The organism is Pseudomonas sp. 01L34, from assembly GCF_056400265.1.
The window spans coordinates 55314-112984 of sequence record NZ_JBFTSX010000003.1; the positions used below are offsets into that span (position 1 = coordinate 55314).

51 protein-coding genes and 1 pseudogene (1 of these 52 only partly in view) are annotated in these 57671 nt (G+C 59.7%); 26 read left to right on the forward strand and 26 right to left on the reverse strand.

What is annotated here, in order from left to right; translation table 11 throughout:
• Positions 1-112 precede the first annotated feature (112 nt).
• The 5 genes from AC1DQM_RS08795 to AC1DQM_RS08815 all read left to right on the forward strand — a co-directional run bounded on the left by AC1DQM_RS08795 (position 113) and on the right by AC1DQM_RS08815 (position 6241).
• Complete coding sequence (locus AC1DQM_RS08795; protein WP_018927277.1) at positions 113-754, forward strand: thiol:disulfide interchange protein DsbA/DsbL; 642 nt, start codon at positions 113-115, stop codon at positions 752-754.
• 14 nt (positions 755-768) lie between these two features.
• Entirely contained in the window at positions 769-1629 is an 861-nt protein-coding gene (locus tag AC1DQM_RS08800; protein WP_007940704.1) for an endonuclease/exonuclease/phosphatase family protein, read from the forward strand.
• Positions 1630-3669: a GGDEF domain-containing protein gene (locus tag AC1DQM_RS08805; protein WP_477746029.1), complete on the forward strand. Its 2040-nt coding sequence runs from the start codon at positions 1630-1632 to the stop codon at positions 3667-3669.
• A gap of 102 nt (positions 3670-3771) precedes the next feature.
• Positions 3772-4551: an N-acetylmuramoyl-L-alanine amidase gene (locus AC1DQM_RS08810; RefSeq protein WP_064615664.1), complete on the forward strand. Its 780-nt coding sequence runs from the start codon at positions 3772-3774 to the stop codon at positions 4549-4551.
• A gap of 73 nt (positions 4552-4624) precedes the next feature.
• Positions 4625-6241, forward strand: coding sequence for an EAL domain-containing protein (locus AC1DQM_RS08815; RefSeq protein WP_018927280.1), 1617 nt, complete (start codon positions 4625-4627; stop codon positions 6239-6241).
• 12 nt (positions 6242-6253) lie between these two features.
• Here the strand turns inward: AC1DQM_RS08815 and AC1DQM_RS08820 are convergent, their stop codons facing one another.
• Positions 6254-8044, reverse strand: coding sequence for a KinB sensor domain-containing domain (locus AC1DQM_RS08820; RefSeq protein ID WP_018927281.1), 1791 nt, complete (start codon positions 8042-8044; stop codon positions 6254-6256).
• 10 nt (positions 8045-8054) lie between these two features.
• Positions 8055-9401: a sigma-54-dependent response regulator transcription factor AlgB gene (gene algB, locus AC1DQM_RS08825; protein WP_477746030.1), complete on the reverse strand. Its 1347-nt coding sequence runs from the start codon at positions 9399-9401 to the stop codon at positions 8055-8057.
• Between the two features lie 440 nt (positions 9402-9841).
• On the opposite strand from algB, the gene AC1DQM_RS08830 reads away from it, so the two are divergent.
• The 5 genes and pseudogenes from AC1DQM_RS08830 (at position 9842) to AC1DQM_RS08850 (ending at position 13895) form a co-directional block, all read left to right on the forward strand.
• Positions 9842-10129 (forward strand): hypothetical protein, encoded by a 288-nt coding sequence (locus AC1DQM_RS08830; protein WP_430954511.1) that lies wholly within the window; start codon positions 9842-9844, stop codon positions 10127-10129.
• A gap of 81 nt (positions 10130-10210) precedes the next feature.
• Positions 10211-10375 carry a DUF1328 domain-containing protein gene (locus AC1DQM_RS08835; RefSeq protein ID WP_003177151.1) on the forward strand — a complete coding sequence of 55 codons (165 nt, stop codon included), beginning with the start codon at positions 10211-10213 and terminating at the stop codon, positions 10373-10375.
• A 66-nt stretch (positions 10376-10441) separates the two neighbouring features.
• A pseudogene (locus AC1DQM_RS08840) lies at positions 10442-10546 on the forward strand (Ivy family c-type lysozyme inhibitor); the annotation flags it as partial.
• A 683-nt stretch (positions 10547-11229) separates the two neighbouring features.
• Positions 11230-12561 (forward strand): glutamate/aspartate:proton symporter GltP, encoded by a 1332-nt coding sequence (gene gltP / locus AC1DQM_RS08845; RefSeq protein WP_018927284.1) that lies wholly within the window; start codon positions 11230-11232, stop codon positions 12559-12561.
• Between the two features lie 104 nt (positions 12562-12665).
• A complete protein-coding gene (locus tag AC1DQM_RS08850) occupies positions 12666-13895 on the forward strand; it encodes a nucleoside recognition domain-containing protein (RefSeq protein WP_086945252.1) in 1230 nt (409 codons plus the stop codon).
• A gap of 50 nt (positions 13896-13945) precedes the next feature.
• On the opposite strand, the gene AC1DQM_RS08855 is transcribed toward AC1DQM_RS08850, so the two are convergent.
• The 10 genes from AC1DQM_RS08855 to AC1DQM_RS08900 all read right to left on the reverse strand — a co-directional run bounded on the left by AC1DQM_RS08855 (position 13946) and on the right by AC1DQM_RS08900 (position 24952).
• A complete protein-coding gene (locus tag AC1DQM_RS08855) occupies positions 13946-14572 on the reverse strand; it encodes an ABC-type transport auxiliary lipoprotein family protein (RefSeq protein WP_018927286.1) in 627 nt (208 codons plus the stop codon).
• Positions 14569-15507 carry an MlaD family protein gene (locus tag AC1DQM_RS08860; protein WP_018927287.1) on the reverse strand — a complete coding sequence of 313 codons (939 nt, stop codon included), beginning with the start codon at positions 15505-15507 and terminating at the stop codon, positions 14569-14571. The genes AC1DQM_RS08855 and AC1DQM_RS08860 overlap by 4 nt, the downstream gene beginning before the upstream one ends.
• 1 nt (position 15508) lies before the next feature.
• On the reverse strand, positions 15509-16312 hold the full coding sequence (locus AC1DQM_RS08865; RefSeq protein ID WP_018927288.1) for an ABC transporter ATP-binding protein: 804 nt from the start codon (positions 16310-16312) through the stop codon (positions 15509-15511).
• Positions 16309-17457, reverse strand: coding sequence for an MlaE family ABC transporter permease (locus tag AC1DQM_RS08870; RefSeq protein ID WP_477746031.1), 1149 nt, complete (start codon positions 17455-17457; stop codon positions 16309-16311). Before AC1DQM_RS08870 ends, AC1DQM_RS08865 begins: the two co-directional genes overlap by 4 nt.
• 53 nt (positions 17458-17510) lie before the next feature.
• Positions 17511-18539 (reverse strand): DUF5924 family protein, encoded by a 1029-nt coding sequence (locus AC1DQM_RS08875; RefSeq protein ID WP_028940067.1) that lies wholly within the window; start codon positions 18537-18539, stop codon positions 17511-17513.
• Between the two features lie 233 nt (positions 18540-18772).
• Complete coding sequence (locus AC1DQM_RS08880; protein WP_258612902.1) at positions 18773-20149, reverse strand: M16 family metallopeptidase; 1377 nt, start codon at positions 20147-20149, stop codon at positions 18773-18775.
• A 55-nt stretch (positions 20150-20204) separates the two neighbouring features.
• Positions 20205-21863 (reverse strand): Na/Pi cotransporter family protein, encoded by a 1659-nt coding sequence (locus AC1DQM_RS08885; RefSeq protein WP_018927292.1) that lies wholly within the window; start codon positions 21861-21863, stop codon positions 20205-20207.
• A 211-nt stretch (positions 21864-22074) separates the two neighbouring features.
• Complete coding sequence (locus tag AC1DQM_RS08890) at positions 22075-22842, reverse strand: TerC family protein (protein ID WP_018927293.1); 768 nt, start codon at positions 22840-22842, stop codon at positions 22075-22077.
• 82 nt (positions 22843-22924) lie between these two features.
• Positions 22925-24232, reverse strand: a complete 1308-nt coding sequence (locus tag AC1DQM_RS08895) for a CitMHS family transporter (RefSeq protein WP_477746032.1) — start codon at positions 24230-24232, stop codon at positions 22925-22927.
• A gap of 393 nt (positions 24233-24625) precedes the next feature.
• On the reverse strand, positions 24626-24952 hold the full coding sequence (locus AC1DQM_RS08900; protein ID WP_477746033.1) for a DOPA 4,5-dioxygenase family protein: 327 nt from the start codon (positions 24950-24952) through the stop codon (positions 24626-24628).
• Positions 24953-25035: 83 nt separating this feature from the next.
• On the opposite strand from AC1DQM_RS08900, the gene AC1DQM_RS08905 reads away from it, so the two are divergent.
• Positions 25036-25701, forward strand: a complete 666-nt coding sequence (locus tag AC1DQM_RS08905; RefSeq protein WP_477746034.1) for an NAD(P)-dependent oxidoreductase — start codon at positions 25036-25038, stop codon at positions 25699-25701.
• Between the two features lie 5 nt (positions 25702-25706).
• Here the strand turns inward: AC1DQM_RS08905 and AC1DQM_RS08910 are convergent, their stop codons facing one another.
• Entirely contained in the window at positions 25707-26657 is a 951-nt protein-coding gene (locus tag AC1DQM_RS08910; protein WP_477746035.1) for a choline sulfate utilization transcriptional regulator, read from the reverse strand.
• A gap of 114 nt (positions 26658-26771) precedes the next feature.
• On the opposite strand from AC1DQM_RS08910, the gene betC reads away from it, so the two are divergent.
• The 3 genes from betC (at position 26772) to AC1DQM_RS08925 (ending at position 31006) form a co-directional block, all read left to right on the forward strand.
• Entirely contained in the window at positions 26772-28286 is a 1515-nt protein-coding gene (gene betC / locus AC1DQM_RS08915) for a choline-sulfatase (RefSeq protein WP_477746036.1), read from the forward strand.
• A 16-nt stretch (positions 28287-28302) separates the two neighbouring features.
• Complete coding sequence (gene choX, locus AC1DQM_RS08920) at positions 28303-29235, forward strand: choline ABC transporter substrate-binding protein (RefSeq protein ID WP_477746037.1); 933 nt, start codon at positions 28303-28305, stop codon at positions 29233-29235.
• Positions 29236-29437: 202 nt separating this feature from the next.
• Positions 29438-31006 carry a SulP family inorganic anion transporter gene (locus AC1DQM_RS08925; protein WP_477746038.1) on the forward strand — a complete coding sequence of 523 codons (1569 nt, stop codon included), beginning with the start codon at positions 29438-29440 and terminating at the stop codon, positions 31004-31006.
• 81 nt (positions 31007-31087) lie between these two features.
• Here AC1DQM_RS08925 and aroE read toward each other — a convergent pair whose 3' ends face one another.
• Both aroE and hemF read right to left on the reverse strand, forming a co-directional pair.
• On the reverse strand, positions 31088-31909 hold the full coding sequence (gene aroE, locus AC1DQM_RS08930; protein ID WP_477746039.1) for a shikimate dehydrogenase: 822 nt from the start codon (positions 31907-31909) through the stop codon (positions 31088-31090).
• A gap of 13 nt (positions 31910-31922) precedes the next feature.
• Complete coding sequence (gene hemF, locus AC1DQM_RS08935) at positions 31923-32837, reverse strand: oxygen-dependent coproporphyrinogen oxidase (RefSeq protein WP_018927302.1); 915 nt, start codon at positions 32835-32837, stop codon at positions 31923-31925.
• Positions 32838-33018: 181 nt separating this feature from the next.
• On the opposite strand from hemF, the gene AC1DQM_RS08940 reads away from it, so the two are divergent.
• Positions 33019-33996: an NADPH:quinone reductase gene (locus AC1DQM_RS08940; RefSeq protein WP_019580323.1), complete on the forward strand. Its 978-nt coding sequence runs from the start codon at positions 33019-33021 to the stop codon at positions 33994-33996.
• Positions 33997-34112: 116 nt separating this feature from the next.
• Here the strand turns inward: AC1DQM_RS08940 and tsaC are convergent, their stop codons facing one another.
• From tsaC to AC1DQM_RS08955, 3 genes are all read right to left on the reverse strand, one after another.
• A complete protein-coding gene (gene tsaC / locus AC1DQM_RS08945; RefSeq protein ID WP_477746040.1) occupies positions 34113-34670 on the reverse strand; it encodes an L-threonylcarbamoyladenylate synthase type 1 TsaC in 558 nt (185 codons plus the stop codon).
• A gap of 55 nt (positions 34671-34725) precedes the next feature.
• Positions 34726-35832 (reverse strand): DNA-processing protein DprA, encoded by a 1107-nt coding sequence (dprA, locus tag AC1DQM_RS08950; RefSeq protein ID WP_477746041.1) that lies wholly within the window; start codon positions 35830-35832, stop codon positions 34726-34728.
• Positions 35833-35912: 80 nt separating this feature from the next.
• The gene (locus AC1DQM_RS08955) at positions 35913-36938 is read right to left on the reverse strand and encodes a LysM peptidoglycan-binding domain-containing protein (RefSeq protein WP_477746042.1); all 1026 of its coding nucleotides are present in this window, start codon (positions 36936-36938) and stop codon (positions 35913-35915) included.
• A gap of 169 nt (positions 36939-37107) precedes the next feature.
• Between AC1DQM_RS08955 and def the strand changes: the two genes are divergently transcribed.
• From def to AC1DQM_RS08980, 5 genes are all read left to right on the forward strand, one after another.
• Positions 37108-37614, forward strand: coding sequence for a peptide deformylase (gene def / locus AC1DQM_RS08960; protein ID WP_007941507.1), 507 nt, complete (start codon positions 37108-37110; stop codon positions 37612-37614).
• A gap of 70 nt (positions 37615-37684) precedes the next feature.
• The gene (gene fmt, locus AC1DQM_RS08965; protein WP_018927307.1) at positions 37685-38644 is read left to right on the forward strand and encodes a methionyl-tRNA formyltransferase; all 960 of its coding nucleotides are present in this window, start codon (positions 37685-37687) and stop codon (positions 38642-38644) included.
• Positions 38641-39951: a 16S rRNA (cytosine(967)-C(5))-methyltransferase RsmB gene (gene rsmB, locus AC1DQM_RS08970; RefSeq protein WP_019580328.1), complete on the forward strand. Its 1311-nt coding sequence runs from the start codon at positions 38641-38643 to the stop codon at positions 39949-39951. The genes fmt and rsmB overlap by 4 nt, the downstream gene beginning before the upstream one ends.
• 22 nt (positions 39952-39973) lie before the next feature.
• Positions 39974-41347 (forward strand): Trk system potassium transporter TrkA, encoded by a 1374-nt coding sequence (trkA, locus tag AC1DQM_RS08975; RefSeq protein WP_018927309.1) that lies wholly within the window; start codon positions 39974-39976, stop codon positions 41345-41347.
• 142 nt (positions 41348-41489) lie between these two features.
• Complete coding sequence (locus AC1DQM_RS08980; protein WP_018927310.1) at positions 41490-41804, forward strand: tetratricopeptide repeat protein; 315 nt, start codon at positions 41490-41492, stop codon at positions 41802-41804.
• A 60-nt stretch (positions 41805-41864) separates the two neighbouring features.
• Here AC1DQM_RS08980 and AC1DQM_RS08985 read toward each other — a convergent pair whose 3' ends face one another.
• Both AC1DQM_RS08985 and tag read right to left on the reverse strand, forming a co-directional pair.
• Entirely contained in the window at positions 41865-42752 is an 888-nt protein-coding gene (locus AC1DQM_RS08985) for a lysophospholipid acyltransferase (RefSeq protein WP_019580330.1), read from the reverse strand.
• A gap of 40 nt (positions 42753-42792) precedes the next feature.
• Entirely contained in the window at positions 42793-43350 is a 558-nt protein-coding gene (tag, locus tag AC1DQM_RS08990; protein ID WP_019580331.1) for a DNA-3-methyladenine glycosylase I, read from the reverse strand.
• Positions 43351-43431: 81 nt separating this feature from the next.
• On the opposite strand from tag, the gene glyQ reads away from it, so the two are divergent.
• The 4 genes from glyQ (at position 43432) to AC1DQM_RS09010 (ending at position 47841) form a co-directional block, all read left to right on the forward strand.
• Positions 43432-44385, forward strand: a complete 954-nt coding sequence (glyQ, locus tag AC1DQM_RS08995; RefSeq protein WP_003213601.1) for a glycine--tRNA ligase subunit alpha — start codon at positions 43432-43434, stop codon at positions 44383-44385.
• Complete coding sequence (gene glyS, locus AC1DQM_RS09000) at positions 44382-46436, forward strand: glycine--tRNA ligase subunit beta (protein ID WP_477746043.1); 2055 nt, start codon at positions 44382-44384, stop codon at positions 46434-46436. Before glyQ ends, glyS begins: the two co-directional genes overlap by 4 nt.
• A 4-nt stretch (positions 46437-46440) precedes the next feature.
• A complete protein-coding gene (gene gmhB, locus AC1DQM_RS09005) occupies positions 46441-46980 on the forward strand; it encodes a D-glycero-beta-D-manno-heptose 1,7-bisphosphate 7-phosphatase (RefSeq protein ID WP_167331188.1) in 540 nt (179 codons plus the stop codon).
• A gap of 81 nt (positions 46981-47061) precedes the next feature.
• Positions 47062-47841 carry a lysophospholipid acyltransferase family protein gene (locus tag AC1DQM_RS09010; RefSeq protein WP_018927315.1) on the forward strand — a complete coding sequence of 260 codons (780 nt, stop codon included), beginning with the start codon at positions 47062-47064 and terminating at the stop codon, positions 47839-47841.
• Between the two features lie 182 nt (positions 47842-48023).
• Here AC1DQM_RS09010 and AC1DQM_RS09015 read toward each other — a convergent pair whose 3' ends face one another.
• The 3 genes from AC1DQM_RS09015 to AC1DQM_RS09025 all read right to left on the reverse strand — a co-directional run bounded on the left by AC1DQM_RS09015 (position 48024) and on the right by AC1DQM_RS09025 (position 51887).
• Positions 48024-50336: a CHASE2 domain-containing protein gene (locus tag AC1DQM_RS09015; RefSeq protein ID WP_477746044.1), complete on the reverse strand. Its 2313-nt coding sequence runs from the start codon at positions 50334-50336 to the stop codon at positions 48024-48026.
• 18 nt (positions 50337-50354) lie between these two features.
• Positions 50355-51341, reverse strand: coding sequence for a FecR family protein (locus AC1DQM_RS09020; RefSeq protein WP_372240837.1), 987 nt, complete (start codon positions 51339-51341; stop codon positions 50355-50357).
• Between the two features lie 342 nt (positions 51342-51683).
• Entirely contained in the window at positions 51684-51887 is a 204-nt protein-coding gene (locus AC1DQM_RS09025) for a hypothetical protein (RefSeq protein ID WP_172901216.1), read from the reverse strand.
• Between the two features lie 236 nt (positions 51888-52123).
• Here AC1DQM_RS09025 and AC1DQM_RS09030 point away from each other — a divergent pair, with 236 nt between their 5' ends.
• Complete coding sequence (locus tag AC1DQM_RS09030) at positions 52124-52843, forward strand: response regulator transcription factor (protein WP_436275131.1); 720 nt, start codon at positions 52124-52126, stop codon at positions 52841-52843.
• Between the two features lie 123 nt (positions 52844-52966).
• Here the strand turns inward: AC1DQM_RS09030 and AC1DQM_RS09035 are convergent, their stop codons facing one another.
• Positions 52967-53866, reverse strand: a complete 900-nt coding sequence (locus tag AC1DQM_RS09035; protein WP_477746045.1) for an EamA family transporter — start codon at positions 53864-53866, stop codon at positions 52967-52969.
• Positions 53867-54024: 158 nt separating this feature from the next.
• Here AC1DQM_RS09035 and AC1DQM_RS09040 point away from each other — a divergent pair, with 158 nt between their 5' ends.
• Positions 54025-54822 (forward strand): AraC family transcriptional regulator, encoded by a 798-nt coding sequence (locus AC1DQM_RS09040; protein ID WP_477746046.1) that lies wholly within the window; start codon positions 54025-54027, stop codon positions 54820-54822.
• 123 nt (positions 54823-54945) lie between these two features.
• Here AC1DQM_RS09040 and gyrB read toward each other — a convergent pair whose 3' ends face one another.
• Complete coding sequence (gene gyrB, locus AC1DQM_RS09045) at positions 54946-57363, reverse strand: DNA topoisomerase (ATP-hydrolyzing) subunit B (protein ID WP_007934319.1); 2418 nt, start codon at positions 57361-57363, stop codon at positions 54946-54948.
• A 5-nt stretch (positions 57364-57368) separates the two neighbouring features.
• On the reverse strand, positions 57369-57671 hold the end of the coding sequence (gene recF, locus AC1DQM_RS09050) for a DNA replication/repair protein RecF (protein WP_018927321.1). It continues 801 nt past the right edge of the window; 303 of the gene's 1104 nt are visible here — the last part of the coding sequence; its start codon lies beyond the right edge, outside the window — the gene reads right to left on this strand; the stop codon is at positions 57369-57371.

Consider the following 57671-nt stretch of genomic DNA (forward strand, 5'->3'; position numbering starts at 1 on the left):
GCTTTGGCTGCCCTTTTTTGTGGCCGCTGCCGTTACACTACAGAACTCAAGCCCGCCGGAATCTGTCTGAAAACAGGTCGCGCGAGGCGCCCAAATTGTCCAGGAGTAAAGCATGCGTAATCTGATCATCAGCGCCGCACTCGTCGCTGCCAGCCTGTTCGGCATGACTGCCCAAGCCGCCGAAAAACCTGAAGCGCCCTATGTCGAACTGAGCAACCCGGTCCCGGTGGCCGAGCCTGGCAAGATCGAAGTCGTGGAGCTGTTCTGGTACGGCTGCCCGCATTGCTATGCCTTCGAACCCGTCATCAACCCATGGGTTGAAAAGCTGCCTTCCGACGTGAATTTCGTACGTATCCCGGCCATGTTTGGCGGCCCTTGGGATGCCCACGGCCAGATGTTCCTGACGCTTGAGGCCATGGGTGTCGAGAGCAAGGTTCACGCTGCGGTGTTCAACGCAATCCAGAAAGAACACAAGAAACTGACCGACAAAGAAGACATGGCGGACTTCCTGGCGACCCAAGGTGTAGACAAGGAAAAATTCCTGGCCACCTTCGACTCCTTCGCCATCAAGGGCCAGATCAACAAAGCCAAAGAGCTTGCCAAGAAATATGAAATCTCCGGCGTGCCTACCATGATCGTCAATGGCAAGTATCGCTTTGACATCGGCTCTGCCGGCGGCGCCGAACAAGCGTTGAAACTGGCTGACCAACTGGTCGCCAAAGAGCGAGCGGCAACCAAGGCCGTTGCCAACTAAGCGCGGCGACCGCCATGCGCCGCTGGGGAACTGAACGCATCGTTGGCCTGCACGACCCGCGGGTCAACGAGCATCACCTGGAATCAACGGGGTTGCCCGTGGACAGCCGTCTGCGTTTGCTCAGTTTCAATATCCAGGTCGGCATCAGTACCGAGCGTTATCGGCACTATCTGACCCGCGGCTGGCAGCATCTGCTGCCGCACACCGGGCGTGCCGACAACCTGCAAAAAATCGGCAATCTGCTGGGCGACTTCGATCTGGTCGCCTTGCAGGAAGCCGATGGCGGCAGCCTGCGATCGGGCTACGTCAATCAGGTCGAACACCTGGCGCAGCTCGGCGCCTTCCCTTATTGGTATCAACAACTCAATCGCAATCTCGGTCATCTCGGCCAGCACAGCAATGGCGTGCTCAGCCGCCTGCGCCCGTGGGCGATCGAGGATCATCCGCTGCCGGGGCCCAAGGGTCGCGGGGCCATTCTGGTGCGCTTCGGCGAAGGTCCGGAGGCGCTCGTGGTGGTGATGATGCACCTGGCGCTGGGCGCTCGCGCCCGTAGCATGCAACTGGCTTACATCCGCGAGTTGATCGGCGGTTATAAGCACCAGGTGCTGATGGGCGATATGAATACCCACGCCGGTGACTTGCTGCAACATTCCCCGCTGCGCGATTTAGGCCTGCTCGCGCCGCAGATGGAAGCGACCTTTCCCAGCTGGCGCCCACAGCGCTGTCTGGACCACATTCTGCTCAGCCCCACCCTGACGCTTGAAAAGGTCGAGGTGCTGGCACAGCCCATTTCCGATCACCTGCCGGTCGCGGTAGAGATTCGTCTGCCGGGCTCGCTCACGGCCGACGCATTCCCCGCGTTGAGTCCTGCCTGAATGAGCGACGAAGCACAGCGCTGGAAAGAGAAATACCTCAAAAGCATCGAACAACAGGAAAAGCTCGAACGTCGATGGGACGCCCGGCTCGACCTGCTGCGTCGCGGACTGGTGCGCAGCACCCTGGCTGCCGAAGGCACCGATCGCGCCGTTGACCTATGCATGAAGGAAATGCGCGAAGTCGTACGCACAGACGACATGGACGCCGGCCTGGCAGCCTTGCTGCCGCGCCTGGAAAAAGCCGTGCTCGACTCCGAGCAACGCCGGGAAACCCGGGTTGATCAAGTCAGCGCCGCACTGACGGCGCTGGTCTCTCAGTTGCAAGCATTGCCGCTGCCACGGGAAGTGAGCCGGCCACTGAAGAGTTTCGCCAAGCAGCTGAACGGACGTGTCGGCCAGGCTCGCGAAATCCCGTTGCTGCTCAGCGAACTGAGCGGCTTGCAAGGCAAAGCCTTGAGCCTGTTGGAGAACCCTGTGGAACCGGGTCGTCCGGGTTTTCTGCAGCGCCTGTTCGGTAGCCGGGATGCAGACGAGGCTGCGCCACAGATCGCCGCCCCAGAATTGCCAATGCCTGCACCGCAACCTGTCGAGCCGGTTGCAGCTCCACTGGCCGAACTCCCACTCGCGACGGTCAATCTCGCGCCAGCCGCCAACAAACCGCAAGCGGTAATGCCAACCGTTGAAGCTGCCCTGCCCGCCGCTGCGCCCGCTGAACCCGTGGACACTCCGGCTCCCACAGCAACAACGGCACCCATAGCCGAAGTCGTGGCGTTCGCCCCGCCCATCCTGGAGCCAGAGGCCACGAGCAGCCAGGCCCCGGAGCCACAAACCCGGCCGAACCTCGAACACCCGCAAGAGCCGGCTCCATCGATCGCCGTACCGGCCACCCAGGCTCCGCCGGCAATCAACCCGGATGAACTGATCCCGGAGGCCAGCGATCCGCAAACGTCAGAACACGACATTCTGTATGCCCTGCCGGACTCGCCGGAACCGTCCTACAGCTCTGTGGCCAAGCACATCGAAGACACTCTGCTGGGCCTTCTCGACGACCTGACGCTGCCCGAACGCCATCGACCGCAAGCCGAAGCGATGCGCAATCGTCTTCAAAACGGCTTGAATTGGTACGAACTGCTACCCATCCTCGATGATCTGGCAACATTAATGCTGGCCATTACCGACAGCGGCCAACACGAATTCGAAGCCTATCTGCAACGACTCAACGAACGCCTCGAATCATTTCAGAGCAACCTGCAAGCCGCCAGCGAAGGCCACGCCGACAACCGCTCTGCCGCGCGAGTGATGGACACGCAGATTCGCGAGCAAGTCGACGGCCTGCAAAGCAGCATGCAGGACGCGGCGGACCTCGATGACCTCAAGCACATGCTGGAAGACCATCTCGAAGGCCTGCTCGGCACCATGGACCAGCACCAGAAGCAACGCGACGAGCGCGAGCAGGAAGTCGCTGCCCGCCTGCAAAGCCTGGCTGAAAGGGTAGCCCACATGGAGCAGGAAGCGCTGGGTTACCGCGAGCACCTCGAAGAACAGCGCCAGAAGGCTTTGATCGATCCGTTGACCGGCCTGCCGAATCGAGCGGCCTGGAGCGAACGGCTGGACCACGAAATCAGTCAATGGCAACAACACGGCAATACCCTGTTGCTGGCGATGCTCGACCTCGACCATTTCAAACGCATCAATGACAACTACGGCCATCTCGCGGGCGACAAGGTGCTGAAAATCATCGCCAGTGTGCTGCGCAAGCGTCTGCGCGGGACGGACTTCATAGCCAGGTTTGGCGGTGAGGAGTTTGTGCTGTTGATGCCTGCCACGGCGCCGATGGCCGGCGCGAAACTGTTGGAAACCTTGCGCGCATCGATCGAAGCTTGCCCATTCCACTTCAAGGGCGAGCGAGTCACTATCACCATTTCCATGGGACTGACCGCCTTCAGAGCGGGCGAACATAGCGACCTGGTGCTTAAAAGAGCTGATCAGGCGCTATATCGCGCGAAAAACACCGGGCGTAATCGGATAGAACTGGGCTGACAGTTAATTGTTCCATTTTGTTTAAAGGCGCGCTTTTGCGGTCGGCGCGCAAGGCAATACGTTACACTGTTGCATTATTGTCTCGTGTATATTGCCTCCACCATGAAACTTCTTGCTCTTATTGCTTCGCTGCTCGTATTAGCCGGTTGCGCCAGCGGTCCCCGGATTGACACCAGCCACCCTTCAGTCAATCACGACAGCCGTATTCAGTTCGTGGTGATGCATTACACCTCCGCATCCCTGGAGGACTCGCTGCAATTGCTGACCCATGGCGAAGTCAGCAGCCACTACCTGATCGGCGACGACGAGCACGCCACCATCTATAAGCTGATGGATGAAAATCTTCGAGCCTGGCACGCCGGCGAAAGCCAATGGCAAGGCCGGACCTGGCTGAATTCCAGTTCCATTGGCATCGAAATCGTCAATCCGGGCTTCCAGGACACCCCGACCGGGCGTCTCTGGTATCCCTACAGCGAAGCCCAGGTCCAATCGATGATCTTTCTGCTCAAGGACATCAGCAAGCGCCAGGGCATCAGCCCTCGCCATATCATCGGCCATAGCGACATCGCCCCCATGCGCAAGCTCGACCCTGGCCCGCTGTTCCCCTGGAAACGCCTGGCGGCCGAAGGCCTGGGAATCTGGCCGAACGAGCAGGCCGTGGCGCGTCAGCAAGCGCAGTTCGCCGTGCAGCTGCCAAGCATCAGTTGGTTTCAGGCACAACTTGCCCGCCTGGGCTACGCCACGCCACAAACCGGCGAACTGGATGCAGCGACACGCAATGTGCTGGCGGCTTTTCAGCTGCATTTTCGCCCGTCCCGTTTCGACGGCACGCCGGACGCGCAAACCGCGGCGCTTCTCCAGGTGTTGAACCAGACAAAATAATGACGCCCGCCCGACGGTCAGGGTCTTTTCCCAATCAGCAGCTATAACTCATTGGTAATCCTTCGGATATTCCATGATGACGGCTGCTCGAGAGAAGCTGCGTAGCTGGTTCTATCGCCCTTGGTTTCTGGCGACGCTGGCGGCTGCCTTGAGTGCCACGCTGCTGATGACCGGCAGTCTGTTCATTGCGATGCATCAGGTCGAGGACAACGAAAGCCAGGAGATGAACGCCCAGGGGGAGCGCTTTCTGGTCCGTCTGGAGCAGCTGTTCGGGCAACTGCGCGAAAGCCTCGATGACCTTGAAGCTCAACCGCTGCGGGGCTGCGACGATGAAATGATCGCCACATTGCAGCAAGTCAGCTTCAATTACCGCTTCGTTTACGAAGCCGCTTACATGGATGCTTCAGGAATCTGCTCCAACCGCCCACGCCAGGAAGGGCTTTCGGTGATCCGGCCACCGGACATCGAGGGCCCCACCTACAGCTATTGGTTGAACACCACCACCGAACCCGATGAGAACCGCGCCGCACTGATGCTGGGGCGTGGCAATTTCCGGGTGGCTACGTCTCGCGGGCATTTGACCGACATGGTTGATCTGTCTCCGGGGAGCAGCCTGCTGGTGGTGCTCGACCACGACACCCGCGCGATTCCCGTGCTCGGTGCCGAGCAGGAGTGGCCCCCGACGCAACCCTGGCCCCCGAAAAATCACGATGCACTGCAAGTCACCCCTACCCGCCTGATTTACCGAATGCCGACCAACACTCCCGAATACCAACTGGTGCTGATCACCCCGCGTACCGGGATGCATGTGCCGGCCGTTTGGTGGTGGCTGCTTCCGGCCAGCCTCGCGCTAAGTGCCTGCGTAGGCATTCTGGTGTTTCTGCTGGTGCGCCAGCGTCAATCACTGGATGCCGAACTGCACGGCGCGATACAACGAGGCGAATTGCAGGTGTTGTATCAACCGATCTTCGACCTCGACAGTCGCAACTGTGTCGGAGCCGAAGCCTTGCTGCGCTGGCGAAGGCCGGACGGCACCTTGACCAGCCCCGAGCTGTTCATTCCCATGGCGGAAAACACCGGCCAGATCCGCCAGATGACTGATTTCGTATTACAGCGCCTGCTGGAACAGCTCGGACAACTGTTGCGCGCCAATCCGCAGTTGTATATCTCGGTCAACCTGGCGGCCTGCGACGTCATGGTGCCGCGTATCGGTCAGGTGATGGCGCGCCTGCTGGCCTTGCACCGTGTAGCCGCCAGACAGATTGCCTTTGAGGTGACCGAGCGCGGATTGGTTGATGTCGTGGTGGCCAGAGAAAACCTGCAGGCCTTGCGCGATGTCGGGCATCAGGTGCTGATCGATGACTTCGGCACTGGCTATTGCAGCCTCGCCTACCTGCAAACACTGCCCGTGGACTGCCTGAAAATCGACAAGGCATTTATCGACGCGCTGGGTCATGACGCCGCCAGCAGCGGCGTGGCACCGCACATCATTCGCATGGCCCAGGCCCTGCAACTCAAGGTGATTGCCGAGGGCATCGAACATGAAGCCCAGGCAGAGTTTCTGAGCAGCGAGGGGGTGAAGTTCGGTCAGGGCTGGCTGTTCGCGCACCCATTGAGCGCTGTGCAATTCATCGAATTGATTACCCGTGGCCGCCGACAGGCAACGCGGCGTCTGGATGACGAAGACTGAGAGGGTTCAGGCTTATACCGCCAGCGCCATGTAGAACTGCGAACCCTGCCCCGGCCGTGAGTACACGCCCATCCGCCCACCGTGCAACTGCACGATCTCCTTGCACAGCGCCAGACCGAGCCCGGCGCCGCCCTTCTTGCGGCCGACCTGAACAAAAGGCTCGAATATCCTTCCTTGCTGGCTGTAGGCAATGCCTTCGCCGTTGTCTTCGACACTGATAATCACCCGCTCCCCATGACGTCGAGCCTGCAAACGTATCAGCCCGTCGCGGGAGGTATGACGCAAGGCGTTGTCGATCAGGTTATCGAGCACCCGCTCCAGTTGCGCCTGATCGGCTTGCAGCCGTGGCAACGTTCCCTGCACTTCCACCAACAGCTCAATGCCCTTCTCCTGCGCCGGGCCGGCAAAGCGTGCCTGGGCCTGCTCCAGTAAATCTTTGATGGAGCACGGCGCCAGGGTGAGTTTTTGCAGGCCATTCTGATAGCGAGAGAAATTCAGCAGGTCGTTGATCAACTGCATCAAGCGCTGCATTTCTTCATTCACGGTGTTCAGCAAGTCGGCCTCACGGGAATCCTCGGCAAAATGCGCCCGCTCGCGGAACAGGCCGAATGCCATGTGCATCCCGGTGACTGGCGTGCGTAACTCATGGGAAGCACGCAAGACGAACTCGCTGCGCACCCGTTCGAAGGCACGCTGTTCGGTGACGTCATGCAACACCATCACGGCGCCGAGAATATGCCCCTGGGTATGGCTGACCGGCGTCAGGCTATACGTCAGCAATCGCGACTCCCCGTCAACCTCGATGCTCAGGTCGTCCGGCACTCGCTCCAGGGTGCCGCCGCGCAGCACCAGGTGCAGTTGTTCATCCAGTTCGGGACGCTCAAGTGCCGTGCCCAGCCCTTGGCCGAGACGCTCGGTGTCCCAGCCTAACTGGCGCTGAGCCACCGGGTTGAGGTGCTCGAGCTGACCTTGACGATCAATGATCAGCAAACCGTCGTCGATGCTATCGAGCACTGCTTGCAAACGCTGCTGTCCGGCGAGTAGCTCGTCGATATTAGTGGCTTGGTGCTGTCGCAGGGCCTCGGCCATGATTCCGAAGCGTCGGGTCAGCTGGTTCATTTCCACTGCGGAGGAAATCGGCAGAGTCACTTCGAAATTGCCTTGGCCGATGTTGTCAGCCGCCGCCGCCAGGGCCTCGATCGGGGCTCCGAAACGCTGGGCGATCGCATGGGCGGTAATGAACCCGATGAACAGCACCCCCACCCCGATCAACCCGAGCAGGCCGGCAATCAGCAACGCGCGGTCCCGGGCCTGGCGTTCGGTTTCACTGATGTTATCCAGCGCGCGCTTCTGTTCGGCGATCAAACCGTTGCGCAACGTGTTGAATTTTTCCGTGAGATCCCCGCCCCCAGTGAGCACCTGTGCTGTATCGCGGGAAAGATCGTAGGCCTGCAGAAAGCTCTGGTAATCAGCCTTGGCCTTTTTGAACCCGTACTGGGCGCCCTCGCTGGACGGCTCGCGAGCAATGCCTTCATCGAGCAATTCGAGGTAATGCTGTCGGGATGCCTCGAGCGCCGCGGGATCAGGCTTCTCGCCGAGCATGATGATCAGTTGATCACCCAGGGTCTGGCGCAGCTTCAATCCCAGGTCCAGCCTGACGAAGTTGTCACGGATCAGGGCCTCCTGCGTACCAGCCATCTGCATCACGCTGACCAGCCCGAGCAACAGCCCGAGCAGCGCCACGGTGATCAAGGCTGAAATACTCAGGAACAACCGGGTGCGCAATGTCATCGCCAGTTTCATCGGGTGCAGCTCACAGGTTGTACTGCTTGCGTTTGCGGTACAGGGTCGAGGCGTCGATACCCAGGGTCTTGGCCGCCTGATCCAGGGTATCGGCGGTGGCAAGGACCGCGCCGATGTGGGCTTTCTCCAACTCATCCAGGCTCAACGCGGCGCCAATGCGTGGCGTACTGTTGGTCGGAGCTTCGGCCATGCCCAAGTGGCTGATCTCGACCCGCTCCTGCGGACAAATAATGCTCGCCCGCTCCACCACGTTGCGCAGCTCGCGGATATTGCCGGGCCAGCGGTAGCTGAGCAGCGCCTCGCGGGCCTCGTCGCTGAAACACCGGGCCGGACGCGAGTATTCCTTGACGAAGCGCGCCAGGAAACGGTCAGCCAGGTTCAGGATGTCTTCCCTGCGTTCGCGAAGCGGCGGCAGGTGCAAAGTGATGACGTTCAGCCGATAGAGCAAATCCTCACGAAAGCGCCCGTCGCGGACCATGTCTTCAAGGTTGAGGTTGGTAGCCGCGAGGATTCGCACGTCGGCGCGACGGGTCACCGGGTCACCCACACGCTCGTATTCCTTGTCCTGGATGAAACGCAGCAACTTTGGCTGCAAAGTCAGGGGAAAATCGCCGATCTCGTCGAGAAACAACGTTCCGCCATCAGCCTGATTGACACGCCCCAAGGTGCTTTCGCTGGCACCGGTGAACGCGCCACGGCTGTGGCCGAAGAGTTCACTGTCCATCAATTCCGCTGTCAGGGAGGGGCAGTTGATGGTGATGCAGGATTTCTTCTGGCGTTTGCTCCAGCCATGAATGGCCTGTGACAGCTCACCTTTACCGGTGCCAGACTCTCCGAGAATCAGAATGTTGGCGTCGGTACTGGCGACCTGGCGTGCGGTTTCAAGCACCACTTTCATCGCCGGGCTGTGGGAGTCCAGCCCCTCCTTGGGTTTACGCACTTCACCTTCGAGGGCTTCCAGGCGTGCCGAGAGTTGCCGCACTTCCAGCTGTTTGGCGGTGGCCAGACGTAACTGATCAGGGCTGCAAGGTTTGACCAGATAGTCGGCGGCACCGGCCTGAATTGCATCCACGGCAGTGTCTACGGCGGAGTGAGCGGTGACGATCACCACACGCATCCAGGGCGCCTGAATTCGCATCTGGGCCAGCACATCGAGACCATTGTCTTCACCCAGGCGCAAATCGAGGAAGCACAGATCGAAAACCTGACGCTGCAACAAGGCTTCGGCCTGAGCAGCGCTGGTCGCGGTGGCCACGCTGTAGCCTTCGTCTTCGAGGCAATAGCGAAAGGTTCGAAGGATGGCGGATTCGTCGTCCACCAGCAGAATGCGGCCTTGATGCTCAATGGCTGATTCCATGTTCCTACGCTCCTTTAATAGGTGTTCTTGGTTAGTCCCGGAAAAATCGGGCAAGTTGCATGATTGATTCTGGTCGATTCCAGCCACAACAGGCTATCTATCTACTCAAAGTTCAGCTAATACGCTGATTTATTTGAACTTTTATTTACAGACCATTCTTTCAGCGATTGCCTGCGTCCCTTTCTGACATCTACGCCCTCCCCGCAATTCCAAAAATATTGAAAGTGCCTGCGAACTCATCGTGCATTACGCACGACTGCAAACGGATCATCGTGCAGGATGCGTCTAAAACGTTTTCTACAAACACAATAACCTTTTGATTTATATCGTATTTATTCTTTATTAAAGCTGGCATGCAGGCTGCAATGGTCTAGGTAATCAGGGCATTTAATGAACCAGCGCCCGCCAAAGATCACTACCCGTATGGGAGGAACTTCAGGATGAATCGCCAAAGTGCCGCCCAATTGCGTCTTTCGCCACTGCATGTCCAGCAAGGCTTGTTTGCCCTGTTGGCATTGTTGATCACCCTGATTGGTGGCCAGCAGTACATGCGTTGGGAGCAGAGCGAGCAACCGGCGCCAGTGCACCTTTCGATTCCACATCCCCCCCAAACCCACTTCAGCGCCGTCAGCAGCAACCCGGCTGACAACGCCTCAATACGAATGATGGGCGTCGACCAGGCCCGGCCTGTGGACGAGACGCCCTCCCAGGAACGTTGGGTGTTTTAAGCAAACGAACTTGGCGCGCTCAACGCGCCGGGAAATGCACCACAAGCAACATCCTTAAATAGAAGCGTAAGGAGAATCACCATGTTGAGCTGGGCAATCACATTCCTGATCATTGCCATCATCGCTGCAGTATTGGGCTTCGGTGGTATCGCGGGCACCGCCACGGGTATCGCCAAGATTCTCTTTGTCGTATTCCTGGTGATGTTCATTGCTTCCTTCTTCTTTGGCCGTCGCGGTCGAGGTTGATATGTGTGTTTTGGTTAAAGACATTGGCGGCCGCCCTGCTTCTGGGCGGCAGTGCCATGACGATCGCGGCCACCCACGCGACATGCCGACTACCGCTTACTCGGTAAACCGGACGAAGGCATGCAGAAGATGTGGATGGCGCGACTGAAGAAAGATCCACGCCGGTATTGAGTTCGAAACACGAAAGAGGCCTCACGCTTCTTTCCACTGCGCTACCCGAGGACGGTAGACGCATGACCAAGGGGTCGGGACGTTCTGACTGCTTCAGGGTCGGAGTGACCTACGGGTACAGGGAGTAGCCGCGCAAGGGCCGGGTCAGGTGAAGCTGCGACGCAAGTTCGTCGGCCTAGCGTGGCTCGACGGACTTGCGGAGAGCTTCAACGTGCAAAACGTTGATCTAGAGCATTCTGCTCATATGTTCTTGCTGCATATTCCCCGCAAAACCGTTTCGCGGTGTTTCTTCGTGACCGTATATCGAGAAAGCTCTGACTTTCATGAGAAGAAAAATCGCAGTCGAACGTAGGACATCTCCTAAATTTTCACTGGTTCAAAAAAACATCAACCGGCGCTGAAATGGCCGGTTCACGGCACTTATACCTGCCGAAATGTCGCATTCGAACCGGCTGGGACGTGGGTTTCAGTTGAAAAATCTCATGCCGATTCGGCATAGGGTAGGCGTTTACGGCATTAGACGGCGCTTCCCCGCATCGGAATAGTTGCGCCTTTTTCGCTGCCAGAGAGCTGTAAATGCTCGCTCGCGGGGACCTTATACGGGGGTTGGTGCAAGACGGCTTCGCCATTGAGCGTTGCAGTTCATGCATCGGCCTGAGTCAAACGCAAGTAAGGGTAAAGATATGAAGAAGGCAAAGCTTAGCCTCGCCTGGCAGATCCTCATCGGTCTGGTTCTGGGGATAGCAATAGGTGCACTGCTCAACCACTTCAGCGCTGAAAAGGCCTGGTGGATCAGCAACGTCCTGCAACCAGCAGGCGATATCTTTATCCGTCTGATCAAGATGATCGTGATCCCGATCGTAATCTCCTCGCTGGTCGTCGGCATCGCTGGCGTTGGGGACGCGAAAAAACTCGGGCGTATCGGTCTGAAGACCATCATTTACTTCGAGATCGTCACCACCATCGCCATTCTGGTCGGTCTGGTGCTGGCCAACGTGGTCCATCCGGGCAGCGGCATCGACATGAGCACCCTCGGTACCGTGGATATTTCCAAGTACCAGGCCACTGCTGCCGAGGTTCAGCATGAACACGCGTTCATCGAAACCATCCTCAACCTGATCCCGTCGAACATCTTTGCGGCCATGATGCGCGGCGAGATGCTGCCGATCATCTTCTTCTCCGTGTTGTTCGGTCTCGGTCTGTCGAGCCTGCAATCGGACCTGCGCGAACCTCTGGTGAAGATGTTCCAGGGCGTGTCGGAAAGCATGTTCAAAGTCACCCACATGATCATGAACTACGCCCCGATCGGCGTGTTCGCACTGATCGCGGTGACCGTGGCCAACTTCGGCTTCGCCTCCCTGCTGCCACTGGCCAAGTTGGTCGTCCTGGTTTACTTCGCCGTCGCCTTCTTCGCCTTCGTGGTGCTGGGCCTGATCGCTCGCCTGTTCGGCTTCTCGGTGATCAAGCTGATGCGCATCTTCAAGGATGAGCTGGTCCTGGCCTACTCCACCGCCAGTTCCGAAACCGTGCTGCCGCGCGTGATCGAGAAGATGGAAGCCTACGGTGCGCCGAAAGCCATTTGCAGCTTCGTGGTACCGACCGGCTACTCGTTCAACCTCGACGGTTCGACCCTGTACCAGAGCATCGCGGCGATCTTCATTGCCCAGCTGTACGGCATCGACCTGTCGATCAGCCAGCAACTGCTGCTGGTGCTGACCCTGATGGTCACCTCTAAAGGCATCGCCGGCGTACCGGGTGTGTCCTTCGTGGTGTTGCTGGCCACTCTGGGCAGCGTCGGTATTCCGCTGGAAGGCCTGGCATTCATCGCCGGTGTCGACCGCATCATGGATATGGCCCGTACCGCGCTGAACGTGATCGGCAACGCCTTGGCCGTGCTGGTCATCTCGCGTTGGGAAGGCATGTACGACGACGCCAAGGGCCAGCGCTACTGGAACTCCCTGCCGCACTGGCGCAGCAAGGAAAAGCTGCCGGTTGGTGAAACCTCCAGCAACTAATGCCCGCTCCCACAAGAGCCCCCAACAAACCCCGGAGAAATCCGGGGTTTGTCGTTTCTGCCTACCCCGCTATCATTCGCCGCATCTTCCGGGGGATTTGACTGATGCTTAATGGCCTGTGGCTTGGCTTCTTCATCGTGGCAGCCGTATCGGCGCTGGCGCAGTGGCTGATCGGTGGTAACGCCGGGATCTTTGCGGCGATGGTGGAAAGTATTTTCGCCATGGCCAAATTGTCGGTCGAGGTCATGATCCTGTTGTTCGGCACCCTCACCCTCTGGCTGGGCTTTCTGCGGATCGCCGAGAAGGCCGGGATCGTCGAGTGGCTGGCCAAGGCGCTGGGGCCACTGTTCCTGCGCCTGATGCCGGAAGTGCCGGCCGGCCATCCCGCCATCGGCCTGATCACCCTGAACTTCGCCGCCAACGGCCTGGGCCTGGACAACGCCGCCACACCGATCGGCCTCAAAGCCATGAAGGCGCTGCAAGAGCTCAATCCCAGTGCAACGATCGCCAGCAACGCGCAGATCCTCTTCCTGGTGCTCAACGCCTCCTCCCTGACCCTGCTGCCCGTGACGATCTTCATGTACCGCGCCCAGCAAGGCGCGCCCGATCCGACGCTGGTGTTCCTGCCGATCCTGCTCGCCACCAGTTGCTCAACCATCGTCGGCTTCCTGAGCGTAGCGTTCATGCAACGCCTGCGCATCTGGGACCCGGTGGTGCTGGCGTACCTGATTCCCGGCGCCCTCGCCCTTGGCGGCTTCATGGCACTGCTGGCGACGCTCTCGGCGACCGCGCTGGCGAGCCTGTCATCGGTCCTCGGCAACGTGACGCTGTTCGGCTTGATCATGCTGTTTATGATCATCGGCGCATTACGCAAGGTGAAGGTCTACGAGGCATTCGTCGAAGGCGCCAAAGAAGGCTTCGACGTCGCCAAGAACCTGCTGCCATATCTGGTGGCGATGCTCTGCGCCGTGGGTGTGCTGCGGGCGTCCGGGGCGCTGGACTTCGGTCTGGACGGGATTCGTCACCTGGTGGCGTGGGCCGGGTGGGACACACGCTTCGTCGATGCGCTGCCGACGGCCATGGTCAAACCGTTCTCCGGCAGTGCCGCCCGGGCAATGCTGATTGAAACCATGAAGACCGAGGGGGTGGACAGCTTCCCGGCGCTGGTGGCGGCGACAGTCCAGGGCAGTACCGAAACGACCTTCTATGTCTTGGCGGTGTATTTCGGCGCGGTGGGCATCCAGCGTGCACGGCATGCAGTGGGCTGTGCGCTGCTGGCGGAGCTTGGCGGGGTGCTGGGGGCCATCGGGGTTTGCTACTGGTTCTTCGGCTAAACGAAAACCCTGTGGGGGCAAACCCACTCCCACAGGGTTCAGCGGTGGCTTCAGGGCCTCAGCGGCGGCACGACTTTCTGACCCTGCTCCACCGTCCAGGCCACCACCTGCGCCGTCAACTGGTCGCTGGCCTGGCCGAACCCGGCGACCACCGCCGGCACCTTCACATCGCTCAACGGCTGACGCACTTCAAAGCGCCGACTGGCGAGGATGCGCTGGTCATACCCACGCACCAGCAATGCATCCAGCCGCACGACCACGCTCGCCGTCGTGCCTTGGTATTCGGTCTGGAACGCCTGCAGGTTGCCGCCCAGCTCCAGGTCCGCCTGCAAATTGCTGTCATCGGTGCTGAGCAACGGCACCCGACCGTCACGCTGGAAACCATCGAGCAGACGATTGCGCAGCAGCACCGGCGCCGGGTCGCTCCAGCGGGAAGCCTTGTAGCTGCTGATCAGGTCACCCTGAGGGATCACGGCGATCTTCGGGTTGTTCAAGGCTTCGCTCGTCTGCGGCTTGGCCAGCCGCAGCGACCAGTGCAGCGCCGTGCTGTGATTGGCCGGTGCGCCGCTCTGGGCCGAGGGCAACCGGTAGACATCGGATGGCTCGGACTTGGGCAGAATCGAGCAGGCACTGGTCAGGGCAAAACCGACAGTCAAGGCTAACGGGATCAGCTTCATGGCGTGAACTCCTTGTTCTTGTCACTGCCCAGCAGGTAACCGCTGGGGTTGGCCTCAAGCCGCTGGGAAATGGTGCGCAGCGAGCTCAAGGTGTCGCGCAACTCACGCACTGCCGGCGCCAGGCCATTGAGGCCCTGCATGCCGTTGTTGAGGGAATCCTGATTAGTGGTGAGCAATGAGTTGATGGTCGCGCTGCTCCGTTCCAGGGACTTCATGGCTTGCTCGGCACTGCCAAACATCTGCTTGCCCTGATCGTTGAGCAGGCTGTTGGCGTTGCGCATCAGCCCAGCAGTTTGTTCGAGTGTGGCGGAGGCCTGTTTACTGATCGACGCCAGTTGCTGCATGGCTTGGCCGATGTCGCCGCGCTGGTCGGCGATGATGCCGGTGGTTTGCTCCAGATGCTCAAGGGTCTTGCTGATGCGCTCGACGTTTTCCGAAGAAAACATCTGATTGGCGTTCTGCATCAACACGTTCACACCGGTCATCAGATCGTTACTGTCGCTCATCAAACGGGCGATAGGCGAGGGTGATGCCACGATGGTCGGCAAATTGCCGCCCTTGCCCTTGAGTGTCGGACTTTGCGGCGTGCCGCCGCTGAGCTGAATGATCGAGGTGCCGGTGATCCCGGTCAGCGCCAGTTTGGCCTGGGTGTCTTCCTTGATCGGGGTATCGCCGCCCAGGCGGATCCGCGCCAACACCCGGCGCGGATCATTCGGGTCCAGGCGCAGCGTCACTACGTCGCCGACCTTGATCCCGCTGTACTGCACGGCGCTGCCCTTGGACAAACCGCTGACCGCCTCGTTGAAGACGATTTCGTAATCCTTGAATTCGGTGTCGACGCTGGACTTGGCCAGCCACAGACCGAAGAGCAGGGCGCCTGCCACCACTATGACGGTGAACAGGCCGATCAATACGTGATGGGCTCGGGTTTCCATGTCAGACCTCGTTGAGCTGGTTAGCGGCCGTCAGCGCCGCGCGGCCGCGAGGGCCATGGAAGTATTCGTGAATCCACGCGTCGTCGGTTTCCGAAACCTTGTCGATGGCATCCGCCACCAGTACTTTCTTTTGCGCCAGCACCGCCACCCGGTCGGTGATGGTGTAGAGCGTATCGAGGTCGTGGGTGACCAGAAACACACTCAAACCCAACGCGTCGCGCAGGGTCAGAATCAATTGATCGAACGCCGCCGCGCCAATCGGGTCGAGACCAGCGGTGGGCTCGTCGAGAAACAGAATGTCCGGGTCCAGCGCCAGCGCCCGGGCCAGGGCGGCGCGCTTGATCATGCCGCCAGACAGTGAAGCAGGGTACTTATCGGCCGCCGACAACGGCAATCCGGCCAATGCCAGTTTCACCGCCGCCAGGTGCTCGGCATCGGTACGGCTCAGGCCGGCGTGTTCGATAAGGGGCAGGGCGACGTTCTCGGTCACTGTCAGCGAAGAGAACAGGGCGCCTTTCTGGAACAACACGCCGAAGCGCCGCTCGACCAGCGAACGCTCGTGCTCCGACAGGCTCGGCAAGTTCTTGCCGAAGACCTTCACCAGCCCTTCGCTGGGCTGGCGCAAGCCGACGATGCTGCGCAACAGCACCGATTTGCCGCTGCCGGAACCGCCGACCACCGCCAGAATTTCGCCTTTGTACAAATCCAGGTCGAGGTTCTCGTGCACGCTCTGGCGGCCGAAGCGATTGCACAGCCCACGGACTTCGATCACCGCCTCGGAAGGCGCTCGGGGTAGACGACTCACCAGCCCATCTCCATGAAAAACAATGCGGCCACGGCATCGAGGACGATCACCACGAAAATCGACTGCACCACACTCGACGTGGTGTGCGCACCGACGGACTCGGCGCTGCCGCTGACCTTGAAGCCTTCAAGACAGCCGATGGCGGCGATCAGGAACGCAAAAATCGGCGCTTTGACGATCCCCACCAGGAAGTGCTGAACGCCGATGTCCGATTGCAGCAGCGACAGGAACATCGCCGGCGATATATCCAGCGACAGCGCACACACCACGCCACCGCCGACAATCCCCGACAACATCGCCAGGAAGGTCAGCATCGGCAGCGCCACCAGCAACGCCAATACCCGCGGCACCACCAGCAACTCCATCGGGTCGAGGCCGAGGGTGCGGATCGCGTCGATCTCTTCGTTGGCCTTCATCGAGCCGATCTGCGCGGTGAACGCGCTGGCGGTGCGGCCGGCCATCAGGATCGCGGTGAGCAACACGCCGAATTCGCGCAGAAAAGAGAACGCCACCAGGTCCACGGTAAAAATGCTCGCGCCGAAGCTCGCCAGCACAGTCGCACCGAGAAACGCTACCACGGCCCCCACCATAAAGGTCAGCAGGGCGATGATGGGAGCGGCGTCGAGGCCGGTCTGTTCAATGTGCGCGACCATCGGCGTGAGGCGCCAGCGCTTGGGACAAAACAGCCCGCGCGCGATGGTTTGCAGGATCAGGCCGACAAAACCCAGCACCTGCAGGGCGTCCTGCCAGACCGCATCGACCGCACGGCCGATACGGGTCAGCAGTTGAATGCCGACGCTGATTTCCGGCTCTTTGATCGGCACGCAGAAATCAGTCAGCGAGCAATACACCGTCTGCAACAAGGCGCGATCGGCGGAGGAAAGGGTGCAATCAGGGTGTTCTGCGGACTTGCCCAGACGCTCGGAACCCAGCAACTCCACCAACAGCGATGCACCCGCCGTGTCCAGGGCACCGAGGCCGTTGAGGTCGATGGGGGTGTTGTTGTCGTATTGGCCACGGAGCTTTTCGCTCAGGTGGCTGAGATCGGCGTAATGAGCGAGCGTCCAGTCACCCGTGACCCGCAGCAGGGCAGGGATGTGCGAGGTATCCAGTCGGACATTGCCAGGCGTTGTGCTGCTGGTCATAAGCTCCTGCTTGTTCGGCAATTGCGCAGACCAGATTAATAGCACGAACCGCGTTACTTATCTTTGATGGGTGTGCTGTCCATGACCTTGAAGCGCAACACGCCGATCAACTGGCCGTCTTCGGTGAGCACCCGAACTTGCCATTTACCCGCGGGATTGCCGGGGAAATTCTGCTTGTGGGTCCAGGCGCGGTAGCCTTCCTTGCGCCCGCCGTGGATATCCAGAGGGATGCGGTCGACCTCTTTACCGTTGAACATCCAGACGTGATAAATCCGCTCGTCCAGCCCCCGTGGGGCATTGATCGCGGTGTAGGCGTACAAACCGTCGCCACGAATCTGCTCGGCGCTGACTTCTTCCAGGCTCTTGCCGGGGGTGCGGTCCTGCATTTGGGTGCTGATCGCCACATCGGTCATCCACAGGGTGGCCGGCGGAACCCAGGAACGCAGCACCCAGCCGACAGCGCCGATGCCCACGGTGATGCTGAGGATCGCCAACGCATTGCGCACGGTCCGAATCGGGAAGATCGACGCCAGACTGGGGAACGACAGCACCATGGCGATGCCCAGCGCCAGTTTGAAGCTCTGGGAGGTGGTCAGGTGCAGGATGACGGGCAGGGCGGTCAGCAGGGCGGCGAAGAGGGTCAGGGTATGCAGCGCCAGGAACGCCCAGCGGCGCGGCGCCAGCCATTTGTAGTAGAGCGGGTCGGTGATCGAGATCAGCGCCGCCATGCCCAACAACCCCGTGAAAAACAGTTGGCCGCTGTTCCAGGTGGTGGTGATGAAAAAGAACGGCAGGACGAAGAACAGGCTTTCCTGATGGATCATCTGCGTCGCATAACGCAGCAGGGGCTGGGGTATTTCGCGCTTGAAGACCTTGGCGAACAACTCAGTGAGGCTGTTTTCCAGCATCAGCCAGACCCAGCTGACCAGCATGATGGTGGTGATCCAGGTCGCCAGGCCTTGCTGGCGATCCACCAAGATGAAGCTGCCGACCCCGGAAATGAAACCGCCGAGCGCGATGACCCCAGGGTAGCGCTTCATCAATTCCAGGATGCGCTGTATGTACAGGGTCAGAGTCGGCATTCGGCGGTTCACAATAGTCGTGGGAAAAATCCCCGACAGGGTACCGTCCGAGGGGTCCTGTGGCGAGGGGGCTTGTCGGAACGCCGCATCGCCCCGTTCGGCTGCGCAGCAGTCGCAATATCGGTGAATGCGGTGTACCTGATAAACCGGGTTACCGCATTTTCAGGGCCGCTTCGCAGCCCAACGGGGGCAAGCCCCCTCGCCACACAAAACCCGTTGCCACAGGGAAATAACTACTTTCTGCGGTGAACACGCCAACCCAATGCCCCAAGCACCATCAATCCAAAAACCCCGGCAATCGCCCACATCAACTGGTCATAACTCACCAACGGCTTCTCGATCCGTAAATACCCCGGTTGCAGCAGCAACTCACGCATCGCCTGGTTCGCCTCGGCCAGCGTCACTTCTTGCAGTGCCTTGGCCGGGTTGGTGAAATGGCCGTCCTCGTAGTCCCCAAGGGCGCTCCAGTAGTAATCCGCCAGGGCGCTATTGCCTTGCACGGCCCAGGCCTGACGGGCAATGGCGGCCTGCTTGAGGCGGGCGAAGGTGGTGGCGTCGAGACCGTCCTTGAGCAAACCGGCTTTGAGCTCATCCAGCACCTGTTCAGCTGCCGGCACGTCGCCGCGTTCAAGATCGGCGTTCAGGCTCATGAAGCCCACTCCGCCAAACACCTCACGCTCGGCCGAGGGCCCATAGGACAACCCATGGACCAGGCGCAGTTGGCGATAAAGCGCCCAGTCCAGGTAGTCCTTGAGCAGATCGAACGTTTCGTCGGGCTGGTCTTCCTGCACCGGTTCCGGCACCAGCCAGTGCAACTTGGCGCCGCCACCGACAAAACCGTGGCTCAGAGTACGCTCGTGGGCCGCGCTGGCCTGGATTGTCGGTAAGGGCAGGTGATCGGCAGGCTCGACGGCTACGAGCGCGCCATACGCCCGTTCCAGATAGGCCGGCAGCAGGCGGTCGAGCTCGCCGACCACGATCAGGGTCATGTTGTTGGGCGCGTACCAGGCTTTGCGCACCCTCTCCAGTTGCTCGCGGGTCAGGTGACTGACTTCGGCGCGCTCCTGGCATTTGAGGCCCAGTTCCACCGCCAACTGATTACTGGCGGTGTGGCCCAGGTCCTGGCGATCCAGCCAGCGTTGCAGGTGCGAATAATGGCCACCGTCTTCGCGCTCGACCACCTGCTTGGCGACGTTGATAGCGTTGTCGTCGATACGGGTCTGGGTCAGCAGAGCCAACAACAGATCGAGGGCCTTACGCTGGTTTTTCGCCGGTGCTTCGATGACGAACGTGGTGTCGGCGTTGCTGGTGTAAGCGTTCCACTCACCCCCCAGGGCCTGCATGCGCTCCTCCAGACCACCTTCGCCGGTGGCGTCGATGCCGCTGAACAGCAAGTGTTCGAGCAGATGCGGCAGCTCCTTGTCGGCGCAGCTGAAATCATCCAGACCCACGCCGACTACCAGCCGAATCGCCACATGCCCGCGCTCGGTGCCCGGTTTGAGGACCAATTGCAGGCCGTTGGGCAGCGTATAGCCCTCGACCTGAAAGCGATCCAGGGCAAATGAGGGCAGGGCGCCGAGCAACAGACAAGCGAATAGCAGACAGCGCATAACGAGTTTCCGTACGACAGCGTAAGTACAACAGACTTCAGGCAACTGTGGACGTTCAGGGTGAATGAGTGATGTCAGCCAAATCGTCGACCGCCAGAGCACCGGTGTCCGAAGTGCCCAACACCGCATAGGCACTGCTGCAAAACAGCGAATTGAGGCGCCTCATGTCAGCGATCAGCTCCAGATGCAGCGAACTGGTCTCGATGCTTTGCACAATCTTACGGTGCAAACGACTGACATGAGCGTGGGCCAGGCGGCGTTCCTGTGCGCGAAAGCGACGTTTCTCACGCAGTAACTGGCGAGCACTTTCCGGATCGGAACTGAGGAACACCGACAACCCCAGGCGCAGGTTGGCAATCAGCTGGCTGTGCAGGCCCGCCAATTCTTCCAGACCGACCTCGGAAAACGACCGCCGCTGCGCGGTTTTCTGCTGCTGAACCTTGCGCAGCATGCGTTCGATCAGGTCACTGGCCAGTTTCAGGTTAATCGCCAGCTCGATGGTTTCAGCCCACCGTTGGCTATCTTGTTCGCTGAGGTCTTCCCGAGGCATTTGCGCCAGATAGAGTTTGATCGCGCTGTAGAGCGCTTCGACATCATCGGTCAGGCGTCGGATTTCCTGGGTAACGGCGGTCTGTTTGCCACGCAGTACGGCGAGCATGGCTTCGAGCATGTTGTCGACCAGATCGCCGATGCGCAGGGTTTCCCGGGCGGCATTGGCCAGCGCCAGGCTGGGGGTCACCAATGCCGTCGGGTCAAGGTGCCGCGGTTTGGCCGTGCCGTTGATGTCCGGCCGCTCCGGCAGCAGCCAAGCACAGAGCCTGGCCATCAGCCCGACGCTGGGCAACAGGATCAGACAGCGCGCGGTGTTGTAGAGCAGGTGGAAGCCGATGACCATTTCCTGAGCGCTGAAGTCGAAGCTGTCGATCCAGTGCACCAGTGGATCGAGCACCGGAATGATCAGCAGCAGACCAATCAGTTTGTACAACAGGCTGCCCAGCGCCACCTGACGGCCGGCGGCGTTCTGCATGCTGGTGCTGAGGAAGGCGAGAACGCCGCTGCCGATGTTGGCGCCGATCACCAGGCCGATGGCCACTGGCAGGCTGATCACGCTGGCACCGGCGAGGGTCGCGGTCAGCAATACGGCGGCCAGGCTGGAGTATGAAATCATCGCGAACAGTGCACCGACCAGCGCATCGAGCAAGATATCGCCGGTCAGAGAGGCAAAAATCACCTTCACTCCCTGAGCATGAGTGATCGGCGTGGCGGCCTCGACGATCAGTTGCAGCGCCAGAATGATCAGCCCCAGACCGATGCTGACCCGCCCCATCTGCCCGACCCGGGTCTGCTTGCGCGACAGAAAGAAAATCACCCCGAGGAAGATCAGCAGCGGTGACAGCCACGACAGGTCGAGGGTCAGTACCCGCGCCATCAGTGCGGTACCGACGTCGGCACCGAGCATCGTCGCCAGGGCCGGGGTCAGCGCCATCAGGCCCTGACCGACAAACGAAGTGACGAGCATGGCGGTGGCGTTGCTGCTCTGGACCATGGCGGTCACCATGATCCCGGCGATAAACGCCAGCCAGCGCCTGGCCATGTTCTGCCCGATCACATGGCGCAAGTTGGAGCCATAAACCCGCAGGATGCCGGTTCGGACGATGTGCGTGCCCCAGATCAGCAAGGCCACGGCCGATAACAAATTGAGCAGGGTGAGCATACAGGCCCCCTGTGGTGGTAGCGCCCCAGCGGGGCAAGTTAACGATGCCGCGATCTTCTACGTTCTGTACTTAAGCTGTAGTTGGCTAACGGTCTGGACGCCAGCATCGCATAGCTAAAGAAGCGATTGAAACAAAACTGTCATGAAAACAGTTTGATGCAGACATGACAAAGGGGCCCGAAGGCCCCTTTGTCACAGCAGGGTGTTCGGGTTACTGACCCGGAACATCCTTGCGCAGTTTCACCGGCTCTTGCTGTGTGCGTTTTTTCGCAATCGCGGTGCGCATCCTGATGTTGATCGCTTCCACTGCCAGCGAGAACGCCATGGCGAAGTAGACGTAGCCTTTCGGCACATGCACATCGAAAGATTCGGCAATCAGCACGGTACCGACGATCAACAGGAAAGACAGCGCCAGCATTTTCAGCGACGGGTGCTTGTCGATGAACTCGCTGATGGTGCCGGAAGCCCACATCATCACCAGCACTGCGACGATGATTGCCGCGACCATGACCGGTACGTGGGACACCATGCCAACGGCAGTGATGACGGAGTCCAGCGAGAACACGATGTCGATGATCGCGATCTGGATAATGGTGTAGAGGAAGTTACCGCCCTTGCCACTTGGCTCGTCGCTGGTTTCATCCTCGCCTTCCAGCGCGTGATACATCTCTTGCGAGCTTTTCCACAGCAGGAACAGACCACCGAAGAACAAGATCAGGTCACGCCCGGAAATACCCTGGCCGAACACTTCGAACAGGTCCGCGGTGAGACGCATGACCCAGGTGATCGACAGCAGCAACAGAATCCGGGTGACCATGGCCAGCGCCAGGCCGAAGATCCGGGTACGCGCCTGCATGTGTTTGGGCATGCGGCTGACCAGGATCGAGATCATGATGATGTTGTCGATGCCCAGGACGATCTCCAGGGCGGTCAGGGTGAAGAAGGCAACCCAGATTTCAGGGTTGGTCAGCCATTCCATGTGTATTCCTTTGAGGATGTGTTTAAACCACGAAGGGCCCAGGCTTCAAACAAAGCCTGGACCCCTCATGGCGAGTCTTGGCTTATAGCGTGCTGAACAGCGGAAAGATCCCCATCAGCAAGGCCGCCACCAGTATGCACAGGCAAACCAGCACCGCCCACTTCAGGGTGAACCGCTGATGGTCACCGAATTCGATACCGGCCAGGGCCACCAACAGGTAGGTCGATGGTACCAGCGGGCTCAGCAAGTGGACGGGCTGACCGACGATCGAGGCACGTGCCATTTCTACCGCGGTTATACCGTAATGACTGGCGGCTTCAGCAAGCACTGGCAACACGCCGTAATAAAATGCGTCGTTCGACATGAAGAACGTGAACGGCATGCTCACCAGCGCGGTGATCACGGCGAGGTACGGGCCGAGGAAATCCGGGATGACTGCCAGCAGGCTCTTGGACATGGCGTCGACCATGCCGGTGCCCGTCAGGATACCGGTGAAGATACCCGCGGCAAAGATCAACCCGACCACCGCCAACACGCTACCGGCGTGGGCCGCAACGCGGTCCTTCTGCTGTTGCAGGCAAGGATAGTTGACGATCATCGCGATACTGAACGCCACCATGAACAGCACTGGCAGCGGCAACAGGCCGGCGATCAAGGCGCCCATCAGTGCCAGGGTCAGCGCGCCGTTGAACCAGATCAGCTTTGGACGACGGGCGTCCGGGAACTGCGAAACGCTGATTTCGCTGTGGTCGATTTCATCACCGACCAGATGCAATTCACCCAGACGCGCACGCTCGCGTTTACCGTAGACATAGGCAATCGCCAGAATCGCCACCACACCAGCCAGCATTGCCGGAATCATCGGCACGAAGATCGCGGACGGGTCCACATGCAGCGCACTGGCCGCACGAGCGGTCGGACCGCCCCAAGGGGTCATGTTCATCACGCCACCGGCGAGGATAATCAGACCGGCCATGATCCGTGGGCTCATGCCGATGCGGCTGTAGAGCGGCAGCATAGCGGCCACGCAGATCATGTAAGTGGTGGCGCCATCACCGTCCATGGACACGATCAGCGCCAGCACGGCGGTACCGACCGACACCTTCAACGGGTCGCCCTTGACCAGTTTGAGGATCTTGCGCACGGCCGGGTCAAACAAGCCGGAGTCGATCATCAGGGCGAAGTAAAGGATGGCGAACATCAGCATCACGCCGGTCGGCGCAAGCTTGGTGATGCCTTCGAGCATCATCGGGCCGATCTTCGGCGAGAAACCGCCGAACAGGGCGAAGATGATCGGGATGATAATCAGGGCAATCAGCGCGGACAGGCGCTTGGTCATGATCAGGAACATGAACGTGATGACCATGGCAAAGCCAAGGAAAGTCAGCATAGGAATACTCCAGGCGTAGCGCGGCTAGGGAATGGGCGAACCGATGAGGTCAGCGCAGAACGGGAAGCACGAAACGTACGGGCGGAGGTGCAGCGAAGAGGCGGATAGGAGCGGACATCAGAATCACCATTGTTGTTGTTAAATGGGCCGGGCGGGCAATGAAACACTCGCGTTGGCCAACCGGTCTGTTGCCGGCAGTGAGGCGATCCTAATCGGGGAAGCTTTCAGCCAGCTTTCGCGGATGAAAGCATTGACCGAATGTACGACCGGTCGTCGGCCGGGTTGAAAGTCTGTAGATGTGGGTCAGGAGCAAGACATTGGCGACCCCATGCAGGATATCGCCCACTGCCATTGCTCGATTTGCCGTCCGGCGAGCCCGAAGAACAACTCTGATCAGAAAACAGACAGGTCCAGCGGCCGGATCGCCCCCATCCAGATCGCATGTTCGGTGTGATCGAGCAGATCGTTGCCGGTGTCCGGGTGCAGGAACACCACCAACCCCTTGCGATTGAGCGCCAGCCACGGCAACACCTCGCCAAGGTATTGCGGCTCGAAAGCCAATTGGCAGCTCCAGTCCGGGTGCGGGCCGACCGGGCGCTCGTGCACACGGCCCATCTTCAGCGGAAACAATTGCGCGGCCTGCTCACACAAGGCCCGTGCCTGCGCGAGCGTGCTGGCGTCGAAATAGACATGGGCGTGGTAGCCCTTGATCTGTTGCATCTGAAACCTCTTTATACCTGGTCGAACCCACACCGTTCCCTGCAGGTCTCACCCTATATAGGCAGGACATTCGGAGCACAGCCATGAAAAACGCCGAAACCCCGGTAGTGAAGGTAGTGCTTTATGGTGCCATGAGTAGCCTGGGCAGTGCGCTGATGGCGGAAATGCTGCGGCGCCAACATGAAGTGATCGCGATTCTCGATGACCTGACGGCACTCGCGCCACGCCCCGGATTGCGCACCAAGGCCGGCAATCTGTTCGATGCCAAGCGGGTCAAGCAAAGCGTGGCCGGCTGTTCGGCGGTGATCTGCCTGCTGGATGCGCCGGGGTTGCCGATGAACAGCGAACACATCGAAAAATCCATCGTGCCCGGCCCGGTCGAGCAGGTGCTGGCAGTGGATGCACTGATCGACGGCATGCAGGCCGCGGGCATCGCGCGGTTGTTTGTGGTGGGTGATTTCGAGGTGCTGGACGATCCGGAGATAGAAGACGAACTGCAACGCCACGCCGCTGAAGAAATCCGCGAGGCGCTGCAAAGCAGCTCATTGCACTGGACTCTGGTGAATGCCCCACGCGGCGTACCGGGACTGTCCATCGAGCATTTCAGTCACGTCAGCACGAGCCTGGAACCTGGCCTGGCCGAACCGCTGGAACGGCTGAACCGAGTTGCCGTCGGGATTGCCGATGAGTTATGGCTGAATTTGCATGTTGGTCAGCATGTGAATTTTGTCGCGACTTCGGAACCGTAAAGCCCTCATACCGCAATCGATGGCAAAGGAAGGCCATTAAGCGATTGCACGCTGCTGGCCTGTTCCGCCATCAACCAGTCCACAAATGTTTGAATCAACGCCCCCCGCCGTTTGCGCTGGGGCAGGACCACGTAATAACCCAGCCTGGAAATCACCGTCTCGGCAATCGGCCGACACAACAGACCTTGCGCCAGCAAGTTATCCACAAGGTGCCGCCAACCGATCGCAACGCCCTGGCCGCCAATCGCCGCTTGAATCAGCAAGGTGTAATTGTCGAAGCGCAGTTGCCCCGGCGCTGGCGCCGACGTGATCCCCAGCTCGCGAAACACGCCGCTCCAGTCGAACCAATTACTGCTGTGTTCGCCTCGCAGGTGCAGCAGCGCAAACTCCAGCAATGACTGAGCCGGCAAGGGCAGGGGACGATCCTTCAAGAGCAGCGGGCTGCACACCGGAAACACCTCTTCGCTGAACAGCCAGTGGCTCTCGCCTTGCTTGAACCTGCCATCGCCGAACAGCACCGCCACATCGATATCAGTGCGCAGCATGTTGTGGCTGCGCTCACTGGTAACCAGGCTGACGTCCACTTGAGGATTGGCGGTATGGAAGCGGTGCAGCCGTGGCATCAGCCAGTACGCGGCGAAGGCGAAGTCGGTGGCCACCTGCAACACTTCGTGTTGCTGCTGTGCACTGATCGCGCTCAATCCGGCGTCGATATTCTGTAAACCGAGCTGAACTTGCTCAAACAGAATCGCGCCAGCCTCGGTTAGTTCGATACCGCGATAAATGCGGTCGAACAACCGTGTAGCGAGCTGCTCTTCCAACCGTTTGATCTGCTGGCTGATGGCCGGCTGCGTGGTGCCGAGCTCTACTGCAGCGGCAGTGAAACTGCGCTGCCGGGCCGCGGCTTCAAAGGCACGCAGCAGATCCAGAGACAAATCACCGAGGGCGCCATACATAAGCTGTGCTTATCCTAGTCATTGCCTGGCATGGGCTTTACCACAAAGGTAATGGGTTCCATGCTCGATCACAGCACTCTCGCATAAATATCCACTATGGAATGCCGCGATCACATGAAGCGCAAAAATATTCTTTTCATCATGGCCGATCAGATGGCCGCGCCAATGTTGCCGTTCTACGGCCCTTCGCCCATCAAACTGCCGAATCTGAGCCGGCTCGCCGCCGAAGGTGTGGTGTTCGACGCCGCGTACTGCAACAGCCCGCTCTGCGCACCGTCACGTTTCACCCTGGTCAGCGGTCAGTTGCCGAGCAAGATCGGCGCTTACGACAACGCGGCCGATTTCCCCGCCGACGTTCCGACCTATGCCCACTACCTGCGGCGCCTCGGTTACCGCACCGCGCTGTCGGGCAAGATGCACTTCTGCGGCCCGGACCAGTTACACGGCTATGAAGAACGTCTCACCAGCGACATCTACCCGGCCGACTACGGTTGGGCGGTGAACTGGGACGAGCCGGACGTGCGGCCGACTTGGTACCACAATATGTCGTCGGTGCTGCAAGCCGGGCCCTGCGTACGCACCAATCAGCTGGATTTCGACGAAGAGGTGGTGTTCAAGGCCCAGCAATACCTGTTCGATCACATCCGCGAGGATGGCGACCAGCCGTTCTGCCTGACCGTGTCGATGACTCACCCACACGACCCGTATACGACTCCCAAGGCATTCTGGGATCTGTACGACGACGCCGACATCCCTTTGCCGGAAACACCCGCACAGGATGAACTCGATCCTCACTCCCAGCGCCTGCTCAAAGTCTATGACCTGTGGGACAAGCCGCTGCCTGTGGATAAGATTCGCGACGCGCGTCGTGCCTACTTTGGTGCGTGCAGCTATATCGACAGCAATGTCGGCAAACTCCTGCAAACGCTCGAGGAAACCGGGCTGATCGATGACACCATCATCGTGTTCTCCGGTGACCACGGCGACATGCTCGGCGAGCGCGGCCTCTGGTACAAAATGCACTGGTACGAAATGGCCGCCCGCGTACCGCTGCTGATCAGTGCGCCGGGACAATTCGGCGCCGGACGGGTCAGCGCGGCGGTCTCCACCGCCGACCTGCTGCCGACCTTTGTAGAATTGGCCGGCGGTTCATTGGAGCCAGGCCTTCCGCTGGACGGCCGCTCGCTGGTTTCGCACCTGCAAGGACAGGGCGGTCACGACGAGGTGTTCGGCGAATACATGGCCGAAGGCACCATCAGCCCGTTGATGATGATTCGGCGCGGCGCCTACAAATTCATCTACAGCGAAGACGACCCTTGTCTGCTCTTCGACGTGCACAACGACCCGCGTGAACAGGAAGAACTCAGCCATTCGCCGCAACATCGTCAGCTGTTCGATGATTTTCTCGCCGAAGCACGGGCCAAATGGAATATCCCGGCGATCCACCAACAGGTGCTCGCCAGTCAGCGACGCCGGCGTTTCGTCGCCGACGCCCTGACCATCGGCAAGCTGAAGAGCTGGGATCACCAGCCGCTGGTGGACGCCAGTCAGCAGTACATGCGCAACCACATCGATCTCGACGATCTGGAGCGTAAAGCCCGTTATCCACAACCCTGCCAAAACCAATAATGTTAAGGGGACGTCCATGCAAAAGTTATCCACAGTACTGACAGTCGGGCTTCTGGCTCTGGGCAGCGCCTCGGCCTACGCCGAGCAAAGCTGCGAAACGGTGAAGATGGCCGACCCTGGCTGGAGCGACATCGCCGCCACCAACGCCATCACCGGGTTTCTGCTGGACGGCATGGGCTACAAGGCCAAGGTCGACACGCTGGCGGTGCCGATCACCTTTGGCGGTCTGAAGGATGGCCAGGTGGACGTCTTCCTCGGTAACTGGATGCCGGCGCAGCAAGGCTTTTACGACAAGTTCGTGGCCAGCGGCGATGTCACGCAGCTGGCGAAGAACCTCGACGGCACCGAGTTCACCCTGGCGGTCCCGGATTACGTCTGGGACGCAGGTGTGCATAACTTTAACGACCTGAACAAGTTCGCCGAGCTACACCCAAAAGAAGTCGACAAGAAGATCTATGGCATCGGCTCCGGCGCCCCGGCGAACATTTCGCTGCAAGAGATCATCAAAAAGAATGACTTCGACATGGGTCAGTGGAAACTGGTCGAGTCCAGCGAGCAAGCAATGCTGGCCGAAGTGTCTCGCGCGGTGAAGAAACAGAAGTTCGTGACCTTCCTCGGCTGGACGCCACACCCGATGAACGTGCAGTTGAAAATGCATTATCTGAAGGGCGGCGAGAAGTACTTCGGTGACACCGGCAGCGTTTATACACTGACCCGCAAAGGTTATGCACAGGCCTGCCCGAACGTCGGCAAGCTGCTTACCAACCTGAGTTTCACCCAGGAAATGGAGAACAGCATCATGGCCGAGGTGGTGAACAAGAAGGTCAGCAACGCCGACGCGGCCAAGGCGTGGATCAAGGCCAATCCGGTGGTGCTGGATAAATGGCTGGAAGGCGTGAAGACCGTGGACGGCAAGGATGCTCTGTCGGCGGTCAAAGCCAAGTTGTAAGGTTCCCCTGTGGCGAGGGAGCTTGCTCCCGCTGGAGGGCGTAGCACTCCCATTTCGGCAAACTCGGTTCATCAGCCTCACCGAGTTGTCCGGATTTGCGACTGCTGCGCAGCCGAGCGGGAGCAAGCTCGCTCGCCACAATGATCTGCCCACTACGAGCCAATGCTTTACCCTGACGATTTACCCCGTACCGAGAGGACCCATGGCCTTCCCCAGCCGCCATTCACTCTTTCCCTTCCTGACCTGGTTGCCCCGGCAAACCCGCGCCAGCGTCGGTCGTGACCTGATCGTCGGCCTGAGCGGCGCGATTCTCGCTTTACCACAATCGATTGCCTACGCCCTGATCGCCGGTCTCCCACCGGAATATGGCTTGTACGCCGCCATCATCCCGGTGCTGATCGCCTGCCTCTGGGGTTCGTCGTGGCATTTGATCTGCGGTCCTACGGCGGCCATTTCCATCGTCCTGTATGCCAGCGTCAGTCCTCTGGCCGTCCCTGCATCGCAGGACTACGTCACGCTGATCCTGCTTCTGACCTTCCTTGCGGGCATTTTCCAGTGGTTGCTGGGTTTGCTGCGGTTCGGCGCCCTGGTGAATTTCGTCTCTCACTCGGTGGTGCTGGGCTTCACCCTCGGCGCGGCAGTGGTGATTGCCATCGGGCAACTGCCGAACCTGCTGGGGCTGGATGTGCCCAACCAGGCCACGGCGCTCAACAGTTTGATGATGCTGCTCAATCACCTCGGCGAGGTGGACAAACCCTCGCTGCTATTGGGCCTGGCCACGGTCGTGGTTGGCATCGTGCTGAAACTGCTGGTGCCACGCTGGCCGACGCTGTTGATCGCTCTGGCCCTGAGCGGATTGCTGGTATGGCAGTGGCCAGCGATGTTCGGTCATGTGAAGCTGGTCAGCGCGTTTGTCGGGCGGCTGCCACCCTTCAGCCCGCTGCCGCTGGATCTGGACCTGATACTGCGCCTGCTGCCCAGTGCGGTGGCGGTCGGCATGCTCGGGCTGGTGACGAGCTTGTCGATTGCCCGTTCCTTGTCGGCCCGCTCGCAGCAGTTGCTCGATGCCAATCAGGAAGTTCGCGCCCAGGGTTTCTCGAACATGGTCGGTGCGTTTTTTTCCGGCTCGCTGTCCGCCGGTTCCTTCACTCGCTCGGGCCTGAGCTACGATGCCGGGGCCTGTTCACCGCTGGCCGGGGTTTTTTCGGCGCTGTGGGTGGCGCTGTTCGCGATCTTCGGTGCGGCATTGATTGCGCACATCCCGATCCCGGCCATGGCTGGCAGCATCCTTTTGATCGCTTGGGGATTGGTGGATCATCGCGGCATTCGTGCGTTGTTGCGGGTCAGCCATGCCGAGTTCCTGGTCATGGCGCTGACCTGTGTCGCCACGCTGTTGCTGGAGTTGCAAACAGCGATCTACGCCGGGGTGCTGGCGTCGCTGTTCTTCTACCTCAAACGCACCTCGCAGCCACGGGTACAGCACTGGCGTGATGGCGACGAAGACATTCTGAGGGTCGGCGGTTCGATCTTTTTCGGCGCCAGCCATTACCTGCAAGTGCGCCTGCAACGGATGCACGGCCCACGAGTGGTGATCGAGGCGCAGCAGATCAACTTCATCGACTATTCCGGGGTGGAAATGCTGCACCAGGAAGCGCGACGGCTGCTGCGCCAGGATCGCAGCCTGACTCTGCGGCAGGCACGACCGCAGGTGGTGGAGGAATTGAGGAAGCTCGAAGGCGCGGAGAAATGCCCGATCCGGTTTGAGGATTGAAAAGATCGCAGCCTTCGGCGGCTCCTACAGAGTGAACGCCAATCCCGCGTAGGAGCTGCCGAAGGCTGCGATCTTTTGACCTTAAAGCGTCAACTGTCGCCGCAACTCCGCCAGCACCGGCGCCGTATCCGGGCGCACACCGCGCCACAGATAGAAAGCTTCCGCCGCCTGCTCGGCCAACATGCCCAAGCCATCCATCGACACAGCCGCCCCATGTTCACTGGCCCAACGGCAGAACGAGGTCGGGTCCTTGCCGTACATCATGTCGTAGCAAACCGTCTTGCCCGGTTCGATCAAACTGCCGGCAATCGGCGGTACATCGCCGGACAGGCTGGCGGATGTGGCGTTGATGATCAGGTCCACCGGCTCGCGCAGCCAATCGAAACCGCTGGCTGACACCGGCCCCAGATCGGCAAACAATTGCGCCAGCAATTCGGCTTTTTCCACGGTGCGGTTGGCAATGATCACCGACGCCGGTTGCTCTGCCAGCAGCGGCTCCAGCGCGCCGCGCACCGCGCCACCGGCCCCCAGCAGCAGGATGCGTTTGCCCGCGAGGCTGAATCCGGCGTTGACCGTCAGGTCCCGTACCAGCCCGGCACCATCGGTGTTGTCGCCCAGCAGACTGCCATCGGCCAGTTTGCTCAGGGTATTCACCGCGCCGGCCCGTTGCGCCCGCTGGGTCAAGCTGTTCGCCAGGCGATAGGCGTCTTCCTTGAACGGCACTGTCACATTCGCCCCACGGCCTTCGCGGAAAAATTCCAGCGCACAGCCGGAAAAATCGTCGAGGGGCGCCAGCAAGGTGCTGTAGTCCAGTTTCTGCCCGGTCTGCTCGGCGAACAGACGGTGGATCAGCGGCGACTTGCTGTGGCCGATCGGGTTACCGAATACGACGTAACGGTCCATCAGAATTCCTCGTTCAGGCCTTGGCCAACCAATCGCGGTCTTGCAGGAAGTATTCGGTCAGGCGCGCTTCCTCACTGCCCGGCTCAGCCTTCCAGTCGTAGGCCCAGCGTACTTGCGGCGGCAGCGACATCAGAATCGACTCGGTACGCCCGCCCGATTGCAGGCCGAACAGCGTGCCGCGGTCATAGACCAGGTTGAATTCAACGTAACGACCACGGCGAAACTCCTGGAACTCACGCTGTTTGGCGGTGAACGCATCATTCTTGCGGCGTTGCACGATCGGCAGGTACGCGTCGATGAACGCATCGCCGATGGCGCGCATGAAGGCGAAGCTGGTATCGAAGTCCCACTCGTTCAAGTCATCGAAAAACAGGCCGCCGATGCCCCGTGGCTCATGGCGATGCTTGATGTGGAAGTAGCTGTCGCACCAGGCCTTGTAGCGCGGGTAAACGTCCGGGCCGAACGGCGCGCAGGCCTGTTCGGCGACGCGGTGCCAATGCACGCAATCTTCTTCATTGCCGTAATAAGGGGTCAGGTCAAAGCCACCACCGAACCACCAGACCGGCTCTTCACCTTCTTTTTCGGCGATGAAAAAGCGCACATTGGCGTGGGACGTCGGCACATGGGGGTTATGCGGGTGAATCACCAACGACACGCCCAGGGCTTCGAAGCCTCGACCGGCCAGTTCCGGCCGATGGGCGCTGGCGGACGGTGGGAGACCGCTGCCAAACACGTGGGAATAGTTGACGCCGCCCTTTTCGATGACTGCGCCGTTCTCAATCACCCGGGTGCGACCACCGCCGCCGGCAGGCCGGGTCCAGGCGTCTTCGACGAAACGCGCGCCGCCGTCTTCGGCTTCCAGGGCAGCGCAAATACGGTCTTGCAGGTCGAGCAGGTAGGCTTTTACGGCCTCGGTGCGGGTAGTCATGGCATCACCTTGAATCGGGCAAAGCTACGCGGCGCTCCATCAGAGCGGGGGGCCGGCGCAAATGGGTCCGTAGCATAACATCGCAGGCGAGCCTGCCGCAGTTGACGAAGATCAAGCTTGGGAGTTCGATAGGGCGCTTGGCGCTACGACTCTAGAAGCCAAAGACCTAAGGAGAGAGCAGATGGCAAAGCGTATCCAGTTCCGCGTCCATGGCGGCCCCGAAGTGCTCGAATACGTGGATTACCAACCCGCCGAGCCCGGCCCGCAACAGGTACGCGTGACCAACAAGGCCATCGGCCTGAACTTCATCGACACCTATTACCGCAGCGGCCTTTATGCGCCGCCAGCCCTGCCATCGGGCCTGGGCGCCGAAGGCGCGGGCGTGGTCGACGCAGTCGGTAGCGAAGTCACCCGCTTCAAGGTTGGCGATCGCGTGGCTTATGGCAGTGGCCCGTTGGGCGCCTACAGCGACGTGCATGTCTTGCCGGAAGCCAACCTGGTGCACCTGCCGGACGCCATCAGCTTCGAACAAGCCGCCGGCGTGATGCTCAAAGGCCTGACCGTGCAATACCTGCTGCGTCAGACTTATGAGCTCAAGGGTGGCGAAACCATCCTGTTTCACGCCGCGGCCGGCGGCGTCGGATCGCTTGCCTGCCAATGGGCCAAGGCCCTGGGGGTGAAGCTGATCGGCACGGTCAGTTCAGCGGAAAAAGCCGCCCTGGCGAAAGCCAATGGTGCCTGGGCGACCATCGATTACAGCCATGAGAACGTCGCACAACGCGTGCTGGAATTGACTGACGGTAAAAAAGTCCCGGTGGTGTACGACGGTGTAGGCAAAGATACCTGGCTGACATCGCTCGACAGCGTTGCGCCTCGGGGGTTGGTGGTGAGCTTTGGTAATGCTTCAGGCGCAGTAGACGGGGTGAATCTGGGGATTCTCGCGGCCAAGGGTTCGCTGTACGTGACCCGGCCGACGCTGGCGACCTACGCCAACAATGCTGAAAACCTGCAACGCATGGCTGATGAACTGTTCGAGATGATCATCAGCGGCAAGCTGAAGGTGGACATCAGCCAGCGGTATCCACTGGCTGATGCAGCGAAGGCGCAGACTGAGTTGTCGGCGCGCCGTACGACTGGCTCAACGATTCTGTTGCCTTGAGGGCCTCTTCGCGGGCAAGCCTCGCTCCTACAGGATTTGTGTCGTTCACACGATCACGGAACGACATTGATCCCCTGTAGGAGCGAGGCTTGCCCGCGAAGAACGATGACGCGGTCTCAATCCGGGCGCACCACATGCCCCGTCGCCAGATCGCGAATCACACTCGGATTCTTGCGCCCGCCCAGATTGCCACCGAGTACATAATCAATCTGCCCCCGGAAATACTGCTCCACGCGAATCCGCGTCCGTGCCGCCGGTCGGCCCTGAGGGTTCGCCGAGGTCGACACCAGCGGGCCGACCACCGTACACAAGTCCCGCACCAGAGGGTGGTCGCTGACCCGCAACGCCACCGTTTCATGCACACCGGTAATCCACTGGGGCAACAGATTCTGATGCGGCACCAACCAGGTGTTGGGGCCCGGCCAGGTGCTGGCCATGCGGTCCATCCACAACTCCGGGAAGTCTTCGAACAGGAAGTCGAACTGACGAATATTGTCGGCCACCAGAATCAGGCCCTTATCCACAGATCGGCCCTTGATCATCAGCAGACGATCCACCGCCTCTTCGTTCCACGGGTCGCAACCCAGTCCCCAGACGGCTTCCGTTGGGTAGGCAATGACCGCCCCGGCGCGAATTTCTCGTGCGGCTTGTTGCACACGCCAACTGTTAACCATGAAAAAACTCTCCGGAATAAGGCTCTGCGCAGTTTACCGATCTTCCTTATAAAACCTAGTTTACCCGCGCAAACCATCGACCGCTCTCACAGACCGCCCGGCCATCCATCTCCAGCTCCGTCAGCGCTGCCAGCACTTTCGACAAGGCCCAGCCGCTGGTGACCGCCAGGGCTTCGCTGGTATGAGGCGCCGCGTGGAGCAACATGAGCAGTGGATGAGTTACCGTCGTTTGCGGCTTTTCTGTGGATAACGGCAGCCGTTGCCAGCAGCGCAAGGCCTCAAGGATGTGTTCGATGGTTTCCACCAACACCGCACCGTCGCGGATCAACTGATGGCAACCCTTTGCGCCAGGGTGGTGAATCGAACCTGGAATCGCATACACCTCACGCCCCTGTTCCGCCGCCAGCCTCGCGGTAATCAATGAACCGCTGGCAATACTTGCCTCGACCACCAACACACCAAGGGACAAACCGCTGATGATTCGATTGCGCCGGGGGAAGTTGCCCGGGGAAGGCCCGGCGTCCAGCGGGAACTCCGAAAGTACCGCGCTTCCCGAGGCGATCATGGCGTCCGCCAGTCGTCGATTGCGCTGTGGATAAAAATTTTCAAGTCCCGTGCCAAGCACCCCTACCGTTTGCCCGCCAACGTCCAGAGCCGCCTGATGCGCGGCGGCATCGATGCCCAGGGCCAGACCGCTGGTGATGACAAAACCGGCGCCGGCCAGACTGCGGGAAAACGCACTGGCGGTATCCATGCCCGGTCGCGATGCGCGACGGCTGCCGACCATCGCCAACTGCGGTTTTTCCAGAATGCCCGGATCGCCCGCGACGAATAATAGCGGCGGTGCATCACTGATTTGCGCCAGCAGCGCGGGGTAGTCAGGTTGGTCCCACATCAGTAAATGCTGGCCCGGACGCTCTAGCCAGGCCAATGCGTGGCTGGCACCATCACGAATTTCACTGCAGCGCCGGGCCTCCGCACAAGCGAGGGGCAGGCCCAACGCGCGCCAGGCGCTGGCCGGTGCGCTGATGGCTTTGGAGGCAGAACCGAAAGCCTCCAGCAACTTCTTGAAACGTGCCGGACCGAGTCCAGGCAAAAGGTGCAGGCGTAAACGGGCTTCCAGTTCCGCAGGGGAAACGGACGTACAGGCAGACAGCGACATGGATCATCCTTGATCGTTATAAGGTCCCGTCGAATCGGGAATAAGCTGTGGATAACTCTGTTGGTAACTTGTGAGCAGGCTTAAGGATTTCGCACCTTGTCCATCACCGCCAAGGAGCGCGATGCGTTCAGCACCAGCCCGTAGCTGAGCTTGTCGTAGGTGCGGAATACCATCAGCAGGCCGGCCCGTTCGTCGGGGATTTTCAAGGGCTGACCGGTGATCCGGTCGCGCACGGTTTCGCCGGTTTTCATCACCACCAGCACATTGCCCTCGGCCAGGCCATCGCGCTGCCCCTTGTTCAGCGTGACGACATCCAGCGCGCCAATCTGGGTGACCCCACGCGGCACATCGATGATCAGGCCATTGATGTCGGTGCTTGGCGCACTGGGCATGAAGGTCGAATTGATCGAGCGCTCTTCGCCGCTGAACAACCGGTCGCCGAGTCGCACCTCCTGAGTGGTGCGTTGCAGGGCCAGGGTGGCGACGTCACCTTCAGTGGCAATGATCTCGCCGCCACCGATGTCGTCGGCGTTGATCCCCAGGAACTCCTTGCTCTGCGGATCGGTGTAGACCTTGCCCTGACGAAAGATGCCGTAGACCGGTTGCGCCGGGTCGAAATGGCCACGCGCGAAGATTCGATCGCCGGTGCCGCTGAGTACCCGTTCGGCATCTCCGGCAACGATGTAGGGCGCCTTGTCGAAATCCTCGAGCTTGTCGACGATGCGATTGCTCAACAGAAAACTGTTGATCGACTTCAGCGGAATGCTCGGGATGGCGTCGGCCACCGGCGAACTGCGGACTCGTGGCGACAGCTTGATGGTGCCCCGGGAAGCGCCTCGGTTGAGGGTCAGGCGTGGCTGACCGTTGACGTAGACCAGCGACAGCGTATCGCCGGGATAGATGAGATTGGGGTTTTCAATCTGTGGATTGGCTTGCCAAAGCTGCGGCCACTGCCACGGCTCACGCAGGTATTTGCCGGAAATGTCCCAGAGTGTGTCCCCTGCCACCACGGTGTATTGCTGTGGAAAACCTTCCCTGAGTTGCACTTGCCCATGCGCAAAACCGGCCGAGGCCAGAAGGAGCAAGGCGAGTAGTGATTTCCTCATGCGGTGAATCCCTTTATTATGTACGTTCGCGTGAAACGCCAGAGCCCTCGTGGCTCGCCTCCGGCTCATTATTGAAAAGCCGGAAGCTACGTTCACAACGGTAGCCTGCATCTTCGGACTCGCCAGGCCATCGACCCGACTTTACCTCACACGTGCAGCAATTAAGCTTATGGCCATTTTAGACATCCTCGAATTCCCCGATTCGCGCCTGCGCACTATCGCCAAACCAGTGGCCGTAGTGGACGACGAAGTGCGTCAGTTGGTCGATGACATGTTTGAAACAATGTATGAAGCGCCAGGCATCGGCCTCGCCGCTACCCAGGTCAACGTGCACAAACGTATCGTCGTGATGGACCTCTCCGAAGACCGCAGCGAACCGCGGGTGTTCATCAACCCCGAGTTCGAAACCCTGACCGACGAGATGGGTCAGTACCAGGAAGGCTGCCTCTCGGTGCCGGGCTTCTACGAAAACGTCGATCGCCCGCAAAAGGTCAAGATCAAGGCCCTGGACCGCGACGGCCAGCCTTACGAACTGATCGCCGAAGGCCTGCTCGCCGTGTGCATCCAGCATGAATGCGACCACCTCAACGGCAAGTTGTTCGTCGATTACCTGTCCACGCTCAAACGCGACCGGATCAAGAAGAAACTGGAAAAGCTCCACCGCCAGAACGCTTGATGCCCTTCTTTCAAAGGCTTGCCGCGGCAAGCCTTTTTCTTTTCAAGATGCTTTGCAATTGAGAGCTTCCATGACTGAGCCACTGCGCATTGTCTTTGCCGGCACCCCGGAATTCGCCGCCGAACACCTCAAGGCCCTGCTGGGCAGTCCTTACGAGATCGTTGCGGTCTACACCCAACCGGACCGTCCGGCGGGCCGTGGACAGAAGCTGATGCCAAGCCCGGTCAAGCAATTGGCTCTGGAGCACAACATCCCGGTGTTGCAACCGCCAACCCTGCGCAACGAAGACGCTCAGGCGGAACTGGCCGCGCTGAAACCGGATTTGATGGTGGTGGTCGCCTACGGCCTGATCCTGCCGCAAGTGGTGCTGGATATTCCGCGCCTGGGTTGCATCAATAGTCACGCCTCCTTGCTGCCACGCTGGCGCGGTGCGGCGCCGATCCAGCGTGCCGTTGAAGCGGGCGACAGCGAAAGCGGCGTGACCGTGATGCGCATGGAAGCCGGCCTCGATACTGGACCGATGCTGCTCAAGGTCACCACGCCGATCAGCGCCGAAGACACCGGCGGCAGCCTCCACGATCGCCTCGCAGAAATGGGCCCACCGGCCGTGATCCAGGCGATTGCCGGCCTGGCTGCGGGCACACTGGAAGGCGAAGTGCAGGACGACAGCCTCGCCACCTATGCACACAAATTGAACAAGGACGAAGCGCGCATCGACTGGAACCGCCCGGCGGTTGAGCTGGAGCGTCTGGTCCGCGCCTTCAATCCATGGCCGATCTGCCACAGCACGCTGAACGGCGAAGCGCTGAAAGTGTTGGCCGCAAGCCTGGCCGAAGGGCAGGGCGCACCGGGGAAAATCCTCAGCGCCAGCAAGGACGGCTTGATCGTCGCCTGCGGTGAACAGGCGCTGTGCCTGACCCGTCTGCAATTACCCGGCGGCAAGGCACTGAACTTCAGCGACTTGTTCAACAGCCGTCGTGAGAAATTCGCCGTCGGCACCGTCCTCGGTCAAACGGCAGACGCTCAATGAACCCACGTCTGGCCGCCGCCAAGGCACTTGCTGCAGTCCTTAACGGAAAAGCCTCACTCAACAGTTCTCTGCCGACACAAATGGACAAGGTCGAAGACCGCGATCGCGGCTTCACCCAGGACCTGGCGTTCGGCACGGCTCGCTGGCAGCCGCGTTTGTCGGCGTTGGCGGCCAAGCTGCTGCAAAAGCCGTTCAAGGCGGCTGATGCCGATGTCGAGGCGCTGTTGCTGGTTGGGCTTTATCAACTGCTCTATACCCGCGTCCCGGCTCACGCCGCCATCGGCGAAACCGTCGGTTGCGCCGATAAACTGAAAAAGCCGTGGGCCAAAGCCTTGCTCAACGCCGTACTGCGCCGCGCCCAACGGGAAAGCGAAGCGCTGCTGGCCGAGCTGGAACGCGACCCGGTGGTGCGCACCGCCCACCCGCGCTGGCTGCAAAAATCCCTCAAGGCCTTCTGGCCTGAACAATGGGAAGCCATTTGCGCAGCGAACAACGCACATCCGCCGATGATTCTGCGGGTCAACCGTCGTCATCACACTCGCGACGCTTACCTTGGCTTGCTGAGTGACGCTGGCGTGGCCGCCAAGCCCTGCATTTATAGTCGCGACGGCATCATTCTCGATGCTGCTGCCGACGTGCGCAGCCTGCCGGGTTTCGCCGAAGGCTGGATCAGCGTGCAGGACGAAGCCGCTCAATTGGCCGCCGATCTGCTGGACCTCGCGCCGGGCCAACGGGTGCTGGACGCCTGCTGCGCACCGGGCGGCAAGACCTGCCACATCCTTGAGGCCGAGCCCAAACTGGCCGGCGTGGTGGCTGTGGATCTGGAAGCCAAGCGTCTGGTGCGGGTGCGGGAAAACCTCGCACGCCTGGGTCTGAGTGCCGAACTGATCGCCGCCGACGGTCGCGATACCGCCACCTGGTGGGACGGCAAGCCGTTCCAGCGCATTCTGCTCGACGCGCCATGCTCGGCCACCGGGGTGATCCGCCGTCACCCGGATATCAAACTGACCCGCCAACCCGACGACATCGCCGCACTGGCGGTGCTTCAGGGCGAACTGCTCGACGCCATGTGGATAACTCTGGAGGTGGGCGGCATTCTGCTTTACGCCACCTGTTCCACGCTGCCGACCGAAAACACCGAAGTCATCGAAGCGTTCCTCGCCCGCACGCCAGGCGCCCGTGAACTGGACCTCGCCACGGCCGCCGGCATCAAGCAGCCCCATGGTCGCCAGTTGCTGGCCCAGGAAGGCGGCCACGACGGGTTCTACTACGCCAAGCTGATCAAGATTGCCGCCGCGCGCGGTTAACCGGGTTTAAGGGAGTGACTGGATGAAGATCATCATCCTCGGCGCAGGGCAGGTCGGCGGTTCGCTGGCAGAACACTTGGCCAGCGAGGCCAACGACATCACCGTGGTCGACACCGATGGCGAACGCCTGCGCGACCTTGGCGATCGGCTGGACATCCGCACCGTGCAGGGTCGCGGTTCGCTGCCAACCGTACTGCGGCAGGCTGGTGCCGACGACGCTGACATGCTGGTGGCCGTGACCAACAGTGACGAAACCAACATGGTCGCCTGTCAGGTCGCCCACACCCTGTTCCACACCCCCACCAAGATCGCCCGGGTCCGCGAAGCCGCGTACCTGACCCGTGCCGAACTGTTCGACAACGAAGCGATTCCGGTCGACGTGCTGATCAGTCCGGAGCAAGTAGTCACCAATTACATCAAGCGCCTGATCCAGCATCCGGGCGCATTGCAGGTGATCGACTTCGCCGAAGGCAAAGCGCAGCTGGTAGCGGTCAAGGCGTACTACGGCGGGCCGCTGGTGGGCCAGCAATTGCGCCAGTTACGCGAACACATGCCGAATGTCGAAACCCGCGTCGCGGCGATTTTCCGTCGTGACCGGCCGATCCTGCCCCAAGGCGATACGGTGATCGAGGCTGACGACGAAGTGTTTTTCATCGCCGCCAAAGCGAACATTCGCGCAGTGATGAGCGAAATGCGCCGCCTCGATGAAAGCTACAAACGCATCGTCATCGCCGGTGGCGGGCAGATCGGTGAACGCCTGGCCGAGGCCATCGAAAGCCGTTACCAGGTGAAGATCATCGAGATGAACCCGGCCCGCTGCCGCTACCTCTCGGACAACCTCGACAGCACCGTGGTGTTGCAGGGCAGTGCTTCAGACCGTGATCTGTTGCTGGAAGAGAACATCGCCGACGCCGATATTTTCCTCGCCCTGACCAACGATGATGAAGCCAATATCATGTCTTCGCTGCTGGCCAAGCGCCTGGGCGCGAAGAAGGTGATGACGATCATCAACAACCCGGCCTACGTCGACCTGATCCAGGGCGGCGACATCGACATCGCCATCAGTCCGCAACTGGCGACCATCGGCACCTTGCTGGCCCACGTCCGGCGCGGGGACATTGTCAGCGTGCACTCACTGCGCAGGGGCGCGGCGGAAGCCATCGAGGCGATTGCCCACGGCGATGCGAAGTCGAGCAAAGTGATCGGCAAGGCCATCGAAAACATCGGCCTGCCACCGGGCACCACCATCGGCGCGATCATCCGCGATGAAGAAGTGATCATCGCCCACGACGACACCGTGATCGAAACCGGCGACCATGTGATTCTGTTCCTTGTGGATAAGAAGCATATTCGGGATGTGGAGAAGCTGTTCCATGTGGGGTTGAGCTTCTTCTGATCCGAAGGCCTCTTCGCGGGCAAGCCTCGCTCCTACAGGTTTGAGCCGTCCAGCTATTATGCGAACGACTGAACCGTGTAGGAGCGAGGCTTGCCCGCGAAGGCGATTTCGAACTCCCCCAAAAAACCAGAGGTGCCACCCAATGATCGAATCCCTGGAAAAAATGCTCGCCAAGGGTGTGGATAACTCATTGCTGCGCTTCGGCCTGGGCAAGGGTTATCTGGATCTTGGGGAAAACGCCAAGGCCGCAGAGCATTTCCAGCGCTGCGTCGAGTTCGATCCGAAGTATTCGGCAGCCTGGAAGCTCTTGGGCAAGGCCCATCTGGCGCTGGCGGATTACGCGGCGGCGCGGCAGGCCTGGGAACAGGGCCTGGAAGCCGCCCGCGCCCATGGCGACAAGCAGGCGGAGAAAGAGATGACGGTGTTTCTGAAAAAGCTTGAGCGACAGGCGCACTGATCAGCGGTAACGCAGGCCAAGATCAATAGAACGCAGCCTGCTGAGTTATCCACAGCAGCGTCAATACCAGCGTGCTTCGCCCGGTGGACGCTTCTTGAAGCGCTTCATGCTCCACATGTACTGGCTCGGATAAGCCCGCACGTAGCGCTCGACTACCTGGCTCATGGCCGCGCAGGAGGTTTCGGTATCGGTGCTGTACATGGCCTCTGGCGCGGCTTCGAGGATCACTTTGTAACCCGAACCGTCCGGCAGCCGCAGGGCATGCAGGAACACGCCGACCGCTTTGCCACCGGCGAGCATGTTCGGCACGAATTTGCTGGTCAGGGCCTGAGTGGCGAAGAACGGCACGAAGATCCCGGCGGATTCGGCCGGTTCCGGGTCAGCCGGAATGCCTACCGCGCCCCCCTTGCGCACTTCCTTGATCACGCTGAGGATGCCTTCCTTGGTGGAAGCCGCCACCCGGTTACCCAATTGCACCCGCTGCTTGCGCAGCAACTCATCCACCGCCTTCAGTTTTGGCGGGCGGTAGAAAATGATCGGTTTGCACTGGCTGCAATAGAAGTGGTTCAACACTTCCCAGTTGCCCAGGTGGCTGGTAATGCCAACCACGCCTTTACCGGACGCCAACGCCTCTTTCAAAACGTCGAGACCTTCGACTTCGCGCACCAGTTCAATGGAACGCTGGGCCGGCCAGATCCACGCGCAGGCGCTTTCAGTCAGAGACTTGCCGATGTCTTTCAGGCTTTGACCCACCAGACGCTCACGCTCGGCCGGGTCCATCTGCGGAAAGCACTTGGCGAGGTTGATCCGTACCACGTCGCGGGAACGGTTGGGGGTTTTCCACATGATCCAGCCAATCGCCGAACCCACCGCCTGCACTGCCCGCCATGGCAGTAGGGCAAACAGCCGCAGAGCGCCTACCAGCAAGGCGCCTTTAAACTTATCCACAGGTCACTCCTGATCTTGTGCTGTGCGCGAGGCGGCTATTCTAACCGCCGTTCGCCAACGTGGCGTAGCGATCGCAATCCAGGGTGTGGTCCATGACCATGCCTGAAGCCTGCATCAGCGCGTAACAAATGGTCGGGCCGACGAACGTGAAGCCGGCTTTTTTCAGGCCTTTACTCATTTCGATGGCGGCCGGTGTCACCGCCGGGACTTCACTGCGATCCTTGAAATGATTGATCACCGGCGTGCCGCCGACGAACGACCAGAGAAACGCCACCGGGTCTTCCAGCTCCAGCCAGGCCTGGGCATTGCGCCGGGCTGCGTTGAGTTTGAGACGATTGCGAATGATCCCCGGATCGAGCATCAGTTCATCGATTTCCGCATCGCTCATCTGCGCCACGCGCTGCACGTCGAAGCCGAACAGCACCTCGCGATAACGCTCTCGCTTGCGCAATACAGTGATCCAGGAAAGCCCGGCCTGGAACCCTTCGAGCAAAAGCAACTCGAACAATCCCTGCGCATCGCGTAGCGGCGTGCCCCACTCCTGATCGTGATAAGCCATGTACAGCGGATCTTCGGTACACCAAAAGCAGCGTGGCATAAGGCTCCAGGGGGCGTGCGCAGGACCGAATCGGGTATACTCCCGCTCTTTAAATCGCAGCCCAAGAAACAGGTGAATTTCGTGAGCCAGCCTACGCCAGCCGTGCGTACCTTCCAAGACTTGATCCTCGCCCTCCAGCAATACTGGGCCGAGCAAGGTTGTGTGGTACTTCAGCCCTACGATATGGAAGTAGGCGCCGGCACTTTCCACACTGCCACGTTCCTGCGCGCCATTGGCCCGGAAACCTGGAACGCCGCTTATGTGCAGCCCAGTCGTCGCCCGACTGACGGCCGCTACGGTGAAAACCCGAACCGTCTGCAGCACTACTATCAGTTCCAGGTAGTGCTGAAGCCGAACCCGGACAACTTCCAGGAACTGTACCTGGGCTCCCTCAAGCACGTGGGTCTGGACCCGCTGGTGCATGACATCCGTTTCGTCGAAGACAACTGGGAGTCGCCAACGCTGGGCGCCTGGGGTCTGGGCTGGGAAGTCTGGCTCAACGGCATGGAAGTGACTCAGTTCACTTACTTCCAGCAAGCGGGCGGCATCGAGTGCTACCCGGTGACGGGCGAGATCACTTACGGTCTGGAGCGTCTGGCCATGTACCTGCAAGGCGTGGACTCGGTCTACGACCTGGTCTGGGCTGACGGTCCGTTCGGCAAGGTGACCTACGGCGACGTGTTCCACCAGAACGAAGTGGAGCAGTCGACCTACAACTTCGAACACGCCAACGTCGAGAAGCTGTTCGAACTGTTCGACTTCTATGAAAGCGAAGCCAAGCGCCTGATCGAACTCGACCAGCCGCTGCCGTTGCCGAGCTACGAAATGGTGTTGAAGGCTTCCCACACCTTCAACCTGCTGGATGCGCGCCGGGCGATCTCGGTGACCGCGCGTCAGCAATACATTCTGCGTGTACGCACCCTGGCGCGTTCCGTCGCGCAAGCCTATCTGCTGGCTCGCGCCAAGCTCGGCTTCCCGATGGCGACCCCGGACCTGCGTGATGAAGTACTGGCCAAGCTGGAGGCTGCACAATGAGTGCTCAAGATTTTCTGGTTGAACTGGGCACCGAAGAACTGCCACCCAAAGCCCTGAACACCCTGGCCGAGGCATTCCTGGCCGGTATCGACAAAGGCCTGCAAGCCGCTGGCCTGAACTACGAGAGCAAAACCGTCTACGCCGCGCCGCGTCGTCTGGCCGTGCTGATTACCGCGCTGGCGACCCAGCAGCCTGATCGCAGCATCAACCTCGACGGCCCGCCACGTCAGGCTGCGTTCGATGCCGAAGGCAACCCGACTCAAGCGGCCCTGGGCTTCGCCAAGAAGTGCGGCGTCGAGCTGCGCGAAATCGATCAGAGCGGCCCGAAGCTGCGCTACAGCCAAAGCATCGCCGGAAAGCCGACCGCGAGCCTGATGCCGACCATCGTCGAAGATTCCCTGAACGACCTGCCGATCCCCAAGCGCATGCGCTGGGGTGCTCGCAAGGAAGAATTCGTTCGTCCGACCCAATGGTTGGTGATGCTGCTCGGTGACCACGTCATCGACTGCACCATCCTCGCCCAGAAGGCCGGCCGCGATTCCCGTGGTCACCGCTTCCACCACCCTGAAAGCGTGCGCATCACCTCGCCGGCCAACTACCTGAACGATCTGCGTGCTGCTTATGTACTGGCCGATGCCAACGAGCGTCGCGAGCTGATCAGCAAGCGCACCAATGAACTGGCGACCATGCAGGAAGGTACGGCGATCGTTCCGCAAGCCCTGCTCGACGAAGTGACCGCGCTGGTTGAATGGCCGGTGCCGCTGGTGTGCTCGTTCGAAGAACGTTTCCTCGACGTGCCGCAAGAAGCGCTGATCACCACCATGCAGGACAATCAGAAGTACTTCTGCCTGCTGGATGCCGACGGCAAGTTGCTGCCTCGTTTCATTACCGTGGCCAACATCGAAAGCAAGGATCCACAGCAGATCATCGCCGGTAACGAGAAAGTGGTTCGCCCACGCCTGACCGACGCCGAGTTCTTCTTCAAGCAAGACAAGAAGCAAAAACTCGAAGAATTCAATCTGCGTCTGCAGAACGTGGTGTTCCAGGAAAAACTCGGCAGCGTCTACGACAAAGCCGAGCGCGTGTCGAAACTGGCGGCCTACATTGCCGCTCGCATCGGCGGTAACGCTTCCTGGGCGGCGCGTGCCGGCCTGCTGTCCAAGTGCGACCTGGCGACCGAAATGGTCGGTGAGTTCCCGGAGATGCAAGGTGTCGCCGGTTACTACTACGCCCTCAACGACGGCGAGCCGGAAGACGTCGCCCTGGCGCTGAACGAGCAGTACATGCCGCGCGGTGCCGGCGCTGAACTGCCGACCACCCTGACCGGTGCGGCCGTGGCCATTGCCGACAAGCTCGACACCCTGGTGGGCATTTTCGGTATCGGCATGCTGCCGACCGGCAGCAAAGACCCGTATGCCCTGCGCCGCGCCGCGCTGGGTGTGTTGCGGATCCTGATCGACAAGAAGCTTGACCTCGACCTGAACGACGCCGTGGCCTTCGCCGTGAATGCGTTCGGTGCCAAGGTCAAGGCTGCCGGCCTTAATGATGCCGTGCTGGAGTTCATCTTCGACCGTCTGCGTGCCCGTTACGAAGACGAAGGCGTGGACGTCGCGACCTACCTGTCGGTACGTGCCCTGAAGCCGGGTTCGGCCCTGGACTTCGACCAGCGTGTACAAGCGGTAGAAGCGTTCCGCAAATTGCCGGAAGCCGCTGCCCTGGCCGCCGTGAACAAGCGCGTGTCGAACCTGCTGAGCAAAGTCGAAGGCTCCGTGCCGACGGTCGTTGAAGCCAAGTACTTCGACAACGCCAACGAGTTCTCGCTGTATTCGGCGATCCAGCAGGCAGACCAGGCTGTGCAGCCAATGGCCGCTGCCCGTCAGTACAGCGAATCGCTGGCGCGTCTGGCCGCATTGCGCGAACCAGTGGATGCGTTCTTCGAAGCCGTGATGGTCAACGCCGAAGACGCCAAGGTGCGAGCCAACCGCTATGCGCTGCTGGCGCGTCTGCGTGGGTTGTTCCTCGGCGTCGCCGACATTTCGTTGCTGGGCTGAGGAGCTGCTGTTGAAACTGCTGATTCTCGATCGGGACGGGGTGATCAATTACGACTCCGACGCGTACATCAAGTCGGTGGAGGAGTGGATTCCACTCCCCGGTTCGATCGAAGCGATCGCGCAGTTGAGCAAGGCCGGCTGGACGGTGGCGGTCGCCACCAACCAGTCGGGCATCGCTCGCGGCTATTACGACATCGCCACCCTGGAGACCATGCACGCCCGCTTGCGCGAGTTGGTGGCAGAGCAGGGCGGCGAAGTCGGTCTGATCGTCTATTGCCCGCACGGGCCAGACGATGGCTGCGATTGCCGCAAGCCAAAACCCGGGATGTTGAAAACCATCGCCGCGCATTACAACGTTTCGCTGACGAATCTATGGTTCGTCGGCGATACTCTCGGTGACCTGGAGGCCGCCAAAGCCGTCGACTGTCAGCCAGTTTTGGTAAAGACCGGGAAAGGCGAAAAGACTCAGGGCAAGACCCTACCGGCAGGCACCTTGATTTTTGACGATCTGGCGGCGATTGCCGCAGAACTTATCCACAACTAAGGCTCTTCTGACATCCTGGCCAAGGACTGATCGGGAGTGCGCTTGAATAGGCGGGCAGTGCCCGCAACGGTAAATGTCGCCATGTCGATACTGCAGGCCATCAGAACTTTCCTCTTTTACCTGCTGCTGGGCACCAGTTCGTTACTCTGGTGCACCCTGAGCTTTTTTATCGCGCCGTTTCTGCCGTTCAAGGCGCGTTATCGCTTTATCAACGTGTACTGGTGCCGCTGCGCCTTGTGGCTGAGCAAAGTCTTTCTGGGTATTCGCTACGAAGTGAAGGGCGCCGAGAATGTGCCTGAACAGCCCTGCGTGATTCAGTCGAACCACCAGAGCACCTGGGAGACGTTCTTTCTCTCGGCCTACTTCGAACCGTTGAGCCAGGTGCTCAAGCGCGAACTGCTCTACGTGCCGTTCTTCGGCTGGGCCATGGCCATGCTGCGGCCGATCGCCATCGACCGCGACAACCCGAAAGCCGCGCTCAAGCATGTAGCGAAGAAGGGCGATGAACTGCTCAAGGACAATGTCTGGGTGCTGATTTTCCCGGAGGGGACTCGCGTTCCCTACGGCACCATCGGCAAGTTCTCCCGAGGCGGCACCGCGTTGGCCGTCAATGCGTCATTGCCCGTGCTGCCAATTGCACACAATGCCGGCAAGTTCTGGCCAAAAACCGGTTGGGCCAAAAAGCAGGGCGTGATCACCGTGATCATCGGCGCCCCGATGTACGCCGAGGGTAGCGGGCCACGGGCCATCGCCGACCTGAATGACCGGGTGCAGGCCTGGAACGAACAGATGCAGCGCGAAATGGGTTCGCTGCCAGCAGCCCCGGCAGCACCGAGTGCGACCGACCAAGTGACTGTCTGAAGTTCTGTGGATAACCTGTGTACCGTTTTGTTGAAAATCGCTGTATTTAGTTTTTAAGCTTTTGATTTTCATACATATTTCTTAAGCAAATAAAACTTCGGAAAACGTGCATAAGTTTTTTTCGGACGTAAAAAAACCGGCTGATATAGCCGGTTTTTTTATGCCTGTAAAAATGATCAGGCTCACTCGCTCAAAAGGGGTAGCTGGACACTGAACGTCGTGCCTTGTCCTACCACGCTATGACAGGAAATCCGCCCGCCGTGACGATCCACCACCGCCTTGACCATGGACAACCCCAGCCCCAGGCCGTCACTGCCGTGAGCCGATGCAAAGCGTCGATACTGACTGAACAGCTCGGGAAGCTCTTCGACGGCAATCCCTCGGCCCTGGTCGGCGATCTCGCACGTTAACCAACCCTCGGTACAACTCACCCGCACGGTGATCCGCGAACCCGCCGGACTGTACTTGATGGCGTTTTCCAGCAGGTTGAACAGTGCCCGTGTCAGTAACGACTGATCGGCCAGGACCAGCGCTTCAGCATCTTCGTCGAGGTCATGCAGCAACTGAATGTTCTTCAGATGAGCGATGCTCGAGGCCTGGTCGAAGGTATCGAGCAGCAACATCGCGAACATGCTCGGCTGAAACTGATAGGCCTCGGATTCAGCCTTTGCCAACTGCACAAAGGCCTCGGTCAGGTTCAGCGCCTTGCGCACTTGTAACTCGATCTGACTGAACACTTGAGTGTCGCCAGACACCTCATGCCGCTGAACGTCGAGCAAAGCCAGAATCGCCGAGTGGGGGGCCCTCAGGTCATGAGACAGAAAACGCAGCAACACGGCCCGCTGCTCCTCGGCGTCCCGTTCGACGCTCAAGTCAGTGAGGCTCAGTAACCAGCCAATCACCGAGTCGCCCTCGGCCGGCAACAGCGGCGCCAGGTCCAGACGCAGGCTGCGTGCCTGAGTGTCACGAAACTCCAGCAGCTCCAGGGTCGACAACGCCGGCAGCGTTCCATCGGACGGCACCGGGTAACCCAACTCGCTCAGTTGCTCGAGCATCTCCTCGCCCACCAGGCTGCTGGAAAATATCTCCCGAGCCTTACGGTTGGCCAACAGAATGCGCCCGTTCGGATCGCTGATCAGCGTCGCCACCGGCAAGTACTCAAGGCCATCGGCAATGAAACGCCGGGTGTCACGTGTCCGGCTCATGGCCTGTTCCAGCGCGACGATTTGCCCTTGCAGCACATCGCCAGCCGGGGCCTGGGTCCGGCGGCGTTCGGGAAACACTTTCGGCTCGCTGTCCAGACGCGCCAGTTCCCAGCCGAAATAGGCGAGCACCGCATTCAGCCTTCGCCAATTCCAGATCAGGTAACCCAACAGCATACCCAGCAGACTCGCGGCCGGTGACCACCACCAGCCAAGACGCAACAGCAGGCTCGAACCCAGCAGCGCGACCGCCATTGCCCCCAGGGTCAGCCATAACGCGCGACGCGGACGCACCAACATCAGGCCCAGCAACTCACCGACAATCACCACCGATAACAACGCCGCCAAACGTTCATCGAGAGCCACAATGTTGCGCTGTTGCAGCAGCCCATTGAGGATATTTGCCTGAATTTCGATGCCCGGGGTGGTGCCCATGCTCGCCGATTGCGGCGTCACGTAACGGTCCCCCAAACCTGGAGCGGTGGAGCCGATCAGGATCAAGCGATCGCGCAGCAATTCGGGCGGGACTTCACCGCGCAAGACGCTGACGTAGGGCACACTGGGAAAACCCGCATCGGAACGGATGAAAGGAATCCGTATTTTGTGGGCTCGCTGCCAGCCTTGCGTCGACGGCAGGGCCGGGGTCCCGGGCATCGGTACATTCTCCTTGTCGGCAAGGGTCTGTTCGTACAGCAGCCAGGCCAGTTGCGCGCGTGTTTGTTGTGCCGGTCCTTCGCTTAAATACACACTGCGAACGATCCCGTCGGCATCCGCTTGGGCATTGATGTGCCCGATGCCTTTGACGCAATGGCTCAGTGGCGCCACCGGTTCAATTTCCCCCAAAGGCTGTCCATAACGCGCCACGCCTTCACGCAGCAACGGCACGAAGACATTTCCGGCACGGCAGGCCGCCTGGGCCAGAAGCTGATCGTTGCCGGGATGGCTATCGGGCTCGCTGAAAATCACGTCGAACAGAATGCCTTTGGCGTTCGCAGCGCCTAGCCGATCAAGCAACTGCGCGTGCATGGCCCGCGACCAAGGCCATTTGCCTAGCTGCTGCAAACTGTAGTCATCGATCGTGACGATGAGTATTCGTGGGTCCACCGGCAGCGGGCTCAGCCGACGCAGGTTGTCGTACAGCAGATTGCTCAAGACCAGGCCATGGGTCATGGACAGCACTGCCGTCAGCGGCAACAGGATCAGGCTGACCCACAGCCACTCGCGGACCATTCGCCGAAACAGCCGCTGAGCCTGGGTCGGCTCGCGGCCGTCCTTCCTTGGGTGGCCCTTCATCGGTCGTCGGCCAGGGCGCTATTGGACACGCGTGGTCCTGGGGTAATAGAAAATGTCATACACCCCGGTCTCTCCTTCTAACCCCTGAGCGTCATACGCCGACAGGCGAACATGGTAGAACAGCGCTTTCAGCCCGCTGAATTTGACCTCGGGCGTGCTGGAAAACTGCTCTTGCTTGATGTCCAGAAAAGCCGCGTCGGTGGCCACTTGCGCCCGATAACGCGTGGCGCCTTCGATGGGCTTCATGATCAATTGCCAGACAGGCACATTACCCGTTTGACCGGCCTGCCCCAACAAACGTGGGGCAGGTAACAAGTCGATTGGCGTCAACGTGCCTTGTTTCTGAATACGCAAACCCTGACGGGCCATGACCTGGACTTCATCATCCTCAGGGCCCTGAGTCCGTTTGGCAGTGGAGCGGGCAGAGCGGGGGCGCGACAGTTCCTCATCACGATTGACCGCCACTTGCCCGTTCAGCACTTCCAGTAATGCCTGGCCACCATCATCGTTGCGCACCCGGAAGTGCGTACCCCGTACGCCCAGTACACCGACCGGCGTGACGATCTGAAAACGATCATGGTCGCTGGCACGCTTGATCACATACGACTCGACCTGGCCCTGCTCGAGGATAACCTGAGGGATCGAATGTTCTTCATTGAGGTGTAGCGTGATCTGGGAGCTGGAAGGCAGCACTACCCGCGAGCCATCACCCAGGGAAAGGCTGACAAACGCCGAGGGCGAGGTCTTGATGCCTTCCTGCTCGTCGATCGGCATGCCTTCCTGCAGTGGTGTCTGTTTACCTTTGGCATCCAGCTTCCAGGCTTCGCCAGTCAGATGTTCGACAGTCGCGGGCAGCGGTTGGCCGCGACATTGTTGATTATCATCGATATAAGGCAGACGTTTTGCCGAGGCGGCAGCCGCCGATGCACTCTGGGTGAACAATTCCATCAACCCGGCAACCAGTAAAAGACAAACGCCAGAACGGCGTGGGAGCAATAAGGTCATGAGGTTCATGGATTGGCTTTTATGCTCTTATACAAATCATGCCGGGAAACGCCCGCGCTGACGCACGATACCTGACCGGATGCTCTGGCAGATAGCCATGGGTGCAAAGGAAAGGAAATGACACATCCCTGTGTCGGAACCGAGCAGGCACTCCATATGTTTTTCCCCTGAACTGCAGACCCGCCGAAAACCGGCGATCGACGGTCCTGCAGTTTGGCATTGACGCTCCCTGCGTCGGAGCACATCCCAATGCCCCTGTGCCGCTCAGCGAAAACAAATTTACCGGCATAAGCGACCTTGCGCGGTCATTCTCAATATTTGTTCAGAATTGACTGAAGGCGCCTAAAACACCCAACGTTGTTGCGCCGAACGAATGTCGAGCTGGGCGGCTTCCACCTGTGCGGAGTGCACCGGGGCAAAGCCTGGCGAGTCGCCCATCACCGTGTTCGTCTCTGCCGGGCCGAAGTAACGCGGTGCAACATTCTGCTCGATGACAGATATTGACTGGACCGTGGTGCATCCCAATCCGAGACCCGCGGCCAACATCAACGCTGTTAATCTTGTAAACCCGTTAAAGATAATCTTTAGACGCATCTTTTCCCACAGTCCCTCTGGAGCATTCTGCCGATAATTCATCGCCTACCGGCTAAGTGATATCAGCGTATCCACACTTGGGAAGTTCACAGCAATTCGCCACAATTGTTCAGATTCAACCAATCAGCCTAAACTCCCGCAGGAATTTTCTTAACCGTTGCACTTACGAGATGAAGGAAGCACTCGGCATGCGTGTCGCAATACTGGATGACGAACCCGCCGAACTCCGCCGGGTGGAACAGACACTGCGACAGATCCCCGTCACGGGGGAGCAGACGTGGACGTTGCACAGTTTCGAGCGGGGAGAGGACCTGTTACGGCAACTTCGCCGGGAAACTTTCGATCTGCTGATCCTCGACTGGCAATTGCCCGACATCAGCGGTCTGTCGTTGTTGCGCTGGACCCGGGAACACATGGACTCACCACCGGCCGCGATCATGCTCACCAGTCGCGATACCGAAAGCGATATCGTCCAGGCCTTGAACGCCGGAGCCGACGATTACGTGAGCAAACCGTTTCGTCCCAACGAGCTGATGGCTCGGGTGAGCGCCGTGCTTCGTCGGCATGGACTGCAACGCGCGGCAGCCACCGAAATACTCACATTCAATGACCTCGAATTCGACGACGCCGAACTCACTGTTACCCGTGCCTGCACCCCCATCAGCCTGACCGAACGGGAATACCGTCTCGCCCGCTGCCTGTTCGCCAATCTGGGACGACCTTTGTCCCGTGAATACTTGTATGAGCGCTTTTGGACCCATGAAGAAATCGTGTCCTCCCGGCCCCTGGATACTCATATTTATCGCCTGCGCAACAAACTGGGGCTGACGGCTGATCGCGGTTGGCAACTGCTGACGATTTACGGGTATGGGTATCGGCTTGAGAGCGTAGCCACCGCTAGCGAATGATTCGACGAACAATAAAAACGTCCAACGCTGAGCGTTGGTAGTGTCCATTACGGTAGTTCTGCGCGGGAAATCAATACCCCGCCCATGTAGATTTCAATTGATCAATGTTCTGGCACGACCGCCTTAGTCCGAGCGCAACCTGGCTCTGGGGGCGGCATGGATTGTGTCGGCGGACTTGCGATAGAGGCCGACTGCCAATCCCATAATGATGATCGCAATTGAGATCAAGTTCAGTGTTGAGATGTGTTCGCCGATAATCAGCATCGAACTACCGATGCCGAATACCGGAATCAGCAACGATAGCGGTGCCACTGTTGAAACAGGATAAAGCTTCAACAGCGAGTTCCATCCCCAATAAGCAAAGTGTGTGGCCAGATAAACCTGGAAAATAATCGATAGCACAGCTGTCAGGTCGAGACTGCTTTGCAGATTCTCAAAGGGCGCGGCACCTTGCATGAGCCAGGCGATGAAGAAGAGTGGGATGGGTGGAAACAGACTGGCCCAGACCATAAATGAAAAGATCTCTTTGACACTGGATGTCTTGATAATTACGTTGCCGACGCTCCAGGCGACTGCACTCAACACTATCAGCAGTACCCCAAGTATTGCGTGCTCTCCTTGCTGGGTAGAAATGATGCCCGCCAACCCGACCAATGCCAGCAGTGCCCCGATAAGCTGAGCCCTACGTAGCTTCTCTTTAAATAATAACGCTCCCCAACCCATGGTGAAGAACACGCTGAGCTGGATGATCAGCGAAGCAATACCGGGGCTGACACCGACCTGGATGCCATAGTTGATTACGCCCCACATACCCAATCCGAAAATGAAGCCGTAGGCGACAACATAGCTGAACTTGATGGTGGGGCGCTTTATGAAGAACACCAAGGGTATGGCGGCGAGTGCAAAGCGTATTCCGGTTAACACAAAGGGATCGATCGAGCGTAAACCCAGCTTGGTGATTGGAAAGTTCACTCCCCACACTAAGGTGACGAGTATCGCCAGAACCATATGTTTTTTCTGCATATCCCTAGCCTCACGTTAAGCGGTACACCGCGGTATGCCGCATTCCAATCAGTTCAATGCGAACCGTTTCTGCATCAGGCATTTTTGGAGATGCGATTCTATGGTCCAAAATTTTGGCCTGCTTGCTATAGCAGGTCTATTTTTGTCAAAATCGGGCCATGTCGATCAATCCAACACTGGATCCCTACGAGCATGGAAGCCCCGATGCTGTGGTGAACCTGAGCAAGTATTCTTCGGGTACTGTTTTTGCGCGGCATACGCACAGTCGTGGTCAGTTTGCGTACGCCTCGACGGGCGCGTTGAAGATGTTCACCGATCAGGGGAATTGGGTTGTCCCGCCTCAAAGAGCGCTTTGGGTTCCCGCGTGCGTGTCGCATGAAATGCATATGCGCGGCGACGTGACCATGATCAATACTTACCTCAATGAGGCTGCCTCCATCCGCGCCGGTTTGCCGGAGCATTGCCAGGTCTACGATGTTTCGCCGTTGCTGAGGCATCTGTTGGAAGCAGCGCTGGCCATCGACCCGGAGCAAGCGCCTAGTATCCGTAGCCAGTCCGTACAGACGCTGCTGGTGGATGAAATCGGCACCATGTCGGAGCTTCCATTGAGCGCACCATTGCCTTCGGAACCTCGACTGGCCGTTTCGTGCCATCGATTCCTGGATGCCCCCACGCAGAATATCTCCATCAGTGAAATGGCCAGCTGGTCGAACATGAGCCGGCGAACGTTCACGCGAAGTTTTCGGGAAGCGACTGGCATGAGTTTTGTCTTCTGGAGACAGCAAGTCTGTCTACTCGAAGCCACGTCCAGACTGAGCAATGGTTCATCTATCACCGAAGTGGCGATGGATCTGGGTTACAGCAGCCCAAGCGCATTTACCTCGGTATTTCGGCGCAACCTAGGGGATTCACCGGGGCGTTATCTGGCCAAGTCCAAAGGCGCATCGATGTTCTGAGCGATTGATCAAGAAGGGTGTCTAGTCCTGAAACAGGTGTAAACCTTATTCAGGACGGGACACGCGCAATAAAAAAGGCCAACGCTAAGCGTTGGCCTTTTTCGTTGTAGCGGTCCAGCCGGATCAGAAGTCCAGGTTGGACACCGCCAAGGCGTTGCTTTCGATGAAGTCACGGCGAGGTTCGACCGCATCACCCATCAGGGTGTTGAAGATCTGGTCGGCGCCGATGGCGTCTTCGATGGTCACTTTGAGCATGCGGCGCGAGCCCGGATCCATGGTGGTTTCCCACAGCTGATCAGGGTTCATCTCACCCAGACCTTTGTATCGCTGGATGGTATGACGCTTGGTGCTTTCGGCCATCAACCATTCAAGGGCTTCCTTGAATTCGGTGACGGCTTTCTTGCGTTCGCCACGCTGGATATAAGCGCCATCGTCCAACAGGGTGCTCAGTTGAGCGCCAAGGGAAACGACGGTCTTGTAATCGTTGCTGCCGAAGAAGTCGCGGTTGAAGGTGACGTAGTTCGACAGGCCGTGGGAGATCAGTTCGACCTCTGGCAGCCAGACGTTACGTTCACGGTCTTCGCGCAGGCTGGCCTTGTAGACCAGGCCGGACTTCTCGACGGTGCGCAGGCGAACTTCGTACTGAGCCAGCCAATCCTGCATCGCTGCGTGATCGGACAGTTGCTCCATGCTCACGGCTGGCAGGTAGATGAAGTGCTCGGTCAGTTCCTGCGGGTACAGGCGCGACAGGCGCTTGAGGGTCTTCATCACCAGACGGAAGTCATTCACCAGACGCTCGAGAGCTTCACCGGAGATACCCGGGGCTTCTTCGTTCAGGTGCAGGCTCGCATCTTCCAGGGCCGACTGCGTCATGTACTCTTCCATGGCGTCGTCGTCTTTGATGTATTGCTCTTGCTTGCCTTTCTTCACTTTGTACAGCGGCGGCTGAGCGATGTAGATGTAGCCACGCTCGATCAGCTCCGGCAGCTGACGGAAGAAGAAGGTCAGCAGCAGGGTACGGATGTGCGAACCGTCGACGTCAGCATCGGTCATGATGATGATGTTGTGATAACGCAGCTTGTCGATGTTGTACTCGTCGCGACCGATGCCGCAGCCTAGCGCGGTGATCAAGGTGCCCACTTCTTGCGAAGAGATCATCTTGTCGAAGCGCGCCTTCTCGACGTTCAGGATCTTGCCCTTCAATGGCAGGATGGCCTGGGTCTTGCGGTTACGTCCCTGCTTGGCGGAGCCGCCAGCAGAGTCACCTTCCACGAGGTACAGTTCGGAAAGGGCAGGGTCTTTTTCCTGGCAGTCCGCCAGTTTGCCCGGCAGGCCGGCGATGTCCAGCGCGCCTTTACGACGGGTCATCTCACGGGCTTTACGCGCCGCTTCACGAGCACGCGCCGCGTCGATCATCTTGCCGACGACCAGCTTGGCTTCGTTCGGGTTTTCCAACAGGAAGTCGGAGAAGTACTTGCCCATTTCCTGTTCGACCGCGGTCTTCACTTCGGAAGACACCAGCTTGTCTTTGGTCTGGGAGCTGAACTTCGGATCCGGCACTTTCACCGAAATGATCGCCGTCAGGCCTTCGCGGGCATCGTCACCGGTGGTGGCGACTTTGTGCTTCTTCGCCAGGCCTTCAGCTTCGATGTAGGTGTTCAGGTTACGCGTCAGTGCCGAACGGAAACCCACCAGGTGAGTACCGCCATCGCGCTGTGGAATGTTGTTGGTGAAGCACAACAGGTTCTCGTTGAAGCTGTCGTTCCACTGCAGGGCGATTTCCACGCCGATGCCGTCTTCACGCTGGATGTTGAAGTGGAACACCTGGTTGACCGCAGTCTTGTTGGTGTTCAGGTATTCAACGAATGCACGCAGACCACCTTCGTACTTGAACAACTCTTCCTTGCCGCTGCGCTCATCCTTGAGGACGATGCCGACACCGGAGTTGAGGAAGGACAGTTCGCGAATCCGCTTGGCCAGGATGTCCCAGCTGAAGTGGATGTTCTTGAAGGTGTCAGCCGAAGGCTTGAAGTGAATCTGGGTACCGGTGGATTCGCTGTCGCCAACGATTTTCATCGGTTCTTGCGGAACACCGTGGACGTACGTCTGTTCCCAGATCTTGCCGCTGCGGCGAACGGTCAGGACCAGTTCTTCGGACAGGGCGTTAACCACCGATACACCTACACCGTGCAGACCACCGGAAACCTTGTAGGAGTTGTCGTCAAACTTACCGCCGGCGTGCAGCACGGTCATGATGACCTCGGCCGCCGAAACGCCTTCTTCTTTGTGCACGTCTACCGGGATGCCACGACCGTTGTCGCGAACAGTGATGGATTCATCCGGGTGGATGATGATGCTGATGTCGTCGCAGTGGCCGGCCAAAGCTTCGTCGATCGAGTTATCGACCACCTCGAACACCATGTGGTGCAGACCGCTGCCATCGTCGGTGTCACCAATGTACATACCGGGACGTTTGCGTACGGCATCCAGGCCTTTCAGCACTTTAATGCTCGTTGAGTCGTACGTATTTTCTTCGCTCAATGCCTTCACTCCCGATGGTCGTGGGTCTGGGTGATACGGCCCTGTTCCACGTGGAACAAAGCGACTGGCGTTTCCGTCTGCCAGCCTTCCCTCAATAATTCGTGATCTACACAGGTGATAAAAACCTGGCAGCGTAAGTCTTCCAGCAAGCGGCAAAGCGCGCGACGGTGGTGCTCGTCCAGTTCGGACGGCAGGTCATCCACCAGATAAATACACTGGCCGCGTCGGGCCTGGCTGACCAAGTGCCCTTGGGCAATCCGCAATGCACAGACCACCAACTTCTGCTGACCACGGGACAAAATGTCCGC

Bases quoted from the DNA above. Each gene is read 5' to 3' on its own strand.
- AC1DQM_RS08795 (WP_018927277.1), top strand. From the start codon at position 113: ATGCGTAATCTGATCATCAGCGCCGCACTCGTCGCTGCCAGCCTGTTC.
- AC1DQM_RS08800 (WP_007940704.1), top strand. From the start codon at position 769: ATGCGCCGCTGGGGAACTGAACGCATCGTTGGCCTGCACGACCCGCGG.
- AC1DQM_RS08805 (WP_477746029.1), top strand. From the start codon at position 1,630: ATGAGCGACGAAGCACAGCGCTGGAAAGAGAAATACCTCAAAAGCATC.
- AC1DQM_RS08810 (WP_064615664.1), top strand. From the start codon at position 3,772: ATGAAACTTCTTGCTCTTATTGCTTCGCTGCTCGTATTAGCCGGTTGC.
- AC1DQM_RS08815 (WP_018927280.1), top strand. From the start codon at position 4,625: ATGATGACGGCTGCTCGAGAGAAGCTGCGTAGCTGGTTCTATCGCCCT.
- AC1DQM_RS08820 (WP_018927281.1), bottom strand. From the start codon at position 8,044: ATGAAACTGGCGATGACATTGCGCACCCGGTTGTTCCTGAGTATTTCA.
- algB (WP_477746030.1), bottom strand. From the start codon at position 9,401: ATGGAATCAGCCATTGAGCATCAAGGCCGCATTCTGCTGGTGGACGAC.
- AC1DQM_RS08830 (WP_430954511.1), top strand. From the start codon at position 9,842: ATGAATCGCCAAAGTGCCGCCCAATTGCGTCTTTCGCCACTGCATGTC.
- AC1DQM_RS08835 (WP_003177151.1), top strand. From the start codon at position 10,211: ATGTTGAGCTGGGCAATCACATTCCTGATCATTGCCATCATCGCTGCA.
- gltP (WP_018927284.1), top strand. From the start codon at position 11,230: ATGAAGAAGGCAAAGCTTAGCCTCGCCTGGCAGATCCTCATCGGTCTG.
- AC1DQM_RS08850 (WP_086945252.1), top strand. From the start codon at position 12,666: ATGCTTAATGGCCTGTGGCTTGGCTTCTTCATCGTGGCAGCCGTATCG.
- AC1DQM_RS08855 (WP_018927286.1), bottom strand. From the start codon at position 14,572: ATGAAGCTGATCCCGTTAGCCTTGACTGTCGGTTTTGCCCTGACCAGT.
- AC1DQM_RS08860 (WP_018927287.1), bottom strand. From the start codon at position 15,507: ATGGAAACCCGAGCCCATCACGTATTGATCGGCCTGTTCACCGTCATA.
- AC1DQM_RS08870 (WP_477746031.1), bottom strand. From the start codon at position 17,457: ATGACCAGCAGCACAACGCCTGGCAATGTCCGACTGGATACCTCGCAC.
- AC1DQM_RS08875 (WP_028940067.1), bottom strand. From the start codon at position 18,539: ATGCCGACTCTGACCCTGTACATACAGCGCATCCTGGAATTGATGAAG.
- AC1DQM_RS08880 (WP_258612902.1), bottom strand. From the start codon at position 20,149: ATGCGCTGTCTGCTATTCGCTTGTCTGTTGCTCGGCGCCCTGCCCTCA.
- AC1DQM_RS08885 (WP_018927292.1), bottom strand. From the start codon at position 21,863: ATGCTCACCCTGCTCAATTTGTTATCGGCCGTGGCCTTGCTGATCTGG.
- AC1DQM_RS08890 (WP_018927293.1), bottom strand. From the start codon at position 22,842: ATGGAATGGCTGACCAACCCTGAAATCTGGGTTGCCTTCTTCACCCTG.
- AC1DQM_RS08895 (WP_477746032.1), bottom strand. From the start codon at position 24,232: ATGCTGACTTTCCTTGGCTTTGCCATGGTCATCACGTTCATGTTCCTG.
- AC1DQM_RS08900 (WP_477746033.1), bottom strand. From the start codon at position 24,952: ATGCAACAGATCAAGGGCTACCACGCCCATGTCTATTTCGACGCCAGC.
- AC1DQM_RS08905 (WP_477746034.1), top strand. From the start codon at position 25,036: ATGAAAAACGCCGAAACCCCGGTAGTGAAGGTAGTGCTTTATGGTGCC.
- AC1DQM_RS08910 (WP_477746035.1), bottom strand. From the start codon at position 26,657: ATGTATGGCGCCCTCGGTGATTTGTCTCTGGATCTGCTGCGTGCCTTT.
- betC (WP_477746036.1), top strand. From the start codon at position 26,772: ATGAAGCGCAAAAATATTCTTTTCATCATGGCCGATCAGATGGCCGCG.
- choX (WP_477746037.1), top strand. From the start codon at position 28,303: ATGCAAAAGTTATCCACAGTACTGACAGTCGGGCTTCTGGCTCTGGGC.
- AC1DQM_RS08925 (WP_477746038.1), top strand. From the start codon at position 29,438: ATGGCCTTCCCCAGCCGCCATTCACTCTTTCCCTTCCTGACCTGGTTG.
- aroE (WP_477746039.1), bottom strand. From the start codon at position 31,909: ATGGACCGTTACGTCGTATTCGGTAACCCGATCGGCCACAGCAAGTCG.
- hemF (WP_018927302.1), bottom strand. From the start codon at position 32,837: ATGACTACCCGCACCGAGGCCGTAAAAGCCTACCTGCTCGACCTGCAA.
- AC1DQM_RS08940 (WP_019580323.1), top strand. From the start codon at position 33,019: ATGGCAAAGCGTATCCAGTTCCGCGTCCATGGCGGCCCCGAAGTGCTC.
- tsaC (WP_477746040.1), bottom strand. From the start codon at position 34,670: ATGGTTAACAGTTGGCGTGTGCAACAAGCCGCACGAGAAATTCGCGCC.
- dprA (WP_477746041.1), bottom strand. From the start codon at position 35,832: ATGTCGCTGTCTGCCTGTACGTCCGTTTCCCCTGCGGAACTGGAAGCC.
- AC1DQM_RS08955 (WP_477746042.1), bottom strand. From the start codon at position 36,938: ATGAGGAAATCACTACTCGCCTTGCTCCTTCTGGCCTCGGCCGGTTTT.
- def (WP_007941507.1), top strand. From the start codon at position 37,108: ATGGCCATTTTAGACATCCTCGAATTCCCCGATTCGCGCCTGCGCACT.
- fmt (WP_018927307.1), top strand. From the start codon at position 37,685: ATGACTGAGCCACTGCGCATTGTCTTTGCCGGCACCCCGGAATTCGCC.
- rsmB (WP_019580328.1), top strand. From the start codon at position 38,641: ATGAACCCACGTCTGGCCGCCGCCAAGGCACTTGCTGCAGTCCTTAAC.
- trkA (WP_018927309.1), top strand. From the start codon at position 39,974: ATGAAGATCATCATCCTCGGCGCAGGGCAGGTCGGCGGTTCGCTGGCA.
- AC1DQM_RS08980 (WP_018927310.1), top strand. From the start codon at position 41,490: ATGATCGAATCCCTGGAAAAAATGCTCGCCAAGGGTGTGGATAACTCA.
- tag (WP_019580331.1), bottom strand. From the start codon at position 43,350: ATGCCACGCTGCTTTTGGTGTACCGAAGATCCGCTGTACATGGCTTAT.
- glyS (WP_477746043.1), top strand. From the start codon at position 44,382: ATGAGTGCTCAAGATTTTCTGGTTGAACTGGGCACCGAAGAACTGCCA.
- AC1DQM_RS09010 (WP_018927315.1), top strand. From the start codon at position 47,062: ATGTCGATACTGCAGGCCATCAGAACTTTCCTCTTTTACCTGCTGCTG.
- AC1DQM_RS09015 (WP_477746044.1), bottom strand. From the start codon at position 50,336: ATGAAGGGCCACCCAAGGAAGGACGGCCGCGAGCCGACCCAGGCTCAG.
- AC1DQM_RS09020 (WP_372240837.1), bottom strand. From the start codon at position 51,341: ATGACCTTATTGCTCCCACGCCGTTCTGGCGTTTGTCTTTTACTGGTT.
- AC1DQM_RS09025 (WP_172901216.1), bottom strand. From the start codon at position 51,887: ATGTTGGCCGCGGGTCTCGGATTGGGATGCACCACGGTCCAGTCAATA.
- AC1DQM_RS09030 (WP_436275131.1), top strand. From the start codon at position 52,124: ATGCGTGTCGCAATACTGGATGACGAACCCGCCGAACTCCGCCGGGTG.
- AC1DQM_RS09035 (WP_477746045.1), bottom strand. From the start codon at position 53,866: ATGCAGAAAAAACATATGGTTCTGGCGATACTCGTCACCTTAGTGTGG.
- AC1DQM_RS09040 (WP_477746046.1), top strand. From the start codon at position 54,025: ATGTCGATCAATCCAACACTGGATCCCTACGAGCATGGAAGCCCCGAT.